This is a genomic window from Bradyrhizobium sp. HKCCYLS1011, assembly GCF_051167795.1.
Classification (GTDB): domain Bacteria; phylum Pseudomonadota; class Alphaproteobacteria; order Rhizobiales; family Xanthobacteraceae; genus Bradyrhizobium.
Map to the genome: position 1 here is coordinate 224578 of NZ_JBNPTT010000001.1, position 55916 is coordinate 280493.

At 63.1% G+C, this 55916-nt stretch carries 54 protein-coding genes (2 of these 54 only partly in view); 23 read left to right on the plus strand and 31 right to left on the minus strand.

Annotated elements, in window-relative coordinates; translation table 11 throughout:
* Both ACQR1W_RS01055 and ACQR1W_RS01060 read left to right on the plus strand, forming a co-directional pair.
* A protein-coding gene (locus tag ACQR1W_RS01055; protein WP_434849087.1) for a hypothetical protein crosses the window boundary here: on the plus strand, positions 1 to 102 show its end. 186 nt of this gene lie to the left of the window's left edge; the window shows 102 of its 288 coding nt (coding positions 187-288); the start codon falls outside the window, past its left edge; it ends in the stop codon at positions 100 to 102.
* A 298-nt stretch (positions 103 to 400) separates the two neighbouring features.
* A complete protein-coding gene (locus ACQR1W_RS01060; protein ID WP_434849088.1) occupies positions 401 to 841 on the plus strand; it encodes a VOC family protein in 441 nt (146 codons plus the stop codon).
* Positions 842 to 982: 141 nt separating this feature from the next.
* Here the strand turns inward: ACQR1W_RS01060 and ACQR1W_RS01065 are convergent, their stop codons facing one another.
* From ACQR1W_RS01065 to ACQR1W_RS01075, 3 genes are all read right to left on the minus strand, one after another.
* A complete protein-coding gene (locus ACQR1W_RS01065) occupies positions 983 to 1381 on the minus strand; it encodes a hypothetical protein (protein WP_434849089.1) in 399 nt (132 codons plus the stop codon).
* A 68-nt stretch (positions 1382 to 1449) separates the two neighbouring features.
* On the minus strand, positions 1450 to 1614 hold the full coding sequence (locus ACQR1W_RS01070) for a hypothetical protein (RefSeq protein ID WP_434849090.1): 165 nt from the start codon (positions 1612 to 1614) through the stop codon (positions 1450 to 1452).
* A 65-nt stretch (positions 1615 to 1679) separates the two neighbouring features.
* Positions 1680 to 2531 carry a helix-turn-helix transcriptional regulator gene (locus ACQR1W_RS01075; RefSeq protein WP_434849091.1) on the minus strand — a complete coding sequence of 284 codons (852 nt, stop codon included), beginning with the start codon at positions 2529 to 2531 and terminating at the stop codon, positions 1680 to 1682.
* A 111-nt stretch (positions 2532 to 2642) separates the two neighbouring features.
* Here ACQR1W_RS01075 and ACQR1W_RS01080 point away from each other — a divergent pair, with 111 nt between their 5' ends.
* Together ACQR1W_RS01080 and gyrA are read left to right on the plus strand one after the other, a co-directional pair.
* Positions 2643 to 3527, plus strand: a complete 885-nt coding sequence (locus ACQR1W_RS01080) for an SDR family oxidoreductase (protein WP_434849092.1) — start codon at positions 2643 to 2645, stop codon at positions 3525 to 3527.
* A 301-nt stretch (positions 3528 to 3828) separates the two neighbouring features.
* Complete coding sequence (gyrA, locus tag ACQR1W_RS01085) at positions 3829 to 6594, plus strand: DNA gyrase subunit A (RefSeq protein ID WP_434849093.1); 2766 nt, start codon at positions 3829 to 3831, stop codon at positions 6592 to 6594.
* A gap of 65 nt (positions 6595 to 6659) precedes the next feature.
* On the opposite strand, the gene ACQR1W_RS01090 is transcribed toward gyrA, so the two are convergent.
* The gene (locus tag ACQR1W_RS01090; RefSeq protein ID WP_434849094.1) at positions 6660 to 6911 is read right to left on the minus strand and encodes a hypothetical protein; all 252 of its coding nucleotides are present in this window, start codon (positions 6909 to 6911) and stop codon (positions 6660 to 6662) included.
* 184 nt (positions 6912 to 7095) lie between these two features.
* On the opposite strand from ACQR1W_RS01090, the gene coaD reads away from it, so the two are divergent.
* From coaD to queA, 4 genes are all read left to right on the plus strand, one after another.
* Positions 7096 to 7590: a pantetheine-phosphate adenylyltransferase gene (coaD, locus tag ACQR1W_RS01095; RefSeq protein WP_008967564.1), complete on the plus strand. Its 495-nt coding sequence runs from the start codon at positions 7096 to 7098 to the stop codon at positions 7588 to 7590.
* Between the two features lie 67 nt (positions 7591 to 7657).
* A complete protein-coding gene (locus tag ACQR1W_RS01100) occupies positions 7658 to 8221 on the plus strand; it encodes a peptidylprolyl isomerase (protein WP_434849095.1) in 564 nt (187 codons plus the stop codon).
* A gap of 224 nt (positions 8222 to 8445) precedes the next feature.
* Complete coding sequence (locus ACQR1W_RS01105) at positions 8446 to 8910, plus strand: peptidylprolyl isomerase (RefSeq protein WP_434849096.1); 465 nt, start codon at positions 8446 to 8448, stop codon at positions 8908 to 8910.
* A gap of 167 nt (positions 8911 to 9077) precedes the next feature.
* Positions 9078 to 10172 carry a tRNA preQ1(34) S-adenosylmethionine ribosyltransferase-isomerase QueA gene (gene queA / locus ACQR1W_RS01110; protein ID WP_434849097.1) on the plus strand — a complete coding sequence of 365 codons (1095 nt, stop codon included), beginning with the start codon at positions 9078 to 9080 and terminating at the stop codon, positions 10170 to 10172.
* A 206-nt stretch (positions 10173 to 10378) separates the two neighbouring features.
* Here the strand turns inward: queA and ACQR1W_RS01115 are convergent, their stop codons facing one another.
* Positions 10379 to 11404, minus strand: a complete 1026-nt coding sequence (locus ACQR1W_RS01115; protein WP_434849098.1) for an aspartate-semialdehyde dehydrogenase — start codon at positions 11402 to 11404, stop codon at positions 10379 to 10381.
* 272 nt (positions 11405 to 11676) lie between these two features.
* Here ACQR1W_RS01115 and tgt point away from each other — a divergent pair, with 272 nt between their 5' ends.
* A complete protein-coding gene (gene tgt, locus ACQR1W_RS01120) occupies positions 11677 to 12825 on the plus strand; it encodes a tRNA guanosine(34) transglycosylase Tgt (protein WP_434849099.1) in 1149 nt (382 codons plus the stop codon).
* Between the two features lie 19 nt (positions 12826 to 12844).
* On the opposite strand, the gene ACQR1W_RS01125 is transcribed toward tgt, so the two are convergent.
* The gene (locus ACQR1W_RS01125; protein WP_434849100.1) at positions 12845 to 13075 is read right to left on the minus strand and encodes a hypothetical protein; all 231 of its coding nucleotides are present in this window, start codon (positions 13073 to 13075) and stop codon (positions 12845 to 12847) included.
* 282 nt (positions 13076 to 13357) lie between these two features.
* Here ACQR1W_RS01125 and cysK point away from each other — a divergent pair, with 282 nt between their 5' ends.
* The gene (gene cysK / locus ACQR1W_RS01130; protein WP_434849101.1) at positions 13358 to 14335 is read left to right on the plus strand and encodes a cysteine synthase A; all 978 of its coding nucleotides are present in this window, start codon (positions 13358 to 13360) and stop codon (positions 14333 to 14335) included.
* A gap of 3 nt (positions 14336 to 14338) precedes the next feature.
* Complete coding sequence (locus tag ACQR1W_RS01135; RefSeq protein WP_008967555.1) at positions 14339 to 14578, plus strand: BrnA antitoxin family protein; 240 nt, start codon at positions 14339 to 14341, stop codon at positions 14576 to 14578.
* Positions 14579 to 14651: 73 nt separating this feature from the next.
* Here ACQR1W_RS01135 and ACQR1W_RS01140 read toward each other — a convergent pair whose 3' ends face one another.
* Positions 14652 to 16118, minus strand: coding sequence for a caspase family protein (locus tag ACQR1W_RS01140; RefSeq protein WP_434849102.1), 1467 nt, complete (start codon positions 16116 to 16118; stop codon positions 14652 to 14654).
* A gap of 215 nt (positions 16119 to 16333) precedes the next feature.
* The gene (locus ACQR1W_RS01145) at positions 16334 to 17212 is read right to left on the minus strand and encodes a DMT family transporter (RefSeq protein ID WP_434849103.1); all 879 of its coding nucleotides are present in this window, start codon (positions 17210 to 17212) and stop codon (positions 16334 to 16336) included.
* A gap of 194 nt (positions 17213 to 17406) precedes the next feature.
* Here ACQR1W_RS01145 and ACQR1W_RS01150 point away from each other — a divergent pair, with 194 nt between their 5' ends.
* On the plus strand, positions 17407 to 17622 hold the full coding sequence (locus ACQR1W_RS01150; RefSeq protein ID WP_434849104.1) for a hypothetical protein: 216 nt from the start codon (positions 17407 to 17409) through the stop codon (positions 17620 to 17622).
* A 7-nt stretch (positions 17623 to 17629) separates the two neighbouring features.
* Here ACQR1W_RS01150 and ACQR1W_RS01155 read toward each other — a convergent pair whose 3' ends face one another.
* From ACQR1W_RS01155 to ACQR1W_RS01200, 10 genes are all read right to left on the minus strand, one after another.
* Positions 17630 to 18175, minus strand: coding sequence for a hypothetical protein (locus ACQR1W_RS01155; protein ID WP_434849105.1), 546 nt, complete (start codon positions 18173 to 18175; stop codon positions 17630 to 17632).
* On the minus strand, positions 18120 to 18470 hold the full coding sequence (locus ACQR1W_RS01160; RefSeq protein WP_434849106.1) for a hypothetical protein: 351 nt from the start codon (positions 18468 to 18470) through the stop codon (positions 18120 to 18122). The genes ACQR1W_RS01155 and ACQR1W_RS01160 overlap by 56 nt, the downstream gene beginning before the upstream one ends.
* A gap of 251 nt (positions 18471 to 18721) precedes the next feature.
* Positions 18722 to 19315 carry a formyltransferase family protein gene (locus ACQR1W_RS01165; RefSeq protein ID WP_434849107.1) on the minus strand — a complete coding sequence of 198 codons (594 nt, stop codon included), beginning with the start codon at positions 19313 to 19315 and terminating at the stop codon, positions 18722 to 18724.
* A 425-nt stretch (positions 19316 to 19740) separates the two neighbouring features.
* Positions 19741 to 23967 (minus strand): sulfotransferase, encoded by a 4227-nt coding sequence (locus ACQR1W_RS01170; RefSeq protein WP_434849108.1) that lies wholly within the window; start codon positions 23965 to 23967, stop codon positions 19741 to 19743.
* Between the two features lie 259 nt (positions 23968 to 24226).
* Complete coding sequence (locus ACQR1W_RS01175) at positions 24227 to 27508, minus strand: beta strand repeat-containing protein (protein WP_434849109.1); 3282 nt, start codon at positions 27506 to 27508, stop codon at positions 24227 to 24229.
* Between the two features lie 486 nt (positions 27509 to 27994).
* Positions 27995 to 29779 (minus strand): hypothetical protein, encoded by a 1785-nt coding sequence (locus ACQR1W_RS01180; RefSeq protein ID WP_434849110.1) that lies wholly within the window; start codon positions 29777 to 29779, stop codon positions 27995 to 27997.
* 434 nt (positions 29780 to 30213) lie between these two features.
* The gene (locus ACQR1W_RS01185) at positions 30214 to 30774 is read right to left on the minus strand and encodes a tetratricopeptide repeat protein (RefSeq protein WP_434849111.1); all 561 of its coding nucleotides are present in this window, start codon (positions 30772 to 30774) and stop codon (positions 30214 to 30216) included.
* Positions 30771 to 32066, minus strand: coding sequence for an autotransporter strand-loop-strand O-heptosyltransferase (locus tag ACQR1W_RS01190; protein ID WP_434849112.1), 1296 nt, complete (start codon positions 32064 to 32066; stop codon positions 30771 to 30773). Before ACQR1W_RS01190 ends, ACQR1W_RS01185 begins: the two co-directional genes overlap by 4 nt.
* A gap of 3 nt (positions 32067 to 32069) precedes the next feature.
* Positions 32070 to 34028: an HlyD family type I secretion periplasmic adaptor subunit gene (locus ACQR1W_RS01195; RefSeq protein WP_434849113.1), complete on the minus strand. Its 1959-nt coding sequence runs from the start codon at positions 34026 to 34028 to the stop codon at positions 32070 to 32072.
* Positions 34025 to 35809 carry a type I secretion system permease/ATPase gene (locus tag ACQR1W_RS01200; protein ID WP_434849114.1) on the minus strand — a complete coding sequence of 595 codons (1785 nt, stop codon included), beginning with the start codon at positions 35807 to 35809 and terminating at the stop codon, positions 34025 to 34027. Before ACQR1W_RS01200 ends, ACQR1W_RS01195 begins: the two co-directional genes overlap by 4 nt.
* 124 nt (positions 35810 to 35933) lie before the next feature.
* Between ACQR1W_RS01200 and ACQR1W_RS01205 the strand changes: the two genes are divergently transcribed.
* From ACQR1W_RS01205 to ACQR1W_RS01215, 3 genes are all read left to right on the plus strand, one after another.
* Positions 35934 to 36104 (plus strand): hypothetical protein, encoded by a 171-nt coding sequence (locus tag ACQR1W_RS01205; protein WP_434849115.1) that lies wholly within the window; start codon positions 35934 to 35936, stop codon positions 36102 to 36104.
* A gap of 685 nt (positions 36105 to 36789) precedes the next feature.
* The gene (locus ACQR1W_RS01210) at positions 36790 to 38751 is read left to right on the plus strand and encodes an ethylbenzene dehydrogenase-related protein (RefSeq protein WP_434849116.1); all 1962 of its coding nucleotides are present in this window, start codon (positions 36790 to 36792) and stop codon (positions 38749 to 38751) included.
* A complete protein-coding gene (locus ACQR1W_RS01215) occupies positions 38748 to 39785 on the plus strand; it encodes a 2Fe-2S iron-sulfur cluster-binding protein (protein WP_434849117.1) in 1038 nt (345 codons plus the stop codon). Before ACQR1W_RS01210 ends, ACQR1W_RS01215 begins: the two co-directional genes overlap by 4 nt.
* A 29-nt stretch (positions 39786 to 39814) precedes the next feature.
* Here the strand turns inward: ACQR1W_RS01215 and ACQR1W_RS01220 are convergent, their stop codons facing one another.
* From ACQR1W_RS01220 to ACQR1W_RS01235, 4 genes are all read right to left on the minus strand, one after another.
* Positions 39815 to 40672: a VOC family protein gene (locus ACQR1W_RS01220; RefSeq protein WP_434849118.1), complete on the minus strand. Its 858-nt coding sequence runs from the start codon at positions 40670 to 40672 to the stop codon at positions 39815 to 39817.
* Between the two features lie 123 nt (positions 40673 to 40795).
* A complete protein-coding gene (locus ACQR1W_RS01225; RefSeq protein WP_434849119.1) occupies positions 40796 to 42382 on the minus strand; it encodes a HAMP domain-containing sensor histidine kinase in 1587 nt (528 codons plus the stop codon).
* On the minus strand, positions 42382 to 43080 hold the full coding sequence (locus tag ACQR1W_RS01230) for a response regulator transcription factor (RefSeq protein ID WP_434849120.1): 699 nt from the start codon (positions 43078 to 43080) through the stop codon (positions 42382 to 42384). The genes ACQR1W_RS01225 and ACQR1W_RS01230 overlap by 1 nt, the downstream gene beginning before the upstream one ends.
* A gap of 21 nt (positions 43081 to 43101) precedes the next feature.
* Positions 43102 to 44592, minus strand: coding sequence for a DUF4153 domain-containing protein (locus ACQR1W_RS01235; RefSeq protein ID WP_434849121.1), 1491 nt, complete (start codon positions 44590 to 44592; stop codon positions 43102 to 43104).
* Positions 44593 to 44798: 206 nt separating this feature from the next.
* Here ACQR1W_RS01235 and ACQR1W_RS01240 point away from each other — a divergent pair, with 206 nt between their 5' ends.
* Positions 44799 to 46163 (plus strand): glycoside hydrolase family 3 N-terminal domain-containing protein, encoded by a 1365-nt coding sequence (locus ACQR1W_RS01240; RefSeq protein WP_434849122.1) that lies wholly within the window; start codon positions 44799 to 44801, stop codon positions 46161 to 46163.
* 27 nt (positions 46164 to 46190) lie between these two features.
* Here the strand turns inward: ACQR1W_RS01240 and ACQR1W_RS01245 are convergent, their stop codons facing one another.
* From ACQR1W_RS01245 to ACQR1W_RS01255, 3 genes are all read right to left on the minus strand, one after another.
* Positions 46191 to 46478, minus strand: coding sequence for a hypothetical protein (locus ACQR1W_RS01245; RefSeq protein ID WP_434849123.1), 288 nt, complete (start codon positions 46476 to 46478; stop codon positions 46191 to 46193).
* Between the two features lie 64 nt (positions 46479 to 46542).
* The gene (locus tag ACQR1W_RS01250; protein ID WP_434849124.1) at positions 46543 to 47289 is read right to left on the minus strand and encodes a 4'-phosphopantetheinyl transferase family protein; all 747 of its coding nucleotides are present in this window, start codon (positions 47287 to 47289) and stop codon (positions 46543 to 46545) included.
* Positions 47290 to 47411: 122 nt separating this feature from the next.
* A complete protein-coding gene (locus ACQR1W_RS01255) occupies positions 47412 to 47606 on the minus strand; it encodes a DUF3072 domain-containing protein (protein ID WP_434849125.1) in 195 nt (64 codons plus the stop codon).
* Positions 47607 to 47784: 178 nt separating this feature from the next.
* Here ACQR1W_RS01255 and ACQR1W_RS01260 point away from each other — a divergent pair, with 178 nt between their 5' ends.
* Positions 47785 to 48171 (plus strand): NUDIX hydrolase, encoded by a 387-nt coding sequence (locus tag ACQR1W_RS01260; protein WP_008967608.1) that lies wholly within the window; start codon positions 47785 to 47787, stop codon positions 48169 to 48171.
* Between the two features lie 11 nt (positions 48172 to 48182).
* On the opposite strand, the gene ACQR1W_RS01265 is transcribed toward ACQR1W_RS01260, so the two are convergent.
* Complete coding sequence (locus tag ACQR1W_RS01265) at positions 48183 to 48572, minus strand: hypothetical protein (protein WP_050886354.1); 390 nt, start codon at positions 48570 to 48572, stop codon at positions 48183 to 48185.
* A 191-nt stretch (positions 48573 to 48763) separates the two neighbouring features.
* Here ACQR1W_RS01265 and ACQR1W_RS01270 point away from each other — a divergent pair, with 191 nt between their 5' ends.
* A complete protein-coding gene (locus ACQR1W_RS01270; protein WP_008967606.1) occupies positions 48764 to 48955 on the plus strand; it encodes a hypothetical protein in 192 nt (63 codons plus the stop codon).
* A gap of 57 nt (positions 48956 to 49012) precedes the next feature.
* On the opposite strand, the gene ACQR1W_RS01275 is transcribed toward ACQR1W_RS01270, so the two are convergent.
* The gene (locus ACQR1W_RS01275; RefSeq protein ID WP_008967605.1) at positions 49013 to 49426 is read right to left on the minus strand and encodes a group II truncated hemoglobin; all 414 of its coding nucleotides are present in this window, start codon (positions 49424 to 49426) and stop codon (positions 49013 to 49015) included.
* A gap of 672 nt (positions 49427 to 50098) precedes the next feature.
* Between ACQR1W_RS01275 and ACQR1W_RS01280 the strand changes: the two genes are divergently transcribed.
* Positions 50099 to 50323, plus strand: coding sequence for a hypothetical protein (locus ACQR1W_RS01280; RefSeq protein ID WP_434849126.1), 225 nt, complete (start codon positions 50099 to 50101; stop codon positions 50321 to 50323).
* A 117-nt stretch (positions 50324 to 50440) separates the two neighbouring features.
* Here the strand turns inward: ACQR1W_RS01280 and ACQR1W_RS01285 are convergent, their stop codons facing one another.
* On the minus strand, positions 50441 to 50665 hold the full coding sequence (locus tag ACQR1W_RS01285) for a hypothetical protein (RefSeq protein WP_434849127.1): 225 nt from the start codon (positions 50663 to 50665) through the stop codon (positions 50441 to 50443).
* A 677-nt stretch (positions 50666 to 51342) separates the two neighbouring features.
* Here ACQR1W_RS01285 and ACQR1W_RS01290 point away from each other — a divergent pair.
* The gene (locus tag ACQR1W_RS01290; protein WP_434849128.1) at positions 51343 to 51636 is read left to right on the plus strand and encodes a hypothetical protein; all 294 of its coding nucleotides are present in this window, start codon (positions 51343 to 51345) and stop codon (positions 51634 to 51636) included.
* 114 nt (positions 51637 to 51750) lie between these two features.
* On the opposite strand, the gene ACQR1W_RS01295 is transcribed toward ACQR1W_RS01290, so the two are convergent.
* Positions 51751 to 51897, minus strand: coding sequence for a hypothetical protein (locus ACQR1W_RS01295; protein ID WP_434849129.1), 147 nt, complete (start codon positions 51895 to 51897; stop codon positions 51751 to 51753).
* 683 nt (positions 51898 to 52580) lie between these two features.
* Here ACQR1W_RS01295 and ACQR1W_RS01300 point away from each other — a divergent pair.
* From ACQR1W_RS01300 to ACQR1W_RS01310, 3 genes are all read left to right on the plus strand, one after another.
* The gene (locus ACQR1W_RS01300; protein ID WP_434849130.1) at positions 52581 to 53054 is read left to right on the plus strand and encodes a hypothetical protein; all 474 of its coding nucleotides are present in this window, start codon (positions 52581 to 52583) and stop codon (positions 53052 to 53054) included.
* Positions 53055 to 53265: 211 nt separating this feature from the next.
* Positions 53266 to 53454, plus strand: a complete 189-nt coding sequence (locus ACQR1W_RS01305; protein WP_035980838.1) for a hypothetical protein — start codon at positions 53266 to 53268, stop codon at positions 53452 to 53454.
* 212 nt (positions 53455 to 53666) lie between these two features.
* A complete protein-coding gene (locus ACQR1W_RS01310; RefSeq protein ID WP_434849131.1) occupies positions 53667 to 54491 on the plus strand; it encodes a glycosyltransferase family 2 protein in 825 nt (274 codons plus the stop codon).
* Here ACQR1W_RS01310 and ACQR1W_RS01315 read toward each other — a convergent pair.
* Positions 54463 to 55374 carry an alpha/beta fold hydrolase gene (locus tag ACQR1W_RS01315; protein WP_434849132.1) on the minus strand — a complete coding sequence of 304 codons (912 nt, stop codon included), beginning with the start codon at positions 55372 to 55374 and terminating at the stop codon, positions 54463 to 54465. The genes ACQR1W_RS01310 and ACQR1W_RS01315 overlap by 29 nt on opposite strands.
* A 50-nt stretch (positions 55375 to 55424) precedes the next feature.
* Positions 55425 to 55916, minus strand: the 3' portion of a protein-coding gene (locus ACQR1W_RS01320; protein WP_434849133.1) for a GNAT family N-acetyltransferase. Its footprint extends 450 nt past the window's final position; 492 of the gene's 942 nt are visible here — the last part of the coding sequence; its start codon lies off the right edge, out of view; its stop codon occupies positions 55425 to 55427.

Sequence of the window (55916 nt, forward strand, 5' to 3'; positions counted from 1 at the left end):
GCTGTCCGGCTCGTGCGAAGGCGGCTTGGGCTAGCCAAGCCGACGGCGTTCACCGGAACGTTCGGCGAGCATCGAATTAAGACAAGCCCTAGCTCAACCTAGGGAATGGCTCAGCACCGGATGTCCGTTGTAGGTCTTGGTTGTGTCAAAACGGAACCTATCAATTCTCCGACCGTTTACTTCTGATTGCTCGCTCAGAGCGAACATCCTTGGCGCCGGCCGAGACGTTTGAGGCGGGGCCATTTGGCGACTTTCGACATAACGTTCCTTGAAGCTGTTCCGCACACGGTTGGTTGCTTGGGATGTTCGTCGCAGCGCCCTCGCGGATACGCAACTTGGTCCACGTAGCGACGCCGTGCTACCGAAGGTGACATCCCGATCGAGATGCTAAGGAGCAGCAATGAGCAAGCCGTTCCCAAGTCCAGTACCCGAGATACCTGTCCGTGATGTAGCCCGGGCCGCCGTCTACTACGAGAGATGCTTGGGTTTCAATTGGGACTGGGGCATGGAAGGGATTGGCCAAGTATCAAGGGATAGTTGCAGGCTCTTCCTGACCGACGGCGCTTATCGCGAGGGCACGAGTCCGACGGCGCCAGTGGTGATCTGGATCAATCTCAACAGCAAAGCCGAAGTGGATGAGCTCCACGAGGCGTGGAGCAAGAGCGGCGCACGAATAGTTGCGGCGCCGGAATCAACGCCCTCGAATCTGCATGAGTTCACCGCGGCAGACCTGGACGGCAATCAGCTTCGCGTTTTCTACGACTTTGCCTGGGAACTGCCTGATCGCGGGGGGCGCATTGATGACACTGCCCAACGCGAAGCTGCTCGCGGAAAAGCATGAGGTCGCCCCATATCGCCAGATGTGCAATTGCTGGGGTCAAAGGTCCGAGTTGGTGCCAACTCCAGACTCGTGCAGGTCGCGGCTCGCCACTACTCAATGAGCGGCCAAATACTCGGCCGCTCAGCAAGATGATCGTCCCTGCTAGGGTTTTGGGGCCATCCCCGGTAATCGACGAAGTGGAGCAAGCGGGCCGAGCGGGATCAGCTCGAAGCTCATGAGATGGGCCTGGCCGAGCGGCAGCTTCTCGAGCATGTCATGGGCGGCGGCGGGATCGGTGAGGTTCAAGATGAACACCACCCCCTTGCCGTTCTGCTGCGAATACCATTGGTCGATCTTGCCATCCAGATAAAGGTTTGCGGTTTCCCGAACCTCTTCTGGAAGTATTGCAAATACCCTCGCTGGCTCGACGCCGGGATTGATGGTTCCGATGGCGAGAATCTTGGTGGTTGGTGTCGGCTGCATGGCGGTTTGTCCGTATCCAATTGTTAGGCCGGCGAGGCCAAGCGCCACTGCGAGAGCGGCGGTGAGAGCGTACTTCATTTATTTTCCCCTTTTGACTGAGGGCTAGGTTGGTTTGATTGTCTTCGCCTTCGCGCCCAGCGACATCGTCACGACTGCTTGGGCAGTCGGATCGGCATCATTGCTTGAACCGCTTCTGGATCGGCAACGAATTGCTGGTAGACTTGTCGTGATTGAGCGCCCGCAACGATCTCATCGTTGGTTCCGGCTGCAACAGCGTCCAGCGCGTCCGAAACCAGCTCCTGCGGTGTCATGCGAGGCTCGCCTTCATCCAACTCGCTTCAATCGCGCTATGGCTCGGCGCTAATGAGTCCACGTCCTACTCGGCAGCTCGCCTGTGGCTCGCGGCTCGCTGCGGGCTGACGATCGCGCGAATGCGATCGGCCAGGGCGCTGCCGACCGGATTGTAGACGATCATGCTGAGATCGGGCCGCCCGTCGACGGCGAAAGAGGAATGTTCCAGCTCCATGGGGCCAAGCGTGGGATGGTTGAAGCGCTTGACCCCCTCACCATGCGCGAGAACGTCATTTTCACGCCACAGCGCCCTGAACTCGGCGCTGGTTCGGCACAGTTCGTCGACCAGTTGCGTGACTTCGGAGACCGCGCCGGCGCGGGCCACGTCCGCCCGGAACGCGCCGACCACGAAACGTGCCAGCCCTTCCCAGTCATGTTGGGCATTCCGGACATGCGGGTCGAAAAACATGCGACGAAGAATGTTGCGCTCGGCCGGCGGCAGTTTGCCGAAATCGGTCAGCACCACGGAAGCAGCACGGTTCCAGGCGACGACATCCCAAGTGGCGGTCTTGATCAGCGCAGGGCTGATCTCGAGACTATCGAGCAGACGCTGCAGCCGCGGCGTGACGCCTTCAAAGGGTTTGTAGCGGACCTCGGGTGGCCGTCCGAGGCCGAGCATGAACAGGTGCTCGCGCTCGGGCTCGGTCATCATCAGGCTGCTGGCGATGCGGTCCAGCACTTCAGGCGATGGCGCACCGCCGCGACCCTGCTCCAGCCAAGTGTACCAGGTGGCGCTGATGTTGGCGCGCTGCGCCACCTCTTCGCGGCGAAGGCCCGGCGTTCGTCGCCGACCGGAAAAGCCGAACGCGGCCGGATCGAGCCGCATGCGGCGATCTCTGAGATAGTTGCCGAGGAGATTGTCGGTGATGTCGCTCATGCCGTGCCTGTTACCCATTATACCGGGATAATCTCACGTCTTTAACAGGATGAAGACCTAGCCCAATCATGCGCCGGCGAACACCATCGCGGACATCGATTGGAGACTCTCATGCGTGTTTTTCTCACTGGTGCGACCGGCTTTATCGGCTCGCGCATCGTGCCGGAACTGCTTCAGGCTGGTCATCACGTCATCGGGATGACCCGCTCGGACGAGGGCGCGGCGCGTCTTTCCGCGGCCGGCGCCGAGGTGCATCACGGGACGCTCGAGGATCTCGACAGCCTGCGCAGCGGCGCCGCCAAGGCCGATGGCGTGATCCACGTTGCCTTCGATCATGACTTCTCGAACTTCGTCGCCAATTGCGAGAAGGACCGGCGCGCGATCGACGCTTTGGGCTCCGTGCTGAAGGGCTCCGACCGGCCGCTGCTCATCACCTCCGGCACCGGCATGGGCAGCGCCGGGCCGGGCAAGCCCGCGGACGAGGATATTTTCGATGCCAGCCACCCGAACCCGCGTTCGGCGTCTGAAATCGCCGGCAATGCGCTGCTCGAAAAGGGCGTCAACGTCTCGGTGGTGCGCCTTCCTCAGGTGCACGATACGGTCAAGCAGGGGCTGATCACCCCGCTGGTGGAGATTGCCCGCGCCAAGGGCGTGTCGGCCTATGTCGGTGACGGCAGCAATCGTTTTCCTGCGGCCCACGTCACCGACGTCGCCCGTGTCTACCGGCTCGCATTGGAAAAGCGCCAAGCCGGTGCGCGCTACCACGTGGTGGCCGAGGAGGGGATTCCGGCGCGTCGGATTGCCGAGGTGCTCGGCAAGGGGCTCGGCCTGCCGGTGAAGTCGCTGTCGCCGGCAGAAGCACAGGACCACTTCGGTTGGATGGCGATGTTCGTCGCGATGGATCTGTGGGCCTCGGGCGCGAAGACGCAAGAACGGCTCGGCTGGCACCCGACCGGCCCAGGGCTGATCGCTGACCTCGAGCAGATGCGCTACTGAGATCATCCTTGTTGGACCGTTGACCGGTCGTTGCCAGCATGTGCTTGGGAAGCCCCGCGGATGTGCGGGGCTTCTTTTATGCGGCAATCCTGCGTCATCTCGCACGTTGCGCGCAGGACAGAACGGCTCCCGGGGAGATCTGCCGCAGGCCTATGTATTCGGGACCGGGCCAGGGGCTTAAGTGGCTGGAAAATCGAAGAGAAAAAGCGCTTCGATTAACCGCTCGGGGGTGGTTTGCGGCGATCTGATGCGCTATATGAGTCGCAGCGATTTCCGCGTGCAAAACTGACCGGATCCCCCATTGTCCGACACTGAAGATGAGAAGCCCGGCGAGCCGGGCGGCCCTTCCGATATTCGCCCCGTCTCCATCCTCGACGAGATGAAACGCTCCTACCTCGATTACGCGATGAGCGTGATCGTGGCGCGGGCGCTGCCCGATGCGCGCGACGGCCTGAAGCCGGTGCACCGGCGCATCCTGTACTCGATGTACGAGCAGGGGCATACGCCGGACAAGAAATACGTGAAGTCCGCCCGCGTGGTCGGCGACGTCATCGGTAAATATCACCCGCATGGCGACCAGTCGATCTACGACGCCATGGTCCGCATGGCGCAGGACTTCTCCATGCGGGTGCCGCTGATCGACGGCCAGGGCAATTTCGGCTCGGTCGACGGCGATCCGCCAGCGGCCTATCGATATACCGAGGCGCGGCTGGCCAAGGCGGCGATCCCGCTACTCGACGACATCGACAAAAACACCGTCGATTTCGTGGCGAACTACGACAACTCCGACAAGGAGCCGTCGGTCCTTCCGGCCAAGTTTCCGAACCTGCTGGTCAACGGTGCCGGCGGCATCGCGGTCGGCATGGCGACCAACATCCCGCCGCACAATCTCGGCGAGGTGATCGACGCCTGTGTCGCGCTGATCGACAATCCCGCATTGTCCATCGACGAACTGACCAACATCATTCCAGGACCGGATTTCCCGACCGGCGGCATCATCATCGGCCGCGCCGGCATTCGCTCGGCCTATCATCTCGGCCGCGGCTCGATCATGATGCGGGGCAGGGTGACGATCGACACGATCCGCAAGGACCGCGAGGCGATCATCATCTCGGAGATCCCCTATCAGGTCAACAAGGCGACGATGGTCGAGCGCATCGCCGAACTGGTGCGCGAGAAGAGGATCGAGGGCGTCGCCGATCTCCGCGACGAGTCCGACCGCGAAGGCTATCGCGTCGTGGTGGAGCTGAAGCGCGACGCGGTTCCTGACGTTGTGTTGAACCAGCTCTACAAGTTCACGCCGCTGCAGACGAGCTTCGCTGCCAACATGCTGGCGCTCGACGGCGGCCGGCCGCAGACGATGAACCTGAAGGATCTCCTGACGGTGTTCATCGCCTTCCGCGAAACGGTGGTGACGCGGCGGACCAAATATCTGCTCGGAAAGGCGCGCGACCGCGCCCATATCCTGGTCGGCCTGGCTGTTGCGGTGGCCAATATCGACGAGGTCATCCGCGTGATCAGGACCTCGCCCGATCCGGCGACCGCGCGCGATGCGCTGATGTCGCGCGACTGGCCGGCGCGCGATGTCGAGGCCATCATCACCCTGATCGACGATCCTAGGCATCGGCTCGCCGAAGACGGCACCATCCGGTTGTCGCTGGAGCAGGCCAAGGCGATCCTGGACCTGCGGCTGCAGCGGCTCACCGCGCTCGGCCGCGAGGAGATCTCCGACGAGCTCGACAAGCTCAAGATCGAGATCAACGACTATCTCGACATCCTGCGTTCACGCGCGCGCGTCCAGGACATCATCAAGACCGAGCTCGCCGCTGTGAAGGCCGAATTCGGCACCCCGCGCAAGACCACGATCATCGAGCAGGAAGGCGAGGTCGAAGACGAGGACCTGATCCAGCGCGAGGACATGGTGGTGACGGTGTCGCATGCCGGCTACGCCAAGCGCGTGCCGCTGTCGGCCTATCGCGCCCAGCGCCGCGGCGGCAAGGGCCGCGCCGGCATGCAGACCCGCGAGGAGGATTTCGTCAGCCGGCTGTTCGTGGCTTCGACCCACACGCCGGTCCTGTTCTTCTCATCGCGCGGCCAGGTCTACAAGGAGAAGGTCTGGCGGCTGCCGGTCGCGGCCCCCAACGGACGCGGCAAGGCTCTGATCAACATCCTGCCGCTGGAGCAGGGCGAGCGCATCACCACAATCATGCCGCTGCCGGAGGACGAATCCTCCTGGGCCAATCTCGATGTGATGTTCGCCACCACAGGCGGCAACGTCCGCCGCAACAAGCTGTCCGATTTCGTCGAGGTCCGCCGCTCCGGCATGATCGCGATGAAGCTCGACGAGGGCGAAGAGATCGTCGACGTCCAGATCTGCACCGAGCGCGATGACGTGCTGCTGACCGCGGCTGGCGGGCAATGCATCCGCTTCGCGGTCAACGAGGTCCGCGTCTTCACCGGGCGCACCTCCATGGGTGTGCGCGGCATTGCGCTGCCGTCGGGCGACAAGATCATCTCGCTCTCCATCCTGCGCCACATGGAGGTCGATTCCGAAGAGCGCGCCGCCTATCTGCGCCGCGCCAGCGCCGTGCGCCGCGGCGGGGCCGAGGAGGAGGCCGGCACAGAGACCGAGGATGCCGCGGCGGGCTCGACCGTGGAGCTCGGCGAACAGCGTTATGTCGAGATGTCGGCGGCCGAGCAGTTCGTGCTGACCATCAGCGAGAACGGTTATGGCAAGCGGACCTCGTCGTTCGAGTACCGTACCACCGGCCGCGGGGGTAAGGGCATCGTGGCGATGTCTGTCAATGAGCGCAACGGCAAGCTGGTGGCCTCATTCCCGGTCGAGGACGCCGACCAGATCATGCTGGTCACCGACAAGGGCCAGCTGATCCGCTGTCCGGTCGAGGACATCCGCATCGCCGGCCGTTCGACCCAGGGCGTGATCGTGTTCAATACCGCCGACGACGAGAAGGTCGTCTCGGTCGAGCATATCGGGGAAGACACCGAGAATGGCGGCAATGGCAGCAGCCACGGCGACCAAGGTGGCGATCAGGCAGGTAGTGAGTAGCGAATGGGGGAATAGGGATTAGCGGATAGGGACATACGGCCAATCTACTCGCTAGTCGCAAGCCGTCACTGGGGCCTGTCGACAGCCACGATCCGAGCGTCGCGGACCACCGCCTTGGTCCCGGCGCGGCGCAGGCAGGAGGCCTCGAAATTCGGCCAGGCCTGCTCGGAGCAATCGCGCCCGATCGGGTGGACGTCGAGCCGGTCACCCTTGGCCAAAGGCTGCGGCACGCTGGCTTCGACCTCGAAACCCGGCAGAATGGTGAGCGCGGCGGCCACGAACGCGGCCACCGCGATGGCAGAAAGCGCTTTGAGCATGACGATCCCCTGTCTCGGCCTTTGGCCTAGCGTGTTGGGACTTGCATACTGGGCGCTGGTTTCGAGATCCCTTCGCGAAAACCGCGAAATGGTTTCATTGCATCAAGGTTTTGTTTCATCGGCCGCCTTCCGATGAAACAAAGGCCGGCTTGCCGGCCGTTTCCGGCGGGTATAGGAGGGGCTTATGCCGCGTATCGCCCTTTATCCAGGATCGTTCGATCCCGTCACCAATGGCCATTTGGACGTCGTTCGCCAGGCCGTCCACCTCTGCGACCAGTTGATCGTCGCCGTCGGGGTCCATTCCAGCAAGAAGCCGCTGTTCTCGACCGAGGAGCGGCTTGCCATGGTCCGCGAGGTGTTCGCCCCCGTTGCGGCGCAGGCGTCCTGCGGCTTCGAGGCGACGACCTATGACAATCTCACGGTGACGGCTGCACAACAGGCCGGGGCGATCCTGATGATCCGCGGCCTGCGCGACAGTACCGACCTGAATTACGAGATGCAGCTCGCCGGCATGAACAGCGCCATGGTGCCTGGTATCCAGACCGTATTCGTGCCGGCCTCGCTCGAGACCCGCCCGATCGCCGCCACACTGGTCCGTCAAATCGCTGCCATGGGCGGCGATGTATCGTCTTTCGTGTCGCCCTCCGTCGCAGCCAGCCTCAAAGCCAAGTTTCAGTGATGCGCTGCGAAGGCGCCTGCGATGAGCGGCGCCACAGACTTTCCGCCCAGTATTCCCCGGAGTTCTCATGATCCGAGCTATCGCCTTTGTCTTCGCCCTGGTCTTTGCGGTGCCCGCTCTGGCGCAGTCGCTGCCGGCCGGTCTCGACAAGCAGAATGCGCTTGTCATCGACACCACCAAGGGCCGTATCGTCATCAAGCTGCGCACCGACCTGGCGCCGCAACACGCCGAGCGCCTCAAGCAGCTCGCGCGGGAGGGCTTTTACAATAACGTGCCATTCCACCGCGTCATGGACGGCTTCATGGCCCAGACCGGCGATGGCCAGAATTTCAACGGCACCGGCGGTTCGAAATATCCGAACCTGAAGCAGGAATTCTCCAACGTGCCATTCAAGCGTGGCACCGTTGGAATGGCCCGGCGCGGGGATAGCGTCGATTCCGCCAATTCGCAGTTCTTCATCTGCTTCGGCGACGCCGCCTTCCTCAACGGCCAGTACACCGTGGTCGGCGAGGTCGTGCAGGGCATGGACGTGGTCGACAAGCTGAAGAAGGCGCCGCCCGGCTCCTCCTCCGGCAGCGTCACCGATCCGGACAAGATGGTGAAGGTTCAGGTCGCCGCCGACATCAAGTGACTTGAAGCGACTTGGCATTTGGCATTGCCAACGCCGGTTGGAACCGAACCGGCGCTGCGCGTTTAACGAAATCTTTGCCAAGCGCCTCGGCTCTTGGTACGCCCGCCGACAATGCCATTTATCGAAAGAGGGGCCGGTGCGATTGCACGCCCGCGGGCATTAAGTTCCCTCGTTTGGACGCGTTTTTCGTAAGCGCGTCGAACTCAAACCATTGAGAGACAAGCATGGCTGTCACCGAAAATACCTTGATCCTTGAGACCACCCAGGGCCCCGTCACGATCGAAATGCGCCCGGATCTGGCGCCAAATCACGTGGCGCGGATCAAGGAGCTGGTGCGGGATGGCTTCTACGACGGGATCGTTTTCCATCGCGTCATCGACGGCTTCATGGCTCAGACCGGCTGCCCGCATGGCACCGGGACAGGCGGCTCCGGCAAGAAGCTGAAGGCCGAGTTCAACGCCGAGCCGCATGTGCGCGGCACCACCTCGATGGCCCGCGCCGCGAGCCCCGATTCCGGCGACAGCCAGTTCTTCATCTGCTTCGACGACGCCCGCTTCCTGGACAAGCAATATACGGTCTGGGGCAAGGTGACCGACGGCATGGAGAACGTCGACAAGATCAAGCGCGGCGAGCCGGTGCAGAACCCCGACAAGATCGTCAAGGCGTATATGGCCGCGGACGCGGAATAGCATCGCAGCTGCAGCAACAACGGGTGTCATGCCCCGCGAAGGCGGGGCATCCAGTACTCACAGATCGTGTTATCATGAAAAATCGTGAGTACTGGATCGCCCGGCGGAGCCTGTCATCGGGCTCGCCGAAGGCGAGACCCGGTGGCGGGCGATGACAGATACGGCCAATGCGCACCGATCTCTTCGATTTCCATCTCCCGCCGGAGAACATCGCGCTACGGCCGGCAAGCCCGCGCGATTCCGCCCGCATGCTGGTGGTGCAGGACGACGGCGTGCTGCGCGATCGGCTGATCGGCGATCTGCCGGATTGGCTCGAGCCGGGTGACCAGCTCGTCGTCAACGATACCAAGGTGATCGCGGCGCAGCTGTCAGGCCGCCGCATCGGGCGCGACACCGAACCAAAGATCGAGGCCACGCTGATCAAGCGGCTGGACGGCTCGCGCTGGCAAGCGCTGGTGCGGCCGGCGAAGAAGCTCGCGGCCGGAGATACCATTCGCTTCGGCAACGAGGGCAAAGTGTGCCTGCTCGGGCACCTGGATGCCTCCGTCGAGGCCAAGGGCGCCGAGGGCGAGGTGACGCTGTCGTTCTCGTTTCATGGCCCGGCCCTGGATCAGGCGATCGCCGATCTCGGCCGGCCGCCGCTGCCGCCGTATATCGCCGGCAAGCGCGCTGCCGACGAGCGTGACGCCGACGACTATCAGACCATGTTTGCGGCCAAGGAGGGCGCGGTGGCGGCGCCGACCGCCGGCCTGCATTTCACGCCGGCGCTGGAGGAGCGCTTGCGCGCCCGCGGGATCGGCCTGCAGCGCGTCACCCTGCATGTCGGCGCCGGCACTTTCCTGCCGGTCAAGGTCGAGGACACCGCGGGCCACAGGATGCATGCGGAGTGGGGCAGCCTGTCGGCGGCAACTGCCGCTGCGCTGTGCGAGGCGCGCGCGCAAGGCGGCCGCATCGTGGCCGTCGGCACCACCTCGCTGCGCCTGTTGGAGAGCGCCGCGGCAGGCGACGGCACCATCGCGCCGTTCGAAGGCGAGACCTCGATCTTCATCACGCCCGGCTACCGCTTCCGCGCCGTCGATATTCTGCTGACCAACTTCCATTTGCCGCGCTCGACGCTGTTCATGCTGGTGTCGGCGTTCTCGGGGCTCGACACCATGAAGGCGGCCTACGCGCACGCGATCGCCGAAGGCTACAGGTTCTATTCCTACGGCGATGCGTGCCTGTTGTTCCGCCGTGCCGAGGAAGAGGTGCGGACTCCCTAGCGTGCGGCATGCGCGATCATTGCGGGAAGCGTAAGCGCAAGCCGTCGCCTAATTCTCGATCGTCATGCCCCGCGAATGCTGGGCATCCAGTACTCCGCAACGTCTCGACTCATCACAAACGTCTCGGAGTACTGGATCATCCGCCTTCGCGGATGATGACAGTCTTCGTGTTGATGTTGTTTGCGCGCAATGACGCCCGGAGACAGCTACGCCATCACGCGTTCCGGCAACAGCTCCGCGATCTGCACTGCGTTGAGCGCTGCGCCCTTGAGCAGCTGATCGGCGGCGACGAACATCGCGATCGAATGCCCGGAAGGGTCGGACAGATCCTTCCGGATGCGGCCGACCAGCACGTCGTCCTGGCCGGAGGCATCGACCGGCATCGGGAAGTAGTTCTGGGCGCGATCGTCGACGATCCGCACCCCGGGCGCGGTGGCGAGAATTCGCCGCACGTCGTGTTCCGAGATCGGCTTCTCGCATTCGAAGGTGATGGCCTCGCAATGGGCACGCAGCACCGGCACGCGGACGCAGGTGACGCCGATTGCAATTCTATCATCCTCGAAGATCTTCCGGGTCTCCTTGATGACCTTGGTTTCTTCGTCGTTGTAGCCGGTCTCGGGGTCGATGGTCGTGTTGTGGCTGAACAGGTTGAAGGCGTAGGGATGCGGCATCACCTGCGGCGTGTAGACCTGTCCGTTGAGGCTGGCGCGGGTCGATTGCACGAGCTCGTCCATGGCGGCAGCACCTGCGCCGCTGGCGGCCTGATAGGTTGCGATGATGACGCGCTTGATGCGGTTGGTCTGGTGGATCGGCCACAGCGGCACCAGGGCGGTGATCGCGGCGCAATTCGGATTGGCGATGATGCCCTTGTGGTCGCGGATGCGGTTGGCGTTGATCTCGGGGATCACCAACGGCACGTTCGGGTCCATGCGGAAGGCCGAGGAGTTGTCGACCACAACGGCGCCGGAGCGGACCGCAATCGGCGCGAACTTCTTCGAGATGCCGCTGCCGGCAGAGAACAGGGCGATGTCGACGCCCTCGAATGAGCGCTCGTTTAGCTCCTCGATGGTGATCGTCTGGCCGCGGAAGCTCAGCGTCTTGCCGGCCGAGCGCGCGCTCGCCAGCGCCTTCAGCCGGCCGACGCGGACATTGCGGCGGTCCATGGTGGCGATGAATTCGGCGCCGACAGCGCCGGTCACGCCGACGATGGCAACAACGGGGTCGTTCTTCACGTCTCAGTCTCCAGTTGGAATTCAGGCAATAAAAAAGCCCCGGACCTGGCATCAGGCGGGGCTTCGGTTCGAAGATGTCGCGGCTAGGTTCGTCTACGCGCGCACGCCTCCCGAGGCCCGGCAGGGCTTGGTGGTTTTCGTCGTGCGTTTGGTCGCGGTGAACATGGCGCGGGACCATAGGGGCGGTCGGAACCGCCGTCAACGGGCTTTGTGACGGGAATTGGGGGCTTACGAGGTTGAAACCGGCTCCGTGCTGACGCAATAAGCCCGCCATGAGCTTATCCGAGACGCACCTTCCCAATCATTTCGAGCTGCTCGCGACCGACGGCAACGCCCGCACCGGCCGTCTGACCACGCCCCATGGCGTGGTGCGTACGCCCGCCTTCATGCCGGTCGGCACCGCCGGCGCGATGAAGGGCATCCACTGGCGCGACATCCGCGACGCGGGGGCCGATATCGTGCTCGGCAATACCTATCATCTGATGCTGCGGCCGGGCGCGGAGCGGATCGCGGCGCTCGGGGGCCTGCAGCGCTTCACCGGTTGGGGCGGGCCGATGCTGACCGATTCCGGCGGCTTCCAGGTGATGTCGCTGTCCGAGCTGCGCAAGGTGACCGAGAGTGCAGTGACGTTTCGCTCGCATATCGACGGCACGAAAATCGAGCTGTCGCCGGAGCGTGCCATCGAGGTGCAGCGGCTGCTCGGCTCGGACATCGCGATGCAGCTCGACGAATGCGTGCGGCTGCCGGCCGAGCCCGACGACATCGAGCGGGCCATGCGCCTCTCCGTGCGCTGGGCGGAGCGCTGCCGTCGTGCTTTCGAGACTGCGCCCGCCGGCTACATGCTGTTCGGCATCGTGCAGGGAGGCGACATCCCAACTCTGCGCGAAGCGAGCGCGCGCGGCCTGGTCGAGATCGGTTTCCATGGATATGCGATCGGCGGTCTTGCCGTCGGCGAGCCGCAGGCCGTGATGCTGGCGATGATCGAGGCCACCGCGCCGGTGCTGCCTGTGGATCGTCCGCGCTATCTGATGGGCGTCGGCACGCCGGACGATTTGTTGGAGTCGGTCAAGCGCGGCATCGACATGTTCGACTGCGTACTGCCGACTCGCAATGGCCGCCATGGCGTCGCGTTCACGCGCTTCGGGCCGGTGAACCTGCGCAATGCGCGTCATGCCGACGATCCGAGGCCGCTCGACGAGGAGAGCCCATGGCCGGCGGCCCGCAGCTATGCGCGGGCCTATCTGCACCACCTCGTAAAGTCAGGCGAGACCCTCGGCGCGATGCTGCTGTCGGAGATCAATATCGCCTACTATCAGCAGCTCATGGCCGGCCTGCGCGATGCGATCGCGACAGGAACTTTTGAACAATTCTATGCTGAGACGCGCACAAACTGGTCGCGCGGCGATATCGCCGCGCGATGACTGACAGAGTGAGATGACGTTAGGATGACAGAGCGCTGCAGGCGAAACGTTTGTGAACACTGTGCTTGGTCACGAAGCCGTACCCGCAGGTGTCGCAGGTCCAGAGATAGCTGATCGCGTTATCCGCGAGATAGGCGGATGCCTCTGCGGCGATCATGGAATCTGCGCACACTGGACATGTCGGAAGATCGCTGCCGCGCGGATCCGGCTTCTGCATCTTGGTCGACATGAATTCAGCAACTGCTGACATGGGGACCTCCGTTGCGGTCGGGAAATGGCGATCTCGACGTGGTGACCTAGTCTGTCTGTGATGAGAGCACGAGGTGGATGAGGCCTCGATGTCACAGTCAATATACTCCCAAATGTTTGACCATGTCGCAACACAAATGCGTTGTTTTTGCGTAATTTAGCTTTGAAAGCTTGTGCGGCGCAGCGGCTCCGGACTCACAGAAACGTGCTTGCGCGGCGCAACACTGTGACCAATGATGCCTTACGAAAACGTCAACCGTCGCGCTCGCGCTGGAGTGTCTCAATGAATGCGTCATCAGTGACCGAAAAGGTGCAACGACCCGGCCGCGGGCGCGTGTTCGACTCGATCGTCGAGGCGATCGGAAATACACCGATTGTGCGGCTGCGAAGATTGCCGGAGCAGCACAGCGTGAATGCCACGATCCTCGCCAAGCTCGAGTACTTCAATCCGGCTGCGAGCGTGAAGGATCGCATCGGCGCGGCGATGATCATCGCCATGGAGAAGGCCGGCGTCATCAACCAGGACAGCGTGCTGATCGAGCCGACCTCCGGGAATACCGGAATAGCGCTTGCGTTCGTTGCGGCGTCACGCGGCTACCGGCTCAAGCTGGTGATGCCGGAATCGATGTCGATCGAGCGGCGCAAGATGCTCGCCTACCTCGGCGCCGAGCTTGTCCTGACGCCGGCAGCGCAGGGGATGAAGGGGGCGATCGCGACCGCCGAGGAGTTGCTGCGAACCACTCCGAACTCGGCGATGCCGCAGCAGTTCAAGAACCTCGCCAATCCCGAAATCCATCGCCGTACCACCGCGGAGGAAATCTGGAACGACACCGACGGCAATATCGACGTGTTCGTCGCCGGTGTCGGCACCGGCGGCACCATCACCGGTGTCGGCCAGGTGCTCAAACCCCGCAAGCCGTCGCTGAAGGTGGTCGCCGTCGAGCCGGAGGAAAGCCCCGTGCTCTCGGGGGGAACGCATTCTCCGCACAAGATCCAGGGCATCGGTGCAGGCTTCGTGCCCGACGTTCTCGATCGCTCGGTGATCGATGAGATCGTGAAGATCAACAGCGCCACCGCGATCGAGACCTCGCGCGCGCTGGCGCGCAATGAAGGTATTCCCGGCGGCATCTCCTCTGGCGCGGCGATCGCGGCGGCACTCGAGATCGGCAAGCGGCCGGAGAGCGCGGGCAAGACGATCCTTGCGATCGTGCCGTCGTTCTCGGAGCGCTATCTGTCGACCGCCTTGTTCGAAGGGATCTAGATCATGGCCGACCAGCCCCGCCGTCCAAGAACGCTCGCCGACGCCCGCACCGAGGCGGAAGCCGCCTTCAAGAAAGTCACGGCCAAGCCGGTCGAGGCACCGCCGAAGAAGGCGGCCATCCCCGGCGTCAAGGAGCAGGTGACCTTGCGGATCGACCAGGACGTGCTCGAGCATTTCCAGGCCGATGGTCCCGGCTGGCAGGACCGCATGAATGCGGCGCTGCGCAAGGCGGCTGGGCTGTAACGGGCATGCGCAAACGGCAAAAAGGCTCGGACGGCATGGCCCGAGCTTTTTCGCTATTGCCTCCGAGCAGCGACTACCTGCGCAATGCGCCGCCGAGCACGCCGCCCATCATGCCGCCGATGAAGGCGGCGCCGGCAGCATTGCCGGCATTGTCCGGCGGCGGCGGGTTGCGGTAGACCGGCGCGCCGCTCGGCGGTGGAGCGCTGCCCGTTGCCACATTGCCGCTGGGCTTGGCCGCGCGGCGGAGCCTGGTGCCGTCCTCACCCACCGAAGCCGTAGCCGGCGCGGGTTGGGCCTCAGCCAGCAGCGCCTTGTGCTGCAGCCTGGTCAGATAACCGCTCGAGGGATAGCCGCGTGCGGCCTGCCAGCGCTTGATGACACTCCGGGTCTCGTCGTCGAAGATGCCGGTCATCTTGTTGTCGAAGCCGAGCCCGGTGAGCCGACGCTGCACGTCGCGCCGCTTGGCCTTGTCGAGACCGATCTGGTCCTCGCTGACCTGGGTGCCTTCCTCGGTGAACACGGCGGGGTCGACACCCTTGGCGACGGCGCGTGTGGCGTTGTTGGAGGTCCCGCTGTCGATCGACGCGATGCGAGCCAGAGCCAGACTCTTGAACTGCCCGTTCGGATAGGCGGAAAGATAGGCGTTGAGCTCTTCCGGCCTGTTGGAGTCTTTGACCGAGCGCCAGAATTCGAGCTCGGCCTCGCCTGATGACGAGGCGGCGGCGTTGGCCGGGCCGCTTGGGATCGCGGCCGTCGTGGCCGGAGGTATTGCGCTGGGATTGAGATAGACTGCGCCGATCAGGTTGGTGTGGCCCCAAGGCAGTTGGCCCTTGCTGGTCTCTTCGTTGACCTGGGCGCGCACCGCCGTCATCGCCTGCTGGATCTCGACGCCGGGCTGGGCGATATGGGCGATCAGGGCGCGGGTGAACGGGCTGTTGGCCCCGGCTTCACCGTCGAGCGCGGTCTGGCCGGGACCGGTCGCAAAGGCGATCAGGGTGCCTTCGCCAGACTTCATCTCCGCAAGGCCGGCCTGGACCGAGACGCTGCGGGTCGGCGAGTTCGATTTGATCTTTGCCGCGAAGGGATTGTCGCGGCAGGCGTCGAGGAACACCAGCTTGACCTTGGCATCGCCCATCGTCTGATCGAGCGTGACGTCGATGTTGATGGCCGAGCCCAGCTTCACGTCCATTTCGGATTTCAGATCAGCATCAACGGGCAGCAAGTAGTTGCTGCCGGAGATCGCGATGCCGTGGCCTGCGTAATAGAACACGGCGATGTCGGCACCCTGCGCCTTGCGGCCGAAATCGAGCAGCTTCTCGGTCATCTTGTCGCGGGTGAGGTTGGTGCCTTCCACCACATCGAACCCGACATTGCGCAATGTCGCGGCCATGGCCTTGGCATCGACCGGTGGGTTCGGCAGTTGCGCGACGTTCCTGTAGGCGCCATTGCCGACCACGAAGGCGACACGGCGATCCGCCTTGGCGGCGTTTGCCGTCAGCGCCATGCAGAGCAGCGACAGACCGATGGTGAGATAACGCATCCGGACATCCCCCATGAGCAGCGAATTGATCACTGCGACATTAGTCGCAGCTGACGAGAAAAGGTCTTGATCCCGATGCAAAAAAGCCGCCTCGGACGCAGGTTTTTCTGGGACTGTTGCGCGATGCCAACGCATCGCGCACGTGTGACTTGCGTGATCACATCACATTCTGACCCAGGATCGTCCGGACGAAGGCGGCCGAGACAAGCCTGACGTCAGCTCCGGGCGCCCACGGCGACCGGCTGCGCGGGGCGCAGGTTGAGCAGGTTGCCGCCGAGAATCAGGGCTGCCCCCAATACGGTGAACGCATCCAACCGCTCGGAGTAGAGCAGCCAGCCGGCGGTGGCCGTCAGCGGCACGCGCAGAAAATCCATCGGCACCACGATGGTCGCGTCGGCATAGAGCATCGCGCGCGCCATGCAGAAATGCGAGAAGGTGCCGCAGAACGCGATCACGACGATCCAGCCCCAGACACTGCCCGAGGGCCAGCTCCAGAACGCGACCGACGGCACCAGGCCTGCGACGGCCTGGATGGACAGCATCCAGACCAGGATCGAGACGGTGGCTTCGGTGCGGGTGAGCGACTTCACCAGCACAATGGAGATGCCGAAGCCGACCGCGGCCCCCAGCGCAATCAGCTGGCCCGGATTGATGGCGCCAGTCGCAGGACGGACGATGATGAGGACCCCGATCAGGCCGAGCGCAATGGCCAGGAGCTTGAACGGCGTGATGCGCTCGCCGAGAAAGCTCGCCGCCAGCAGCGCGGTCCAGATCGGCATGGTGAATTCAATGGCCACGACCTGGCCCAGCGGGATCAGGGTCAGCGCGAAAAACCAGCCGAGCTGCGCCACGTAGTGAATGAGATTGCGCGCGATGTGCTGCGGCAGCCGTTTGGTCCGCAACACCTTGGGGCCGCCGCTCAGCCAGACCACCGGGGATAACATTGCGAGCCCGAGCAGGCAGCGCAGCTCCATCAGCTCGAACAGGTTGAGGTCGCGCAGCGCTTCGCGCCCGGCGACCGCCATCACCAGCATCAGGCTGAGCCAGCCCGCCATCCATAGGGCGGCCATCGTCTTGGAAGCGGGTTTGTGCATGGGCGGGAGGGGACGTGACTGCCTCAAACAAGGCAGGGCTGTATCGCCTCCGAGGTGCAGCTTTGCAAACGAAATCGACAGTTGCGCGCTCGCCGAGCGAGGGCGGAACTCCTCAAGCGCAACAAAACCGTGGAGCGCCGGCGTGTTCCGTCCTAAACGGCGGTCCTGAAAGCAACTCGAAGTGAGATCACGCCATGTCCGACCGTCCCACCTCCGCAGATTTTCTCACGGCGTTCGCGACCGGCTGGCCCGAGCAGGACCCGCATCTGATGGTCCTGTCCCTGACCACGCACAAAGGCGTGCAGGACTTTGCCATGACCAAGGAGCAGGCGCTGCTGATTGCGAAGACGATCAAGCAGACTGCGGCGCAGCTCGCCGCGCCCAAGCCAGGGACCCCGCGCCGCGGCTAAACGACACTCAGCGTGACAGTGAGATATTGGCGCCGCGGAACTGGCTATCGGCCCGGATCGAGACCGACTGCCGGTTCCCGCGGGTCGAGAGCGCAATATTAGCGTTGAAGCCGGCTGCACTTGCCGCCAGCTGGAAATTGCCGCCGCCGCCGCGGCCCTGCAGCACACCAGTGATGCCGCGGCTGGACTCGCTCCAGCTGCCGGAGATCGCCGAGCCCTGGGCAACGACATTGCCTGAGAGGTTGAACTTGTAGGCGTCGCTAGCGCAGGTCAGTGACAGATTCATGTTCGGACCGGACACGGCATAGATCGCGCGGCAGCGGATTCGTTCCGTCGAACCATCCTCGAGGGCGACCGTACCAGCGCCATGCCAGCTGCCGGCCATTCCGGCGAAAGGGCCGGATTGGGCGTAACCGGGCGCACCGACGCCCAACGCCCCTAACAATACGGCGGCTGCCACGAGCCGCCGAACCATCTTCGAATGAGAATAACGTCTCTTACATCCGCGACGCCTGCCAGCGACCGCTGCAGGGAATTCCTGCTGAAGCTCCATTCCACTTGCCCGAACCGGAGTTGCCGCTGAGCTGACCATTCGCATATGCACCGTTGATCGAGACCTTCACCAGGCCTTCGCGCCCAATCGAACCGGACACATTGGCGCCTGGCGCCGAAATCTTACCGTCGGCGACGGTCAAGGTCGAGCTTGCAGACGGCTCGCAGCTGCCGCTGTTGGTGACGATTGTAACCTGCCACTGTCCGTCATAGGGCGTCTGGGCGCGGGCAGGGGCGGCAGCGCTGCCAGCCAAAATCGCCGCGAGAAGAGCCATTCCAATGCGGTTGTGACGCATGAATCAATTCCTCAAATGTGGGTGATGGCCAAAGCTTATTTGGAAGAAATGTGACGAAAATTTGCCGCAGCGCGATATCTTGAAATTTCTGAGTAATACCAAAGAGATAAAGGTTAATTCCAATTCGGGCAGGGAGCCGGCGCGGCAGCGCGGCAGCCGAGATCGCAAGGCTTGAGGCGGCTGCGGCCACTTGTCTTGGAATTGCAGTGACGAAGCCCGCTCGGCTCAAAGCCGTTGAGCGCGAGCCGCCGTCACTGGGGCGGGAGGCTCGGCGCCTTGGTGGCGAACTGCTCATCCTGCGGTTTGGCCGGGATGGTGCCATGCGCCTTGGCGTAGTCGATGACCTCGCCAAGCAGCTTCAAGCCAAGCGGTGCCAGTGCACGCTCCCACAACTCGCGTGCCGTCTCGCCTTTCTTGACGAAGCACCATTCCTGGGCGGCAATCGCGCCCGCATCCATGCGCTCGGCGAGGTGATAGATCGTGCCGCCCGCGATCGCGTCCCCCTCCTTGATGGTCCATTCGACGGCGGCCTTGCCGCGATGGCGCGGCAGCAGCGAGGGATGGTAGCCAACGCCGCCAAACTTGGCGGCTCTGACCGCCGCCTGCGCCACGCGCGCATGACTATGTGCCGTGACGATCAGATCGGTGCCAGCAGCGATTTCCTGCGGCGTCACCAGTTTGGGATCGGCCTGGACCACGACCTCGATGCCCGCGGCCCGGGCCGCGGCGGCCAAGCGGTCCTCGCCATCGTGGACGACCACGCGGGCAATCTCGACGGCCTTGTCGCGCAGCATGTTCAGTGTGGCCACACCGAAATGTCGGGAGCCGACGAGGGTGATACGCATGGCTGGAGTGTCTTCCGAGGTTTGGATTCAGGGGGGCGGGCCAAGAGGGGTGGACTGCGGCGCTACTGGGTCAAATCAATCCTGGACGCGCCGGTCAAGCGGCTCGTGCTCTTTCATCACAGCTCCGGCGCCGCGCAAAGGTTGCAAGTCGCGCCAAAATCGAAATTGTGCTGCAGGAATCAGCAGTTCGGCCGGGTGGCGGAGCTGGCCACGATCGGCTCAAGTTCGCGCGGGGGAGGACTGCGCAGGCTTGCTCTACGTAGCCCTACGGCCAGGTTGCGCCAGTTCCTCAAGACAGTTCGTTAAAATGTTGAGGCTAATATCAAAACGCCGCCTCCGCCGAGCGGCCGAATAGCCGGGTGCCCGCTCCTCCACATGTCCCTGGAGCCTGTGCACCCGGTTATTTGCCGGCCCGGGTTGCGCGCTTACGAAGGCTCACGATCCGGCCCGAGCGCCTCCTGGAGGGGCCCGAGGAACTTCTCGTATCGACGCCAGCTTCCGACCGCGCGGCGGTAGAGCGGCTCGCGCACCTGCATCAGGCTTGCCGTGCGGACCGCGCGCTGCGTGCTGTGGAAATCGCGACAGCCATCTTCCCAGTTCAGGCCGCAATGGGCCAGCACGCCGCGCGAAGCTCCCTCGAGATCGTCGACCAGATCCTCGTACTGGACATCCGTCAAGACGCCTGGCGGCAGCACCTTGTGCCAATGCGCCATCACCGCCTCGTAGCCCCGGTAGTAGTGACCGAGTTCGGCCAGATCATAGGCGAAGGGCTGACTGCCGGTGAACAGCAGCGAGTAGCAGGAGATGCAGGTGTCCAGCGGGTCGCGCTTGACATTGATGATCCGTGCATTCGGGAGCGCGGCATGGATCAGCCCCACGAACAGGAAATTGAGCGGCATCTTGTCGACGATCCGCTCGGCCTCGGGCGCCAGCGCGCGCACCCGGGCCGTGTAGTCCTGTCCAAGCTGCGTCATCTGCTCCGGCGGAAGCAAATTGATCAGCTCTGGATAAGCCGGTAGGACGCGCTGGCGCTTGGCGCAGTCTCCGATCAGATCCTTGAAGGTCTCGAGTTCGCCGGCACCGAACACCTTGGAATGGCTGGCCAGCACCTGCTCCATCAGCGTCGTACCTGAGCGCGGCATGCCGACGATGAAGATCGGAGACCACGATGTATCCCCATGTCCCGCGACCGACTGGAAGAACTCCGGCGTGAACTTGGCGGCGACATTCTTCATCATCGCCAGTCGCTGCGCCTCGTCATACTCGAACGTCTTCCGCTTCAGCGCATTGCCCTTCTGCAGATGCGTGAACGCGACGTCATAGTCCTTGAGGTCGGCAAGCGCCTTGCCCATCGCGAAATGCGCCGCGATCTGCTTCTCCTCGTCGAGCAGATCGACGTGTCCGAGCAGGCGCTGCAAGCCGGGCAGGCGACGGTCGCCGGGCTTGAACTTCTCCATGTTCGCGAGGTTCAGGTGGATCGGGGCTTCGTCCGGCGACAGCTCTAGCGCGCGTTCGAACGCCGCGGTCGCCTCCTCGAACTGCCCGAGCGCCTGATAGGCGACGCCGAGATTGTTATAGGAACCGAAGCGGTCCGGCTTGATCTTCAGTGCGAGCAGGTTTTGCTCGATCGATTCCTCCAGGCGATTGAGCTCGAGCAGCGCGTTGCCGAGATTGCCATAGGCATCGGCATAGTCCGGCTTGCTCGCAATCGCCCTTCGATAATGCTCGATACCGCGCTCGGCATGGCCTTGCCGCAACAGAACATTGGCGATGTTGTTGTGGGTCTCGGCATGTTGCGGACTGTAGTCGAGAACCTTCAGGTAGCATTTCGCCGCCTCGATGTCCTTGCCGGCGGCATAGTGCAGGTTGCCGAGCGCAAAATGCGCATCGAGGTGCTGCGGCTTAAGCTCGATGGCCCGTTTCAGCATCGCCATCGCTTCGTCGTTATTGCCCTGGCTCTGCAGCGCCATGGCATAAGCGTAGATGATCCCGGGATGATCCGGAGCGAGCGTCAGCGCCTTGAGATAATAGCCGACAGCCGCCTCGAACCGACCGGCCGCGGCTTCGACCGCGCCGAGGCTGCCGTGAGCTTCGGCGGAGCGATCATCGATGGCCACGGCTTTCAAGAAATGCTGCCTGGCCTCATCCAGTCGATTGGCCTGGGTGCAGATGGTGCCGAGGCCAACCAGCGCGCCGAAATGATCAGGCTGGCTTGCCAGGATGAAGCTGAAGAGCTTCTCGGCGTCGTCGTGATCGCCGCGGCGCTGCAGCTTCTTGGCTACAGTGAAGGCGCGCTCGGCTTCAGCTTTCAGGGCGCCTTGCGCGGCGACGAGATCGATGGGACGCGCGCGGTTCGGCTCGGTAACGACGGGAGCCACAAGGTTGCTAGGGGCGGCCCGGCCGGTTGCGTCTTGTTGGGTGGCCGCGACCAGGTCGGTGAGTACGACACGGGGACCGAGCGCTTCCAGCAGCGGCTTCAGACGGTCGCCGTAAAGACGCCAGCGCCCGACCGAACCGGTGAAGAGCGGCTGTCGAACCTGAACCAGGCTCGCCGTGTTCACCGGCCGTTCGGTTTCGTGGAACGACAGACACTTATCATCCCAGTCGAGACCGCAATGGGCGACGATCCGGTGGGCCTCGGACTCGAGGTCGCGCACCACGTTCTCGTAGCTCACCTCCAGCATGACGCCGTCCGGCAGCACCGCGCGCCAGTGGTCCATCAACGCGTCATAGGCGCGGTAGTAGCGTCCGAGCTCGGCGAGATCGTAGGCAAACGGTTGAGGTTCGGCGAACAGAAGGGAGTAACAGGACAGGCACGTGTCGATCGGGTTGCGCTTGACGTGGATGATCTTAGCATTCGGCAGCGCGAGATGGATCAGGCCTGCGAACAGGAAGTTCGAGGGCATCTTGTCGACGATGCGCTCGGCGGCTGCTTCCGATCCGGCGAAGCGCGACAGGTAGGCTTTCCCAAGTTCGCGCAGATCGTCGTCCGGCATCTTGGCCAGCATCTCGGGATAGTCGCCGCGCCCGCCACCGGTATAGGCCTCCGCAGCGGCGGCGAAATAATTGACCTCACCGGCACCGTGTACGGCCGGATGGCTCGCCAGGATCTGCTCGATCAGGCTGGTACCCGAGCGCGGCATGCCGATGACGAAGACAGGCCTGTTCGACGGCTCGCCGCCCTTGGAGCGCTGCGCGATCACCTCCTTGTTGAAGACGCTGCGGATACGCTCCAGCTGCTGCAGAGTCTTGGTCTCGTCGTAACTGAGGCGCTGACGCTCGAGACGGTTGCCGGCGTGGAGATGGAAGAGGGAGCGTTCGCCGTCCTTGATGTCGGCATAGGCGCGGCCCAGGGTGAAGTGCAGGGCGATGCGCTCGCCGTCCGTCAGGCTTTCCTCGCGTCGCGCCAAATCCTGCAGATAGGGCCAGCGTGCATCGTCGTCGGTGAAGCGCTTGATGGCCGCGTAGTTGAGATGGACGCCGGCATTTTGCGGCGCGATCTTGAGCGCGGCCTCATAGGCGGCCGCCGCCTCGTCGAGCCGGCCGGTGACCATCAATACGCTGGCGAGATGGTTGAATGTCTTGGTATCACGCGGCGCGTGAGCGAGCGCGGCCTGATAGCTCGCGACAGCATCATCGTATCGGTTCATCGCCCGCAGCGCATCGGCGCGATTGCGATGGGCATCGGGGTAGCCGGGATGCTGGCGGATTGCCTCATCATAATGCGCGAGCGCTTGCTGATGCTTGCCCTGGGACTGCAGCGCATTGGCCAAATTGTTGTGGGCTTCAGGGAAGACAGGGCGAGCCGCCAGGGCGCGTTCATAGTGGAAGACGGCCGCGAGCCCGCTGTTCATCTGCAGATACAGATTGCCGAGATTATAGTGCGCGTCGGCCAACTGAGGGCTCAATGCGAGCGCTTGCTGGAAGCTGCGGATCGCCGCATCGAGCTGACCGGTCGCATGATAACAGCCGCCCAGATTGAGCAGCAGGGTCGGCGCCTGCGGATTGATGGACAGCGCATGCTGATACTGCGCGATCGCGTCTTGATGACGGCCAAGTTGCCGACAGGCATCGCCAAGCCCGGCAAAGGCGGCCGCGAAATTCGGCCTGACCGCGATGGCGGCTCCATGATGGGCGATGGCGCGCTCGAACTGTCCCAGCAGCTGGTAGCAGATGCCAAGGCTCTGGTGCGCGTCGGCGTTCTTGTCGTCGGTCGCAATGGCCCGCTCGAAATGCGGAACGGCATTCGCGACCTCGCCGACGCTGCACAGCGCATGACCCAAGAGAAGGTGCGGCTCGGCACCGTCGAGGCCAAGTTCGATCGCGCGCTGGTAATGCAGTCTGGCTTTGTCGATGTCGCCGAGACCCGCGAACGCCTTGCCCACCATCAGATGTGCGTCGGCGGATTGGTCGGCGAGATCTGCGGCCTGTGCGAGCAGATTCTGAGCTTCGTCCGTGTCGCCGCGCTGGACGCGGACCATGGCCAGGCTGCAGAGCGTTCGGAAGTGGCGTGGCTGTACGGCAAGGAGCTGCCGAAACGCCTGCTCCGTCGCTTGCAACGTGCTTTCTTCGACGGCCGGGCTGATCGAAGGGGAGGACGCCGGCGACGTCGAAACCAGACGCGGACGGAAAGCAACGGCATGTTCGGTCATGAGAAAGACTTGCTCAGAGGTTGGACGCGAACCGTTGTCAGGACAGATTTGAGCGAAACGGAGGCTTCACGCGAGCTTCGGTGTGGCGAGGCGTTAGAACCGTTCGCAAGCTCACACGGTGGTCGGAAATTTACCGGGACTGTCGCGAAGTTGTGTCGAGCGCCCTCGCAACAGCATCGGACGGTCAGACCAGACACAAAGAAGCCGGCGCAGAACTTACCGTTCTGCGCCGGCTGATTGTGGGAATGCAGGCCGGGCGTCAGCCCCACATATGGGTCATGGCTTGATGATGAGACATGTCGGCCTGCTGGCTCGCCGCTTGAGCAACTGCCGCGTCGTGGTGGCTGCTATGCTCGTCATGGTGATGATCGTCGTGGTGACCGCCGCAATGGTGCGAACAGCCGCCATTGTTATTGCCGCCTGACGATCCGTTCGCGCCAGAGCCCGTTCCATTGTTCGAGCCGCCCGCACCGTTGCCGTTGTTGCCACCGGTACCCGTTCCGCCACCGGTCGCGGGAGGCGTGGTCGCCGTGCCGCCGGTGCCGTTGGCGATGTTCGGGTTTGCGGTGACTGGGATGGTGCCGTGAGCCGTGCCGTGGATCGAGGTCGCAGTCGATACCGTGGTCGCGGTGCCGACATAGGTCCCGCCATTGACCGGGACGTTGTTGCCGGAGACGTCCATGGCGTCGGCCGCGAAGCCTTGGCCGGCGGCAGCGAGCATCGCCTTGTCGGCGGCGAGCGCCGCACCAGTGTCGCCGTTCAGGATGCCCTGCAGGCCCTTCACCGCATTGGCGGTATCCGCCTCAAGCGTGCCGCTGAGCAGTTCGTTGTCGAAACGACCCTGGAACACCGCGCCCTGAGCGGCATCGAAGGCGGCGCCGAAGTGCTGGTAGTTCTGGATCTGCGTAATCAGGGTCTGGCTCGCCTGCGCGCCACCGGTCGCGATCTTCTGCAACGTCGCATTGATGGTGTTGGCTTCGGCCAGGAACGAGGCCCAGAAATTGGTCTGCGCCTGGTTGTCCTGGAACTTGGTGACCGTGCCGGTGAGCCCGCCCGGATCCTCGGCGAAGCCGCCGGCATGGCCTGCAGCTCCGTTGCCACCGGCGGCGGTGTTCAGGTTCGCATCGTTCTGAATGATATCGATAATGTCGAGCAGGTTGTCTGCGGTGCCGCGCAGCGCCGCCTGATTGCCGGTCGAGGCTGCAGCGTCGTATTTGTTGAGCTGCAGGTTGATCTGGCCGAGCGCCGTTTGCAGATGGATCGTGGTCAGCGCCGCCGCATTCGCGGTTTCGCCGGCCTCGATCTGCGCAAGCTGAGTCTTGTTGTTGAGGATGGCGGTCAGGCCTTGCGAGATCGCCGTGAGGTCATTGTTGACCTCCTGCAGGTTGCCGGCGTTGATGCCGCCAGAGGCGATATCGACCACCTTGTTGAACACCGAGCCGACGTCCTTGAGGCTATGGCCTGCGGTCGCGGCGGCCAAGGTGGCGGCATCGTCGGCGCCCGCAGGCGACGCCTGGAAGGCGACGTCGGTCGCACCGGTATTGGCCAGGTAGGTGACGCCGTTGAGGGCAGTCGTGAGATGCGCGTCGTTGTGGATCTCTTGCAGGATCTCCTGCTGCACAGCGTGGATCGTCTGCTCAGCCGTTGCGAGAGTCGCAGCGTTGGTGATCCCGCCCGCAGCCTTCAGCAGCGTTCCCAGCTGAGCTTCGACATTGGTGAGAACGGCGGTGTCGGTCGTATTCAGGGCAAAGGTGTGCCCACCAAGCGTGACTTGGCCAGGATTGGCCAGCATCGCCGCGATGTCGGTCTGCACCGCAGTGATATCCGCCTGATAGCTGCTGAGAAAGGTCGGCGAATTGCCGCTGCCGGCGAGGCTGAACAGGCCGAGCGAGGCGCGGACGGCATCGTTGAAGACGACGCCGGCCTGCACCAGGTCGGTCGAATGCTGGAGTGCAGATGCACGCACCAGCAAGTTCGATGTGCCGTTGGCCAGCGCGGTCGGATTGAAGTTGATCGGATGGCCACCACTGGAGGGAGGCGTGGTCGTTGACCCGCCGGTGCCGTTGGCGATGTTCGGGTTCGCAGTGACAGGAATCGTGCCCTGGGCGAGGCCGTGCACCGAGGTCGCAGTCGAGACCGTCTTCGCGGTGCCGACATAAGTCGCCCCGCCGATCGCGATGTTGTTGCCGGAGACGTCCATCGCGTCAGCCGCGAAACCCTGGCCGGCAGCGTTGATCATCGCCTTGTCGGCAGCGAGTGCCGCACCGGTGTCGCCGTTCAGAATGCCCTGCAGGCCCTTCACCGCGGCTGCCGTATCCGCCTCGAGCGTGCCGCTGAGCAGTTCGTTGTCGAAGCGGCCCTGGAACACCGCACCCTGGGCGGCATCGAAGGCGGCACCGAAGTGCTGGTAGTTCTGGATCTGCGTGATCAGCGTCTGGCTCGCCTGCGCGCCGCCGGTCGCGATCTTCTGCAAGGTCGCGTTGATGGTATTGGCTTCGGCCAGGAAGGCGGCCCAGAAATTGGTCTGCGCCTGGTTGTCCTGGAACTTGGTGACGGTGCCGGTGAGCCCGCCCGGATCCTCGGCAAAGCCGCCGGCATGACCTGCTGCGCCGTTGCCGCCAGCGGCAGTGTTCAGGTTCGCGTCGTTCTGAACGATGTCGATAATGTCGAGCAGGTTGTCGGCCGTGCCGCGCAGGGCCGCCTGGTTACCGGTCGACGCGGCAGCATCGTATTTGTTGAGCTGCAGGTTGACCTGACCGAGCACGGTCTGGAGGTGGATCGTGGTCAGTGCCGCCGCGTTGGCGGTCTCGCCGGCCTCGATCTGGGCGAGCTGGGTCTTGTTGTTGAGGATGTTGGTGAGACCCTGCTGAACCGCGGTGAGATCGTTGGTGACCTCCTGCAGATTGCCTGCATTGATCCCGCCGGAGGACAAATCGACGACCTTGTTGAACACCAGGCCGACGTCCTTGAGGCTGTTGCCCGCGGTCGCGGCGGCCAAGGTGGCTGCATCATCCGCGCCGGCGGGCGAGTTCTGGAACGCAACGTCGTTGGCGCCGGTATTGGCCATGAACGTCACTTTGTTCAGCGCGCCGGAAAGGTGAGCGTCGCCGTTGATCTCGCCAAGGATCTCGGTCTGCACGGCGTGGATGGTCTGCTCTGCCGTGGCCAAAGTCGCGGCGTTGGTGATGCCCGCTGCGGCTGTGACAAGCGAGCCCAGCTGTGCCTGCACATTGGTGAGGACAGCCGTGTCCGTCGCGTTCAGCGTAAAGGTCTGTCCGCCGAGGGTGACCTGGCCCGGATTGGCCAGCATCGCGGCGATATCGTTCTGCACCGCGTGGATGTCGGTGGTGTAGCTGTTGAGGAACGGGTTGGAGTTGCCGCTGCCGGCGAGGCTGAACAGGCCGAGCGAGGCGCGGACCGCGTCATTGAATACGACACCCGCCTGCACCAGATCGGTCGACTGGTTGAGTGCATCTGCGCGCACCAGCAGGTTCGACGTGCCGTTTGCAAGGGCAGTCGGATTGAAGGTGTTATTGGCCATTTATAAATCTCCCCAAGTTCACCCCGGCTCGCACCTGGTCCTGACGCGCGTGACAGGCAGCCGAAATGAGTAGAACAAACCCCCCGCAGCCGGCCGGACGGAACCGTGCGTCCCGTATGCCAGTCGCGAATTATTCGCCCTATTGGGGCCAAAAGAAGCGTGGCCAAGTTCGCAACCATGTTGTTGTTCGGGCAGTTTCCGATTGTTGCTGTTCGGTGACGAACTGCAGCCAAGTGCTTGATCTCTCGGGTGCATCTCGAACACAGGCTGCGTCAGTCCGACGCGCCCTGCATGTTGTCGTCAAGATGTCGCCCTGATCTTCACAATGCCGACGGCGTTCCCGGCCTGGAACTCAATTCAATCGCCGCCGGGCAGCCATTTCGACTCGAGCTGGGCCGAGGGTCGCGCGGTCCTTCTAAAACAGGCCAGTGCAGAAGGGCATTCTGCACTGGAAGGCTATCGTTCGATTTTCTTCGACAGGACAGATCAGCCCCACATATGGACCATCGCGTGATGGTGCGCGGCGGCGGTCGAATGGCTGGCAGCCGTGCTCGATGAGGTTGCCGCGGTGTGGCTGTGGCCGGAATGATGACTGTGGTGATGACTCGCGGCCGTTCCATTGTTGGTAGCGGTCGTCGTAGTACCGGTCGAGGCGGCGTTGCCACCTGCTGCGGCCGTGGAGCCGCCAGCTGCCGTCGTGGTCCCACCGGCGGCCGCAGTGGCTCCTGCCGCAGCCGTCGTCGCTCCCGCAGCAGCAGTTGTGGTGGCGGCCGCCGCCGTGCCACCGGTGCCGTTGGCGATGTTGGGATTGGCGGTGACTGGAATGGTGCCGTGGGCCAAGCCGTGCACTGAGGTCGCAGCCGAGACCGTGGTCGCGGTGCCGACATAGGTTGCGCCGCCGACGGCGATGTTATTGCCCGAGACGTCCATCGCGTCGGCCGCGAAGCCCTGGCCGGCGGCTGCGACCATCGCCTTGTCGGCGGCGAGCGCCGCACCGGTGTCACCGTTCAGAATGCCCTGCAGGCCCTTCACAGCGGCTGCCGTATCTGCCTCAAGCGTGCCGCTGAGTAGTTCGTTGTCGAAGCGGCCCTGGAACACCGCGCCCTGCGCCGCGTCGAAGGCGGCGCCGAAGTGCTGATAGTTCTGGATCTGCGTGATCAACGTCTGGCTGGCCTGCGCACCACCGGTCGCGATCTTCTGCAAGGTCGCATTGATGGTGTTGGCCTCGGCCAGGAACGAGGCCCAGAAATTGGTCTGCACCTGATTGTCCTGGAACTTGGTGACAGTACCCGTCAGCCCGCCCGGATCCTCGGCAAAGCCGCCGGCGTGGCCAGCAGTTCCATTGCCGCCCGCTGCCATGTTCAAGTTCGCATCGTTCTGCACGATGTCGATGATGTCGAGCAGATTGTCAGCTGTGCCGCGTAGCGCAGCCTGGTTACCAGTCGAAGCGGCAGCGTCGTATTTGTTGAGTTGCAGGTTGACCTGACCGAGCACTGTCTGCAGGTGGACCGTGGTCAGTGCCGCCGCGTTTGCGGTCTCGCCGGCCTCGATCTGGGCGAGCATGGTCTTGTTGTTGAGGATGTTGGTCAGGCCCGTGGAGATCGCAGTGAAATCGTTGGTGATCTCCTGCAGGTTGCCCGCATTGATGCCGCCGGCCGCCGCAGCTTCGGCTGCGTTGAACACAGCGCCGACAGCCTTGAGGCTGGTGCCGGCCGTTGCTGCGGCCAGGGTGGCGGCGTCATCTGCACCTGCGGGAACGTTTTGGAAGGCCACGTCATGGGCGCCGGTCGTGGCCAGGAACGTCACTTTGTTCAACGCGGACGAGAGGTGGGCGTCGTTGTTGATCTCGCCGAGGATCTCGCTCTGCACCGCGTGGATGGTCTGTTCGGCCGTCGCCAAAGTGGCGGCGTTGGTAATACCGGCCGCCGCGGTAATCAGCGAGCCCAGCTGCGCCTGGACATTGGTGAGAACAGCAGTGTCGGTGGTGTTGAGCGTGAAGGTCTGGCCGCCGAGTGTGACCTGGCCCGGATTGGCCAGCATAGCAGCGATATCATTCTGCACCGCGTGAATATCGGTCGTGTAGCTGCTGAGGAACGGGTTGGAGTTGCCACTTCCTGCCAGACTGAACAGGCCCTGCGAAATACGGACCGCGTCGTTGAAGACGACGCCGGCCTGCACCAGGTCTGTCGACTGATTGAGCGCGGAAGCGCGCACCAGCAGGTTCGACGTGCCGTTCGCCAACGCAGTCGGATTGAACGTATTATTCGCCATTGATCATGTCCTCCAGTAGTCTCGCTCGTCGACTGACAGACGGCGGCATGGGTCAGAGTGTCGCCACGATGTGTCAAACTGTCGCGGCTGAACTAATTTCCTCAATGGGGCTGAAAGAAGCAGGGCGCGGTTCGCAAATATGATGTTGTTCGGGCAGATTGGGCGATGGCTCCGGTGGTTCCAAACACGTGATATGGTGCTCATAGTGCACAGCGTTTCGCTGGCGTGCGGCAGATCGGCTGAATTTCCGATGTCGACGCAGGGGTGAACGTCAAATCCCGTTCCACTCGTGTGGCGTGCCCGACATCCGCTTCGTATTTCGCTCGCTGTCCCAAGCGAACGTCAGACACAAAGCCACATTGGAACCGCAGTTGTGCGGGTGTCTTCGGTTCACACTTTCGTAAACACGCGCGCCGCGCAAAATGATACGAACGCTAAATCCGTTCCGCGAGTTGCGCCTGAGACCAGGCCAGATCGCGCGGCAGGTCCGGGTGGTGCGGCGCCATTACAACGAGGCGCTGAAGCAGGCCGAGGCTGCGGCGATAGTGATTAGTTGCCTCGGTATGATCGCCCGATGCGGACAGCACCGCGGCGATCCGATTCCAGCAAACCGAGAGGTCGCGCAGGAAGGCGACGTTGTCGGGATCGGCAGCGGCGAGGCGCTGCATGATGGCCGCAGCGGTGCGATAGTGGTCTAGCGCGTCGCCGTGCTCACGTCGCGCAGTCGCGCGATCGCCTTGGCCAACATGGCTTGCAGCCAGGTCGCGAAGCGCGCCGGCGCGCGGGGTTATGCCCACCGCCATGCCGCCGCGATGGACGGCGATTGGCTGCGGCAGATGCAGCGTGCTCGCCGCCAGCGCCTCGTCGGCGCGTGGCGCGGGAGTGCACGATTGGCACGCGTCTTCGGCCTCAGAACGCGCAAGCGGCCGGACGATGCCGCCACTGACCACTTCAGCCTCAGGCCATGGCCAGCGCTGACGTGACGGCGGACTCATCGGATGGCGGTCCGCGGCATTGGACCGGCCGTTTCAGCAGCGAAACTCGGAATCCTTCCCAGCGCTGCCTTGACCTGATCTGCGGTGATCAGGCGCGTGCACTCGAATTGCCGCGGCGTGTCGCGGTGACGCGGGCACCAAAGAAAGTCGTGATGGTCGAACTGCTGACGTACATCGTTCCAGCAGCTGTTGCAGGCGTGATAGTTGATGACGCGGTAGGGCGTCATGAACTCGTTTATGGGGTGCGTGAAGCCGCTGATCATGACGACCGGCGTGCCGGCGGCCCAGGCGAGCCATGACAGTCCGCTCGACAGGCCGACGAACGCCGCAGCATGTTTGAGCCAGCGGGCACGCTCCTGCAATGGCCGGTCGCCCGTCTCGTCCTCAGCCCCATCGGGGATCTCGGTTGTTATTGCGCCGCGGCCGTGCATCGGCTTCTGGTCGATACAGATGACGCGATAGCCGAGTCCCTTGAGGTGGTCGACGATCTCCGCCCAGCCGCGGGGATTGTTCCAGTACTTGCATTGCGTCGTGGCCTGAACGCCTATGCAGACATAGGGATCGGCGATCGGCCGGCTGGCGCTGCGCAATGCGAGGCGCGGCGGCTGCTCGGCGGGATCGACGCCGAGGATGTAAGCGGCGGTGCGGTGCAGTCCGACCTGGCGGAAGTCGCAGGGCTGGTACGCCTGCTCATGATCGTCGAAGAACAGCGCTACGCTGTAGGTTGCATATTGGCGCTCGGGCTCGACCTCGGCGTGGGAGACGAAGCGGACGTCCGGATAGGCGTCGCGGAACAATGGAATGAGCGGCTCGCCCATCGCGCAGGTGAGGCGGCAGCGGTGCAGCTCCTTGAACGCAATCGCGTAGGAGAGCCAGCCGATGATGTCACCGATGGTGCCGACGGGAAATTGAACAAGCACATCGCGGCCCGCGGCGTCGTAGTCGTGGCACAGCACCTGTTCGTTGCCGATCCAGACTTCGAGGCGGAAGCGTACGAAATAGCGCTTGGTGCTGTTGACGTACCCTGATCGCAGGGAGGTTTCGAACAGAACGTTGCCGGTGTCGAGATCACTCAGACGAACGCGCCACGGCCGGCCCGTTTCCGGCAGCATGACCCGGCAGCCATCGTTGAAATCGAAACGCAGGCCCATCGGTCCGGCCTGGGTCGGCTGCGCCGCCGGCCGCGGCAGCCGACGGCTTGTTCCTTGCGCCGTGCTTGCGCCAGCACTATCCCGCTCATGCATCACCTTGTCAGTCTCAGTGCCCGGCTCGGCCCCAAGGGAGTGCCGCACCGGCTATTCCTCGACGAAGGCGCGGCGCCACTGCTCCATGATCGGCTTCATCAGGTAGCTCAGCATCGTGCGCTTGCCGGTCTGCACGAAGACTTCGGCCTGCATGCCAGGGATCAGCTGCACGTTGCCCAGGCGATGCCGCTCATCGTCCGACATGACGACGCGGACCGTATAGAAAGTCGAATTCGACCGCTGATCCGTGGTGATGTCGGGCGAGACGAACGAGACTTGGCCGGTGACCTGCGGCGTGGTGCGTGAGTTGAAGGCGGAGAAACGAACAAACGCGTCCTGGCCGGTATGGACGTGATCGATGTCCTTCGGCTGGACGTGGGCCTCGACCTGGAGCTCGTCGGAATCGGGCACCACTTCCATGATCGTCTCGCCCGCTTTGACGACGCCGCCGATCGTGTGAACCGAGAGCTGATGGACCGTGCCGGAGTTCGGCGCGCGAATCTCGATCCGGTCGAGCTGGTCGCGTCCGGCCACACCCTTCTCGATCAGCTCGCCTTCCTTGGCCTGCGCTTCACCGAGATCCTTGACCACTTCGGTGCGGAAGTCCTGGTCGGTCTTGACGATCTGCAGCTCCGCCTCGTTGATCTTCGACCGCGTCTCGGCGACGCTCGAGGTCAGCTGACCGCGCTCGCCGTCGATCCGTGCCGCCTCGCGTTGCAGTGTCGTGAGCCTGGTCAGCGGCACCAGCCGCTTGTCATAGAGATCCTGGACACCAGCAAGTTCGCCGTTGATCAGCTCGATCTGCTTGCTCTTGGAATCCGCCTGGGCCTCCATGCCACTGATCTCTTGATTCAGCTGCGCGATCCGCCCCTGCAGCAGATCCTTTTGGCTTTGCCGCGTGAGCAGGCGCGCCTTGAACAGCGAGTTCTCCGACGCAATCACGGCGCGGACATTGGCGTCGTCCGTGCGCGAGGTCAGCTCCGACGGGTATTCCGGCTGCTCCTTGCCGTCACGTTCGGCCGTGAGGCGGGCGATCTTCGCCCGCTGCTCGTTCAGCTGTTTGGTGATCGTCTGCAGCGCCGCCTGCGTCTGGGTTGCGTCCAATCGCACCAGGAGGTCGCCGGCTGCGACATGTGTGCCGTTCTCGACCTTGATTGCGGCAACGACGCCGCCAGTCGGATGTTGGATCGCCTTGACATCGGACTGCACGACCAGATTTCCTGGCACCACGACGGCTCCGGCGAGCGGCACCAGCGTCAGCCAGCCACCGCCGAGAACGCCGGCGACGAGCAGAACGCGCAGTCCGGTGCGCAACTCATTCTCGTACATGAAGCCGACGCGGGGAATCAGCGCTTCGCCGGAGGGGTCGTCGAGCTGAGCTGCGGTCCCTTGACTGGCGATGAAGGTCATGCCGGTGGTCAGGGCAACGCTTGCGGTTCCGACCAGCCGACCCATTTTCGTCTGCGGCTCGGCCAAAGCCGGCACCTGCGCGGGTGCGAGCGAGCGCGATCGTTGGCTGCCCTCCGAGCGCAGATCAAGCGTCGGCGCAACCGCTCTGAAATCTATCGACGGCGCTGCGTCGTTCGGCCCCGAGCGCGGCCGCTGCGGAGGCGTTATCTCCGGCTCGCGGACCCAGGCCGGTCGATTCTCGCGCCGATTCTCGCGTGTGGCGTCGGGACGGCGCTGCGGAGCGCGGGCAGGGCTCAATCCGAACAGCGACAGCGAGATGTCGAAGGCCCGCCCCACCTTGCCTTTCTTTCTCTTGGCAACGCGTTGCGGCGTTTTTTTTCGGCCACCGGCCGGCGCCGGCCTGCGGCCCTTCCTGGCGTCCTCGCGCGGAGCGCGCCGGGTTCGCGGATCATCCGGCTCGTCGTCGTCGAAGGCGTTCTGCAGCCGCTGCAGCTCCAGGATCAGGGCATCGCCCTGAGGCCCCACCGTGCGGCTCCGCGGCATCCCCCTCCAATTGGGGTCGTTCTCGTCATACGGGCGGAGGTCGTTGACATGTTTCATGCAGGGGCGCCCTCCGCGGCTGGTGCTGCGCGACGAATAGCTCTCGCATTCGGTGCGGGTGCCGCCTTTTGGATCGCTGGCGGCGCTTGAGTGGCCTTGCCTCCGGCGATCTGAGTGGCCTTGCCTCCGGCGATCCGCGCAAAGATTTCCTGGCAGGGGCCGAAGGCAATGGATCGGCCTTCATAGAGCACCATCGCCATGTTCAGCGCGTTGAGCGCGCTCGGCCGGTGCGAGATCACGATGACGATCGATTGCTTCTGGCGCATGATGGCGATCGCCCGGCTGAGCGCGTTCTCGCCGTCAGCATCGAGATTCGCGTTCGGCTCGTCGAGCACGATCAGGAAGGGATCGCCGAACACGGCACGTGCAAGCCCGATCCGCTGCCGCTGCCCGGCGGACAATGACATGCCGCCCTGGCCGATTCGCGTCGAATAGCCGTCCGGCAGCCGCAGGATGATGTCGTGCACGCCCGCGATCTGGGCTGCCTGCAGGATCGAGTCCGAACTCGCGTCATCGTCGAACCGACAGATGTTGTCCGCCACCGTGCCGTCGAACAGCGCGACGTCCTGCGGCAGGTAGCCGATGTGGCGGCCAAGATCCTCGTTGCTCCATTGATCAAGCGCAGCGCCGTCGAGTCGGACCACACCCTGCTGTGCTGGCCAGATTCCAACCAGCGCTTTCGAGAGTGACGTCTTGCCGGACGCGCTCGCGCCCAGGAGCGCAAGGCCGGTACCGGCGGGGACTGCGAATGAAACGTTCGAGACGATCGGCCTCTCCTGGCCGGGCGCGGCGACCGTGAGTTCCTGCACGGTGAGGTCGCGACCCGGTCGCGGCAGCGACACCGGCGGGGCAGGCGGCTTCGCAGTGGCTTTGCAGATGTCGCGCAGTCGCGCGATTCCCTGACGTGCGGCGACCAGCTGCTTCCAGCTTCCGAGCGCGACTTCGACCGGAGCAAGCGCGCGCCCCATCAGAATTGAGGACGCCATCATCACGCCGCCTGAGGCCTGCTCGGAGACGACGAGGGCTGCGCCGATCCCCAGCATGCCCGATTGCAGGATGAAGCGGAGCACCTTCGCGGCCGAGCCGAGATTGGCGTAGACGTCGCTGGAGCGGATATTCTCCTTGAGATAACGCTCGTTCACATCGGTCCAGCGCGTGGAAAAGCGCTGCATCATGCCGAGCGCTCGAATCACCTCGGCATTGCGCTGCATCGCGTCCGCAAGCACCTGGCGTGCCGCGCTGGTCTCGCTGGCCGATTTGCTCGCCTGGCGCGAGAGGCGCTCGGTCAGCACGGTCATCGAGATGATGGCAGCCGTGCCGACCATCGCGGTGATGCCGATCAGCGGATGAAACAGGAACAGGCCGATCAGGAAGATCGGAATCCAGGGCATGTCGAGGAACGCGGTCGGTCCCATGCTCGACATGAAGGCGCGCAACTGGTCGAGATCGCGCAGCGGCTGCTGCATCAGCATCGGCTTGGTGCCGCGCAGAGGCAGGGTTGCCAGCGCGTGATGGATCGCCTCCTGCAATCCCGCGTCGAACATGGTCGCCACGCGGCACAGCATGCGCGCGCGCAGCGCGTCGAAATAACCCTGGATCACGTAGGCGGTCAGGATCATGACCGACAGGCCGGCGAGCGTCGCCAGATTCTTGCTCGGGATGACACGGTCGTAGACCTGCATCATATAAACAGAGCCCGAGAGCATCAGGATGTTGATGACACCGCTGAATACGCCGATGCCGGCCATGCGCCGCGCCGCCTGGCGCAGGCCGCGTGTCACGGGATCGTCTCCCGTCCCAAGAAAATCAGCTAAGCCTGCCGCCGGCTTCATTCGCGGACGGTCTTGAGCGACACTCATCCGGTCGCGCTCTCCATATATTGCCGGGACCACAATCGTTCGGGCCGTGTTGACAGCCGATGCCGACGATTTTCCGGCAACAATGGGACAAGGGGAGATTTCTCTTGGAAAAACGGTTGTGCGTGACGCCGCCAACGCGTGGCGCATGGGACACAGCGATGCAGTGCAAAAAAAATTTCAGGCCGATCGGCGAAAATGTGGTCGCGTCGATTTCTAGAGATCACGTCGATAGTTGCACCCCGATCGGCGCGCGAGCGAACCGCCGATGTCACAGTTTGGTCCGCCTATAACCTTGCTTCTGCACGCATTGGTCGCCGTGCGGGCCGAATGACGCCATGAAGCCAAATAAATCTTCGTGAAATGCAATGGATGCGCCGATCACTTCTTGGTTTTCGGTATCCGAGGATAGAACAGGGATGACTATGGCGATGACGACGATGCCAGGCGGGGCGCAGTCAGACTCGTGATGATTGCGATCGATGTCCGCGTAGTCCGCTGCGGAGCTGGCATGCGGCCGCGCGGAACTGATGCCGAGAGCGGATACGCTTAGGGGAAAGCGTACTGGCGCGATGCAAGGGCTCTGATGCCGTTCGCGCCCATGCTGATAGACCCGAGCACGGAGGCGCTACTCTGAGAGAGCGCGTCGTAGAGGGCTGTCCGGCCGCTCGCGAGGATCTCCTCGCGACGGCAGAGAAGAATGCTCGATTGCCGAACAGGCATCTGGGGGACCTCTTGCTTAACGACACGACTAGCTACCGGATCGACGTGGGGCTCGATGCAAACAAGGGTTCGACCCGCTACCGCGCGCAACTCGTCCCGTCGCGCGGCCGATATAGCGCCGTTCTTTGCGTGGCAGATGCCGGCACTTGCATTTGCGCAGGCCCGCGAGGAGGCGGCCGCGCATGAAGATCCGCAAGACAGACTACGGAACAATCATTCTGCATTGGCTGCTGGTCGGCGCGACCGTGATCGACTTCGCGACCGGACTGCGTATGGCGACGGAGGCGCCCGGGCACGCCTGGATCGCGGAGTATCTCGATTTGCTGCTGCCGCGAGCGCACACGTGGACATGGCACATGCCGGCCGGCGTGGTGCTGACGAGCGTCGCCGTCGCTTACATGATCTACGTCGCCAAATCCGGCCTCGGTCGGCGCGTGGCCGTGGACAAGATGCGCATCAAGGGCCTGATGGGCCGCAGGCCGGCGCGGCTGGGCTCCATCAGCGTGCTCCTGCATTGGGTGCTCTTCATCTCGATGGCCGCATTGATCGTGACCGGCGGCTTGCTGTTCTTCGGTATCGAGTCGGGATACGTGACGATGATGATTCACTGGTACGCCACCTGGGTCGTGCCCGCGTTCATCCTCATGCACGTTCTCGTTCACTTCGGTATCGGCGGCACATCGCAGCTGTACCGGGTATTCCGGCCGCAGCCGCTTCCACCACCACCGCCACGCCTGGATGCAGTTGAGTTGCTGACGATGCTTGTTGAACAATCCGAACGGCTTGAGGAAAGTGAGGCGCCAGTCCGATCGGCGCCGCCGATGGCTCCGGCCGCCAAATCCGGAGGGCGCGAGCCGGCGAAGGCCGCAAATCGTTCGGATGATCTCATTCGCACGCGCGCGGAGTCACGCAACGGCCCGGTGCGTGCACGGCCGTCGGCGCCGACCAAGAGCGGCACCAGAAGCAATAACAAAGGCAATGCGCGGCGGCGCAATCCGACCTTCCAGGCAAACCCGTTCGTGGTCGCAGCGGCGGTCGCGATCGTGGCCGGCTGGATGATGGTGGCAGCCGACTATTACGCGGAGGACACGGTCACCGTGCATCGGATCGCGAACGCGGATGCTCCGACGCTCGACGGCGACACCTCGGATCGGGTTTGGCGCAACATCCAGCCTCACATGGTCACCACCAACCAGGGCGACAATTTCGACGGCACCGGTGAATCGCGCGTCTGGATCAAGGCGGCGCATGACGACACCTGGGTCTATTTTCTCGTCATCTGGGAAGATCCGACCCGTTCGTTGAAGCAGCTTCCACTGATCAAGCGGGCCGACGGCTGGCACCTGCTGCATAACGGCTACGAGAAGGGCGACGAGAACGATTACAACGAGGACAAGCTCTCGCTGCTGTTCACGACGCTGCCGATCACGCTTGCGGCCGACCGGACCTTCCACATGAGCTCGAAGCCGCTGCCGGACAAGCCGGCGACGTTGTCGGGGCGCGGCATCCATTACACGCCGGCTCCCGACCTCTATGCAGATGCATGGCAGTGGAAGGCGACGAGCGGCGGTCCGACCGGCTGGATGGATGACGATCATTTCGGTCCGCCGGCGGAGCCCACCCCGGATCAGGTCAAGGGTCTCGTCCCCTATAAGGGAGGGTTCGCGCCGGACCCGGGCGAGGCAAACTACTCCGACAACTTCATCATCGATCGCGATGCGGCGATGCTTGGCAATCGCGGCGTGAGGCCGAAGCGGCTGCCGAAGGACGTCGCCGCCATGAAGGCCGCGATGGGCGAGATCAATCTCGATCCGAATATCGGCGAGAACGACGGGGCGCGCTGGTTCATGACCGAGGCCGAATCGGTGCCTTATTCAATGGAGGCTGACGCGCAGATCCCAGTCGGCACATTGGTGCCCGGTGTCGTCATCAATGGTGACTTTACCGGCGACCGGGCGGATATCCGCTGTGCCGCACGTTGGGCATCGGGCCACTGGACGCTCGAAATTGCCCGCAAAATGGACACACACAGCAAGTATGACGTTCCGATCAAGAATGGGGTGTTTATGCGGGTGGCCGCGTTCGATCACACTCAGATCCGGCATACGCGGCAGATTCGGCCAATGCGACTAGAGGTGGAATGATGGGGAAGATTTGCAAGGTCCAGCTCAACAAGGAAACGTTCTACGCCAATGTAGGCGATCTCCTGCTCGACAGTGCGATCTCCAGCGGCGTCGAACTGCCCCATGATTGCCGCAGTGGTATTTGTGGTTCCTGCAAGGTCCGCGTCGTCGACGGCAAGCTGTTCGGGGGCACGGAAGGTGACATGGCGCATGCCTGTCAGGCGCGTGTCGTCTCCGACCTCAAGATCGTGACCGAGCCGGTGCCGGATACCGTGACGATGTCGACCGAGGTCGGAGATCTTGTCCGCCTTGCGCCCGACGTGATGGGCGTCACGCTCGACCTGCCGAAGCCGTTGCGCCATTTTCCGGGACAGTATGTCAAGGTGCAGTTCCGCGGCTATCCGGCGCGCTGCTACAGCCCGACCTATCCGATGGTCGGTGCGCCGGACAGTCACCTGCTTTATCTCCATATCCGCAAGCTCAAGGATGGCTTGGTCTCCTCGGCGCTTGGACGCGAGATCCAGCCCGGCCATCGCGTCAAGCTGACCGGCCCGCTTGGCACCGCGTTCTTCCGTCCCAAACATCGCGGTCGTGTCGTGCTGGTCGCAAGCGGCACCGGCTTTGCGCCGATGTGGTCGATCGCGGTCGCCGCGATCACCGAGAACCCGAAGCGCGACATGGTGTTCATCGTGACCGCGCGCACGCTGCAGTCGTTCTATATGCACCAGGCGTTGTGCCGGCTGGCGCGCTTCCCCAATGTCAAGATCATCCCGATTGTCTCGGAGCCGCAGAACGTCTCGCCGGCGCTGCGGACCGGTCGTCCGACCGAGCATATGCCCGATCTGACGCCTGACGACGTGGTCTATACCTGCGGCGCCCCCGCCATGACGGATGCGGTCGCGAAGATCGCCCGCGCTGCTGGTGCCCGCTGCCATTGCGATCCGTTCGTTTCGTCGGCGCAGCCGTCGGAGCAGGGCGGCAATCTCATGGGTCGTCTCGCCGGCTGGCTGGAAAGCCAGCGCGGCCGGCCCTCGATGTTGCAGGCGGCTGAATAACGCAAACGGCTGGGCTGGCGCGGCCCGCGTCAGCCGGCGACGAACGCGACCAGCGTGCCGCTGGCGGCCGCAGGTGGGACGCATAGGCTCGTGCCGCTGCGGACGCCATTTGCGCCCAACGCGGTCTCGGTCGCAGCGAGATCGTCTGATACGATCACCAGACCAGCGCCGCCGCGGTCGGGCAAGCCTATGAGCGGCACGCCGGGATAGCGGCTCGCCAACTGATCCCTCGTCACGAAGACAAAGGCAGCGCGTGTGTCGCCAGAGGCGATCGTGACCGCGCCGTCCGCTTCAACATGTACTTCGCGATCGATCAGCCGCGACAGATGCGCGGCATCCTTGGTCGGCTCCGGCGTTACGATCAGTACCTGTTTCAGGCACTTGGCCGCATTGGCGTGAGTCATCAGCTCAGGTATCCAGACGGTCTCGCGGGTCTTATGCTCGCAGGCGAAGATGCGTAGGCCACCGGGCGCCTCGGCGATCGGCCAATGAAAGACCCGGAACTTCGCCGGCGAGATGCTGCCGTCCGGCATCGCCACCGGGCGCTCGAAGTCGGTCGGGCCGATCGGCTCAAAGCCGCGGGAGCGAATCTCCTTGGCTCCCTCGGCCGAATCGACTGCGGTGAAGGCGATCCGTTCGATGCCGTCGCCGCGGCGGGCGAGAAAATTCCGGGTCGGCGCGTTCTGATCGGTTTCCGAGATCACGCCGAGCAGCTCGATGTAGTCAGGATCGAGCATGATCGTGTAATTGCCCGTTCCCATCTTGGCGCTATGGGTCCCACGAGGTGACAGCGTGAAGCCTAGCCGCTTCCAGGTCTCGGCCGCCTCGTCGAGCTCTGTGACCGCAATGACGGCGTGATCGATCCCGATGACATTTTCCAGGGCCACGGATTTGCTCTCCTCAACTTCGCTCGCCGGGATGACATAGGCTGACCTCACGTAGCCGGCAATAGCAGCGCTCGGCTTGGCGCGGGTGATCTGCCGCCTCAGCGCCGGACCGGCCTATGGGGTCTATGCGTTCGGAAAACGCAATGTGAAGGCCGCGCCGTGCTCGGTCGGCCTGAGCGCAATCGAGCCGCGATGGCTGGTCATGATCGTGCGCACGATCGCAAGCCCCATGCCTGTGCCGCCACTATCGCGACGCGTGGTGAAGAAGGCATCGAAGATGCGTTCGCGGTTCCGGGGCGAGATCGGCTCGCCGTCATTGCTGACCTCGAGGACGAGCATGTCGACGTCTTGATGCGCCTCCAGAAAGATAGTGCGGGCCTGATGACGACGGGCATTGTCGGCGAGATGCGTCAGGACGATCGAGGCGGTCTCCGCCGACATCGCAATTGCGTGGTCGAGTGAGCCGGGCGTGACGACGTTCGGCAGAGCAAAGCGCTCGCGCAGTTTCGCAGTCACCGCCGCCAGATTGGCCCGCTCGTTCTGCGAGGCGATTTCGGCGCGGGCGAGCTCGCGCAGGCGCTGCGTCATGACTTCGAGACGCTCGGCATCGCCGAGAATGTTGCTGAGGAATTTCTCCTGCTCGGCGCGGGTCAGGGTATCTGAGGGGCTGCCAACCGAATCCAGCAGCAGTTCGGCCGCCCCTTTGATCGATGTGAGCGGGGATTTCAGCTCATGCGTCAGGTGGGCAGAGAAGCTCGCAATGTGGTCGGAGCGCCGGGCCAGTTGCCCGGCCATGGCGAAAAAGTGCTTCGACAGTTCGGCAAAGTCGCGCGTCCCGTAATGTGCGAGCGGACGGAATCCCTCGGGATCGCCGCGGCCGATGCGTCCGGCGCGCTCGACCAGTTCGCGCATCGGATGCGTGATCGTACGCGCGACGATGAAGCCGATCAGCAAGGTCGTCAGCGCCACCGCCGATCCCGCCGCGATGAACTTGCCGCGTTCCTGATACAGATGTTCAAAGATGTTGCGGGGTGTGCGCGAGGTGTAGATCACGCCGGCGACATGATTGTCGACGACCACCGGCATCGCGGAGAAGACGTGCACGCCGACGCCACGGCTGAGCGAATAGATCGGTGGCGGCGCCTTGTCGGGCATGCGGATGCGCAAGGCTGCCTTGTATTGGCCCTGCAGCGCGGCTGCGACTTCGTCGATATGGGCCAGTGATTGTCCGACCTCGTCGCGACCGGCGATGACGACCCCACGCGGATCAAGGATGCGGAAACCGGCCAAGGTGACCTTCTGGGTCTCGAGCAGGATCGGCATCAGCCGTGCACCAACCGCGACATAGGCGGGGTCAGCCACTTGCGGAGCCGGGCGCGCGTCGGGGCGCCGTACGAACAGATCGTCAGCGGCGAGATCAAGGAGGGGCCGGATCGGCGTGACCGCGTCGGGCGGGTCGGGACGCAGCTCAGGGGGAATCTCGGCGCCCAGAGGAATTCCAGCGTCGAGCCGCTTCGTCACTTCCTCGGCATAGAGGGCAGCCAAAACCCGGCTCTGCGCGATCAGCTCGGCCTGGGTCTGGCGGATCAGCTGATTGTCATAGATGCGGAAGAAAAACAGCCCGACCAGGGGCAGGGTGGCGACCAGTGTCAGCACGCCGAAAAGGATCTGGCGCAGCGACGGTCGCCATTTGCGGCGGGGCACGATCATCACGAGCCACCGCAGCGGCCGAGCCGAAAGCCAACGCCGTGCACGGTCTCGATCGCATCATCACACCCAGCGCCGGTGAGCTTGGCTCTGATGTTGCGGATGTGGCTATCGATCGTCCGGTCGGACACCTGGATGTTCATCTGGTAGGCAGCCGCCATGATCTGCTCGCGGCTGAACACCACGGCGGGACGGCTCAAGAAAGTCCGGAGAATACCAAATTCCAACGCGGTCAGGCCCAGCCGCATCTCGCCGAAGGAAGCGACGTGTTGCTCGGGATCAAGTCGAAGCTTGCCGTGAATCAATTCGACCGGCGCGGTTCGATCGACGCTGCGTGATGCCGTCCTACGCAGGATGACATTGATCCGGGCGGTCAGCTCGCGCGGGCTGAACGGTTTGGTGACGTAGTCGTCGCCGCCGATCTCGAGGCCGAGAATGCGGTCGATCTCCTCGTCGCGCGCCGACAGGAACAGGATCGGAACGTCGGAGGTCCGCCGAATGCGCCGGCAGACTTCGAGCCCGTCGAATTCGGGCATTCCGACGTCGAGCACGATCAGATCAGGTTGATCGCTGGCGAAGCGCGCAAGTGCAGCCTTGCCGTCCGCGGCCTCGATGACGGTCATGCCTGCCTTGCTGAGCGCGACCCGGATCACCTCGCGGATGTGAGGGTCATCATCGACGACGAGGATGCGAGTGGGCATGGCAGCCTGCAGGGACTTTTCTCAGCTCGGAGGAGATAATGGCGGATGAGTATTGAGATATTGCTGCAGCCGCCAGCTGCGGAAACTCCAGGTTCGCCAGGACGCCATGTCGCCGGCTTGCACCTCGAGCAGCCCAGCGCGGCGCAAGGAGAGGTGGGCGTCGGAGAGGTGGAATGCGATGGCCCGATCGATGGCCGGCAGCGCCTGGGGGCCGAGGCTCGCGAGATAGCAGATATCCAGGACGACCCCCTTGCCCCCTGCCTCCTGGCTGTGAGCGACATTGTAGCCGGCGATGATGGCGTTGAGATTGGTCAGCGCGCATACATACAGAGTCGCCGCCAAGGCCAACAGGTTCATCCGGACCAGCCAGCGGTGCGAACGATTGAGCCTGATCCGCAGAACGATCAGAATCAGGCCGATCGCGACGAGGCCCATCCAGACCAGCGCAGCGACACGCCAATAGGTCAGGAGATAGATGTCGATGTAAAGTTTCAGCCGCAGCATCGAGGATACGACCAACAACAGATTTTGCCCAACCCAGAGATAGAGCAGGGGACGAAGCAGCCGCGGTGGCCGTTTCTCATCGGCCGGTCGGATGGCGATGAGGACGAATGCTGCTGCAAGGAGCGCCGTCACGATCAGGGCATATGCGCCGCGATGCGCATAACTCGCATAGGTCAGACCGTCGGGCAGCGCTACCCCGCCCCAGAGATAGACCAGATCGAGCGCACTTTGGACCGCAAACAGCAGATTGAACAGGATCAGCGAGCGCAAGACCGTCACGGCTCCGAGCAGATCTGTCGATGCTGTCGAGGCAGGGCCCTGTGCCGGTATTTCAGCCGGTCCGGCGAGATCGACTGGCCGCACGACCTTGCGCCGCCATCTGAGCTGGATGAACGGCCAGATCAGCGACAGCATTGCGAGCCAGAACAGTGCACGCAGCCGGTCAAAATCCGCGATCACTCTGTCAGGTCTGAGTGTGCCCAGCCATCGCTCGATCAGCGGATTGGCCGCGGCAAACAGTGCCAGGAACACAAGCCCGAACGCGAGCGGTACGCACCATCCGAGAATTGCGCCGGCCAAGCCCGGCCCGCGCATGGCCGCCAGGACGTCGGGGCCCAGCCTGAACGGGCCGATCAGCAGCAGCTGACGGAAAGCCGTAAGCGGGGTTCGCAAGCCGCTGGCCGCCGGATTGGTCCACAAGGTGATACTGCTGATGGTTCCAAGCAGGAGGAAGAGGAACGAGAGCAGGTTCAAGTCCTCGATAGCGGGCAGCGCGCCGACAACAAAGATGGCGCTCGCCGCACGCGCGCGCTTGTGGTCGAGTTGCGCAAAATTGGCGATGAGCGAGGCCGCGGTCAGCACGATCAAAAATAGTACGAGAGATAGTCCGATCCGCTGATCGTAGAACAGCGCGTCTGCGATTGCGGCGAGCGCAATGACGATCATGAGCCTCAATGCAAATGGTCGGTCGGAAGCGCGCTCGACAGCCGGTGTGGCCAAACTCGTCATCTCTGATCCTCGCAGGTCCTGGTTCAGCCGCCACGGTGGACGGATGACGTGAACCATGACCCGCTGCCGTGCAGCGGTGGGGGAGCCGTTCTGCAGGGTTCCAGGATTCTTTTGCAGATTTTGTGCAGCCGGCATTTGGCGGCTGGTATGCGCGCGGGCGCGCTGCTAGGCGGGCTTCAGTCCATCTCCGGCGATCGGTTCAGCGGATGATCAAACGTATCGGCATCGTTGCACTGTGGTTGCTCGCGCTTGCCCTGATCGTCGTCACCATGAACAGCAACGAACCATATCTGGTTCGGCTGCGAGGCGTGGGCAATCTGATCATACTCGGCGTGAGCGTCGGCGTTCCCATCCTGCTGCTCCGTCGCGGCGCATGGCGCAGCCGCAAGCTGGGCGACCGGCTCCTGCTACTGCTCTGGTGTGTGCCGGCATTCGCCTTCATCCTGGCGCAGACGTGGTTTGCCTGGCGCAAGCACGAGGTCCTGGCAACCGATGCCGCGATCGCGCATCTCCTCGGGCCGCATTTCGTGGTCGGTTATGCGGCCTCGGAAGAGGCGGCGATGCTGGCCGCGAAGGGGTTGATCGGCGGCGTCTATGTTACCCGCCACAACGCCGGCGATCGAACCGCAGCCGAGCTCAAGGGCGAGATCGCGGAGCTGCAGGCGGCGCGCGTCGGCGCTGGTTTGCCGCCCCTGATCGTTGCTGCCGACCAGGAGGGCGGCGTCGTCGCGCACCTGTCACCGCCATTGCCGCGTGAGGACGCGCTCTCGACCCTTGCCGATCTCGCGTCAGAGCCGCGCCGCCGTGCGGCCGAGGCGCTCGGACGCCGCCAGGGTGCGGCGCTTGCCGAGATGGGGGTCACGCTCAACCTGGCGCCGGTGCTGGATTTGCGTCCCGATCGGAGCCGGACCCGTTTCGACTTCAATACGCTGATCGGTCAACGCGCAATTTCTGATGATCCCACTGTCGTCAGCGAGATTGCGACCAACTATGTGCGCGGCCTTGCGGCCAGCGGCGTCGGCGCCGCGGTGAAGCACTTTCCCGGCCTTGGGCGGGTGACGGCCGATACGCATCACTTCGCGGCACGACTGAACACGCCGACGGCAGAGCTCGAGGGTGCGGACTGGCGCCCATTCCACGATGTTATCGAGAGCACGAGCGCGGTGTTGATGGTCGGCCACGTCATCCTGGAGTCCATCGATCCGGATCGTCCGGCCTCGCATTCGAAAGCGGTGCTCGATGGTTTGATCAGGCACGCCTGGAATTACGACGGCGTCATCATCACCGACGATCTTGTGATGGGCGCGATCTATGGCGGCGACGTCTGCAAGGCGGTGGTGGAAGCGCTGAACGGCGGAGCTGACCTCTTGCTCGTCGCCTATGATGGCGCGCAGTTCTACCGCATCTTCGGCTGCGCGCGCCGGGCGCTCGAACACGGCCAACTTGATTTGATTGCGTTGGCGCGCAGTGAGGAGCGGCTGCGACGCCGGCTGGGAAAGCCTGTCGAAACATCAGCGCCCGGCGTCGTGGAGAGCCGCATGCGCGGACCGACCTCGCGGGCGGGCTTCTGAAGAAAGGTCGCGGCGTGAGCGACCGGATCAGCGCTGGCCGTTGCCGGTCCAATCGCGCCAGGACACGCTGGACAGACTGCGCAGATCAGTTCCGAGCGGCCGCCGCGTCTGCCGGTCGTGCTGGGCAACGACCTGTTCGGATTCGCGGATCTTCTCCTTGAGTTCGGAAAGCTGCCGCTTGGCCCCTTCGAAGGCCTTGGAGTCAGCACTCTCGCCGACCGTGAACCGTGCGGTCTCGATCTGTCTCAGCGCCGCACGGTTCTTCTTGAGCTGTGCGCGATGCCAGGCGATCCTGCTGTCACTGTCCGCAACCATGCTGAACTCCTCGGTCAGCCCAAGAGTAAACAAGCGAAAGGTGATTCGCGACAGTTTCGGGCGTTCATCGGACCGTACCCTCAAGGATGGTCATCTCTCCGTTTTCGATATGCACGCGCGATACGGAAACCACCGTCTGCGGAGGTCCCGACCGGATCGCCATTGCGAGCGCGTGGTTTGGAGTAGGCTGATCCTCGATAAATCTCCATCTCGCCGCTTCGGTCGGATCGTCCGGATGAAACCTGACCGCTGTGGGATTGAACGAAAAGCTGAAACTATCGAGCGCGCGGTTCAGGCCTTCGCCCGTGGCTTTGATCAGCGCCTCCTTCAATGTCCAAAAACGGAAAAAAGTCTGCGTCCGCTGCGCGAGAGGCGCAGCGCGCATCAGGGCCACTTCGTCGGCGCTGAAATACCGCTCGGCGATGTCGAGCTCTGCGCGTTCAGGCGCGATCCGTTCCACATCGACTCCCATCTCGATGCCATGGCCGACCGCGCAGGCAACGAGTCCCTTGGTATGTGACAGATTGAAAGTAACGCCGAGCGAACTGAGTGCCGGAGCGATGGACGGCTTGCCATATCGTTCGGTCGTAAATTGCCAGGCCTCAGGAGCCAAGGGCGCGGCGCGGCTTAGCGCGTAGCGGAGCAGCCAGTGGGCGGCGATGTAGATCTCGCGGTCGACATCGAAATAGAAGCGATCGGCCCGGGCGCACTCCTGCTCGTCCAGGCAGATGCGCCAGCGGGCCAGCAGCGCGGGCAGTGGTGCCTCGACTTGCATCAGCCAAAGCTGGATGTCATTTCGTTCCGCGGTCATACCGGTGTCATGCCAGATCAGCGCGGCCTAATTCGAGGCCCGCGCGACACTGTGCCCCTCAACTCCGGAAGAACGAAGAAGAAGTTTTCGAAGGGGGCGACTTGCCCCCTCAAACCGCCGCGCTAGTTGTCGATCCCGGCTTGCGCACGCAGATGATCGATTAATTCGGATGCCTCGGCTTTGGTCACCTTCCGCTCGCTGGGGTCAGGAGCATGGGCCTGCTCGCTCAGGGTCTTGAGATACGACGCCTGCGCACCGGTCATGGGGTCATCACCGGACACCCAATCCTGCGGATCCTTCTCCGTATTGTCGGTCATTCGAACCTCCAAATTGCTCACACACCTCAACGGCGGCAATACCCAAATGTTCCTAATATGTTCTCTTCGTGCGAGGTGTGGACAGCCGCCAGGTTGCGACACGATTTTGGATCGCGAAATCAAGCAGAACCTGCGAAAATGCCGACCATTATTCGATCAGGAGATGCTCTGAAGGGAAATGGCGAAGTCATCCAAGCTCGTTGCCGTCCGGCGCGGCAAGGTTCTCCTGGTGCGGCGGCGAGCCGACGGCTTGTGGATGTTTCCGGGTGGGCGTAAGCGGCCGCGGGAGACCGACAAGGAGTGTCTCAAGCGCGAGATCAAGGAGGAGCTGCCCAAGCTCAAGCTCGGTCGCCTGCAGCTCTGGAAGGAGCTCAAGGCCAGGAATAAGCGTTCTGGACGGAAGATGAACGACGCGATCTTCATCGCCAAGGACGCCAAGGGCCGGCTCGAGATCGGGGACGCCAGGGAGCTCGATCGCGCCGACTGGCAGAAGCCTCGCGCAGTGCGCCTGACCGCAACCTCGCGCTACATCTGCGACCGGCTGTTTCCGAAGGAGCGCGATTAAAAGGCCCGTGTTCAGACGGGATGGGGACGCTTGGAGGCGGGGCCCGGCGATGGCGAAAGGTCGGGCATCGATGCGGGCAGGACCGATTGCGGCCGGCGCTTTGACCGGTACCAGGTTTGGACGTTGAGGACGCCGCCGACAATCAGCAGCGGCGCGACGGCGATGATCGCCAGCAGCGGCGAGAGCGGCTTGGGCGTGATCATTTCGAGTACCATCTCGGATGCCATCCAGACCGTTGCGAACGCCACCGCAAAATCGAGCGGCGGAATCCGCAGCCAATACAGGACAGCCGTGGCGATGATGGCCGGGGCCAATGCCGGGCCGATCATATAGACGGTCAGCTCGACCGGGGTCAGGGCGTCGAGCAGCATAGAGGCCAGGAGCCACAGGCTGACGAACATGACGACGGCATCGATATGTCTCACGCGCCACCTCCGCTGTGACAATTGGGCGCAATGAATTTGTCGGGCTTGTGACCCCGTTCGTCAAGCAGGACGCGTTTTGTTCGCGGCTGTCGCGGCCGAACGGCTGTCGCCGAGGTGCGAATTGACCTTCGCCTGGAACGCTTGCCCGCGATTTGCGTTAACAGTCCATGTCGGACAAGATTGCAGACCGGACCCCGCGGATTCTGACACCCGAAGAGCGCCGCGCCCGCGATGCGGCGCGCAGGGCCGATGCCGAGCAGGCGATGCGCGAATATCGCGAGGCGCAGCGGGCATTTCACGCCAACCGCGAACGCCTCAGGGCGGAGCGGCTCGCGCGCGAGGCTCAGAAGGCGCAGTAGCATGTCACCGCCTGGCGCGGCGACTGATGCAAACTTTCCTTAACCGAGTACGCGTGGTCAGCGGCTGCGCAAGACGTTGGCCATGCGCTGGAAGGCTTGATCGAGCAGGGCGCGCATGTCCGCCGGCAGATCGCAATCGTCCATCGCCGCGCGCATGCATTTCATCCATTCATCGCGTTCGACCTCGCCGATCGGATAAGGCCGATGCGCCGACATGATGCAACGGTGTGGGGTGCGGTCGAAATAGAGCGGCGGGCCGCCGAGCCAGCCGCTCAGGAATTCGAACAGCATCTGTCTGATCGGGCCGAGGTCTGCTCCATGCATGGCGCGGATGCGCTGCGCAGCCGGATCGCTATCCATGATCTCGTAGAAGCGATCGGCGAGCCGCCGCACGATGGGCTCGCCGCCGATCAACTCATAGGGCGTGGCTTCGGGGATTGCGGCGTCATCTGTGGCGTCGGCTGATGTCATTGCGTATCGTCTCGTTTCACTCATGATGAGCCAACCGCCCGCGCGCGGCCGACGCGTTGATCTGCGTCAATCCGCGCGGCTTATTGCGGCGGCGATCTCCACGCCTCGTGGGCTGTGAAGGGCAGAACGATCGCGCATTGCGGGTCTAACTGCAGCAGACAACGACGTTCTCAACCAGATCAACCGGCGGATTCATGCGATCCTTGCAAACACTCGAGATTGGAGGTTGCGGTGACCGTTCGGCAGAAGCGAATAGACGCGGACGCCCCTGCGCGATGATTTGTTGATGCGCTATCGAAACGATTTTTTTGGCGCACGCCGATAAGGGCCGCTACGGCCGGGCTTGGCAAGGTCAGAATGTGACGACGTACCTGTCGGGGCAAACCACTCTTCAGCCAACCGCGAGAAGCATTGTCGACGGATCGCATAGCGCCGCGCCGCGCGGCGGGCGTCAGCGCAGCGCCGGCGCGAGATCCTCTGCAGGAGATTTCCCTTGTCTCCTCGGCGCGATCGGTATTCCGATGTGCCGGGCTGGTTTATGTGCACGCCATCACTCATAACGCGCCCGCGTGCTGATGATTACTGCGCTCCCATGGGTCGTTGAACTACCTCTGGATGCTTGATTGCATGTTCGCTGTTTGTTCTAGTTGGCCTTCGCTGATGGAGGTCGACATGCAGGGCCGATGGTTTGACGACGAAACGGATCCCCCGCCTTTTCTGAAAGTCCTCAATGAGGTCCGCCGCCAGGCAACCCGGGAAGGCTGGTGCTATCACCACGTTCAGGCGATCATTGTCGCGATCGACCAATATGCGGAAGCCGCCACGGGCAACCGGGAGTACTTCTGGAACAAGCCGCATGCGATCGGCGGCAGCCGCAAGCGGGGCGACGTGCCTTAGTTGCGCTTTCTGTTACGGACAGCATCCGGCCTCTTCAACGCGCCCGGGCGAGCGCGTGGCTCGGTCGCGAAGGGGCATCGAGTTCGATCCAGATTTGTCCGTCCGGTCGCGTGGTAGTCAGCCGCCACCGAAATTGGACGGGTCGAGATTCCGGTTTTCCTCCGGCGGGATTGGGCGGTAGCCGGGCAACCTGTACCAGCCGGGTACGATCACGTCGCCAGAAACAGGACGAGGCACCGCATGATGGCGTGCGCGCGGATGATGCACCCGTGCAGCGGCAGCCGGCACGATCAAGCTGATCGCAACGCCCAAAGGAAAGACCAAGGCAACAATCCGACGCATCGAACCGGCTCCAGGCGACAGCTTCGGACTTCATGTGGGGCAGGCGCCGCGTCGCTCCAACCCGAGCGGGCCTCACGATCCGTCACGTCGGCGGGAACGGGGAGGCACGCTGCGCAACGGCTTGGTGAGATGACTTGGTTCGTTCGACAGACTGATCGGGATGCTCCGTAATTTACCGCAATAGTCTTGTTGCGGATTTTCGTATTCAACTGGTCAGGGGAGCGGGGTGCAACTGAAGGGCTCGATCATGACCGATCATACCTGCACCGCGCCGGCCCAGCGGGGAGACGGTCCGCCTTGCCGGGCATGCGGCCAACTTCCGGAGAGGGTGCAAAGCATCCTGATTCCTCGCACGGGCAAGTCGGCGCGCATCTTCAAATGCAGGGCATGCGGCATCATGAACTGGCTCGAGCTCGGAGCTTGAAGCCGCTCGCAACGCCCAAGACACTGGCCTCATACACTTGTCGCGGCAGGCACAGAGATCACTGCCGCAAGTTCCTGTTCAAGTTGGTTCATCGCCCATTAATGGGCGTTTGACAGAGTCCGTCCAATTGAAACCGAAAGTGATGCGGATGCTGAGAGACGGGACCTACGCTTCCTGGTTCAAAACGCCGATTGGCGAGGGAACAGGAGTCCTTCATTGCGAGGCCGGCAGGATCTCGGGCCGGGACAGCATCATGACCTATGACGGCACCTACGAAACCGACGGTGAGCAATTCACTGCGGTGCTTCGCACCAAACGCCACACGCCGGGCCACGCGACCGTTTTCGGGATTGACGATTTGACCTTGCGAGTCACCGGGCGCTTCAAGGGCACCTTGGCCACCTGCACGGGCTTTGCGGACGAAGTGCCCGGCATGCCCTTCGAGGCGACGCTCATCCTGTCGCAGCCGGACGATTCCGAACCGCGCCGCGAGTGGGCTCCCGTCAAATTCGATCCCGACAGGTTGCCAAAGCCCCCGTCGCGCTAGCGACTAATCATTTCATGCGCGGCGTCGCTGGACCATCTGGCTGCTACGGCCAGGCTGAAGCTCGCGCACCAGTGACGATGAGCATCGCTACCGCTGTGCAGCCTTCCGGTCGCATCAACCGGGAATGCTGGTCCCGAAGTCGAAGCCGAAATAGACGCAGGCGAGGCTTAGAACGAGCCCGGCGAGACTGAAAGCGAGGATGATCGCGAGCTCTGACTCGCGCGTGGTCTCGCCAACCAAACTGTAGCCAATTGCCGTCATGTGAAATCTCAAATGTGAAATGAACACGAGTAGACTAACGGATAAATCTTTCCAGCATGTTTCGGTGAAATCTGAAAGTTCGCCCTATACGCCCGTTAGCAGGGGGGCGTCATTGCTGAGCTGAATGTCAGTACCGTCCCCGGTCGCACGCTTGCGCCGGTATCATCGATCACGTCGACCTGCGCGGAGGGGGATTGCTGGGGTCGCCGGATTCGACGCTACTTCGAAATCAGTCAGCTGAAGCTGCAGCAAAAGGGACAATAGCCTGGGCGGAGCTGGCGTAGCCGTCCGATCGAGATGCATACGAAGGCGATCGCCGAGCTCCTCGCATATTGCCTGAATGTGAGTGTTGTCGCACCTGCAGGCAATAGGATCAGCCATGACCTTCTCCCCTTACTGCTCGATCGTTCTCCTCATGACTTGTGATTAGGTAAATTCGCGCCAATTTCGAGGTAAGTTGGTGAAGTTTGCGTTAGTTGCTCCATAAGTCCTTAACTCGGACGAGCTATTCTTAACCATGGGGGTATGTTCAGAATTGGGGTGGGGCCGTGGATTTACTGCTTTGGATACTGCTCGGGTTAACTGCCACTCTGGCGTGGTGCAGTTGGTCGATCGGGCGCTCATATTACGAAAGAGGGCGTATCCGGGGGATACGAGAGGCCACGGAGCAGATTCGTTTAGGGATGACATCTCAGCTCGATGAAAAGACGCTTCCCAGCGATGTGGCAAAAGCGGAAGCAGAGCTGAAGATCGTGTTAGACGAGGCCGCGCGACGGCAAGACCTCACTGAAGATGCGATCCATGCGCGGCTCTGGGCTCTGGGCGCGGCGCTCGGAGACGCCTGCTGGCTCAAAGGACATTCCGCGGGAGTAAGGCGCAAAGCCCCCGCTGAGGGGCGGATCCGGTTGGATCTCTCGCTGGTCGAGATCCTTCAATTGGGCGGCCTCGCAAACTTCGGATTTCAGCACATGATGCCGAATATTCGGCTGATTGATGCGCGGCGATTCGCAGACAAGGAAGACGCCATCGAGGCGTCTCGTGCTGTGAGCCGATTGGAAGCCGCGCTTCCGAAGCAATATCGACCCGATCTTCTCGATCACGCGTGCGTCCGCGAAGGCCTGATCAACGACTGGTGGAGGCCGAGGGCCATCGCTTAGGTCCTCGGCGCGTCCTGATCCACGCGAAGTGACTGTGTATTCAAATACCATCTGGGCATCAGCCCGGCACGATCACGGTCCGACGAAGCGGGTCGACACTCGGACCCGGGGTGATCTCGGTATGTGACGACCAAAGGTTTATTGACGGCCGGAATGAACGATGCTGCACTGCCGCTATTGCAGGTGCGTGCATTGTTCATGGGGCGCGAGCGTGAATGACATTGTCGAAGCAATTCTGCACTCGTCCGGTGTTTCTTCGGAGCTCGCTCGGACAAGATTGAAGCTGTACCTGGACCTGCTCGCCTCGACGGGTAAGCGGGACGAGCAAGCTCTCGCGAGCCTGGGGGCAGCCTACATCAAGGAAATGCTGGAGCCCGACCCTCGTTATACCGGCTGCTGAGGATCAGTTCGAGCGAGCGCAGGCGGGGCGTCTCTCGGGGCCACCGGAGTTCCGTTCTAACCGAGGTCTCTGCGTTCCGTGCGCCGCTTCTCGATGCACCGGTTACCTCTCCAAAGCATTTGTGAACAGCAGCGGACCGAGCTTGGCAAGCCTGGGGAGCAGAGCTATTAATAGTTAATTGCATAGTTGTTAGCTCGCGATTTTTAGAGACTATGAATTGCGATTTTTCGGTTGTGATCCCAACCTTCCGCCGGCCGCTTCCTCTATTAGAAGCGGTGTCAAGTGTTCTTCGCCAAAAAGACGTTTCCGTCGAAGTATTCATCATTGACGACAGTCCCGAAGGATCGGCCGAGGAACCGATCCGAGATCTCAGGGACGAGCGCATCGTCTATCTGAAGAACCCGAACCCGACCGGCGGTATTCCTAGCATTGTCCGTAATCTTGGCTGGCCGCTTGCCAGCGGGGCTTTTGTCCATTTTTTGGACGACGATGACGTGGTCACGGAGGGCCACTACGCCGCAGTGAAGAGCGCGTTACAAGCCAATCCGTCCGTCGGGCTTGTTTTTGGACAGATTGAACCATTCGGGTCTGCCTCACCGAAGCAACTGGAGCATGAACGCCGATACTTCGCCGAGGCTGCCCGCAAAGCGGCCAGCAGCAGGCGATTTGGCGCGCGGCTGGCTTATGTCGGATCAATGCTGTTCGACAACGCGCTTCTCGTGTGCAGCGCATCGGTCATCCGCCGTGAGTGCGTTTCACGGATTGGCGGCTTCGACCCCGCCATAAGACTGATGGAGGATGCGGATTTTCACGTGCGCGCGATGCGCGAATGTGGTGCTCTTTTCCTCGATCGCACCGCGATCCGATACCGTGTCGGCAGCCCGTCGCTCATGCACTCACCTGAGCGGACCGAGGAGCAAGCAAGACAGGAGCTCCAGGGGCGTCGGCAGATGCAAGCAAACTATCGACAGAAGTACGGTGCATTGGAGTTCTATTCGCTCGCGCTATTTACCCGGACGGTGCTAAGGGCTTTTTAGAGTGGCCGGGAGCCAAACCGAAAGAGTTTGAGTCTCGCAGACAACTAGACAGAGTCTCGGCGATCATGTTGACGGACGGTGCGCTCATCATTCCCACATGATCTGCAGGGACAACATGTACGTCGATATTGCCCGAAGTGTATCCCGCCCAACCCATCGAGGGATCGCGATCGTGCTCGGCACCGCGGTCTTCAATACGGAAGCAAACCAGGTCGCTGGACGAGGAAGGCGGCCTATACGATTTCCACGCATGCAAGAAGCCGGGATCATTGGATTGGACGATGGCGGGGAGGGGTCTGTTCGCAATCCGAAATGCGGCCTTGATAAGCGGCATCAGCCGTTCGGACGAACGCGAGATCAGGAATGCAAGGGCACGGCCGGCGAATGCGCGCAGATCGCCGCGAAGGAGATGGTGGGCGTAGCGACCGAGCCGGTCCGCCAGATAGGCGCGTCGAAACTCCGCCGAAGCGGCCGGCGAAAGATCGGCTTCAAGGGACGGGTTTGGACAGTCAAGCAAGGCGACAAACGCCACACGATGACCCTGCTCTTGTAGGCGCCGTGCTATTTCATAGGCAACGATCCCGCCGAAGGAGTATCCGCAAAGACAATAAGGCCCGGCTCCCTTGATCGAGCGGACCACGTCCAGATAAAGCGCCGCGACTTGCTCGACGGTAAATCGACCGCGCGCGTGGCACAGCCATTCCATATTGATTGCATAAACTGATTGCGGTTCCCCCAGCGCTGCTGCCATCTCGCAAAAGATCCGCGGATCGCCACCGGATCCGGGAAAGCAAACAAGCGGCGTGCCGCGATCCGATCGTCGCAATTCGACGACGTGCGAACGCGCGTCGAGGCCGGGGACACCGAACAGATTGTCACTCATCGTTGAGGTCCTGCGCGACATGAAGAGATCGATGACGGAACTCGGCGAGGTCATGTGAAATAATGGGTCTCGTCACGAGCGTAGTATCGGTGCGCGAGCTGCAAGAGACTGTAAGGCGGCTGGCTTTGCCTGATCACCAGGCGCGTCTTGAGGCGCCCGCCGAACCCGCTCAAGAACCGCGCGGTGCCGCTGGAGTAAACCCCATCAAGATCCAGGACGAGCCCCAGCTTGTGCGCCTCCTGCATCGCGGTCCAAAGCAAGAGGCTGACGGCGCCATAGTCCGCAGCGAGGGCTCGTGTTGAAAGGAGATAGTACATGGTTCCGTGGCCCCACACGACGAAGGTCATCGCGATCGGGGTTGAATCATGATCGAACGCGCCGAGAATGGTGCCGGATTGTCGGGTGCGACATTCGGAAAACAGGGCTGGAAAGTTGGCCAGATCGACCCGGTTTCGCTGCCCGCGAGCCTTTAGGTTGGCGAGATAGAACTTCACGAAGCTCGCCGGGTCGGAAATGTCCTGGACGGTATATTTCTCTTCTGC

Excerpts from the sequence above, each read along its gene's own strand:
- ACQR1W_RS01060 (WP_434849088.1), top strand. The coding sequence starts at position 401 with ATGAGCAAGCCGTTCCCAAGTCCAGTACCCGAGATACCTGTCCGTGAT.
- ACQR1W_RS01065 (WP_434849089.1), bottom strand. The coding sequence starts at position 1,381 with ATGAAGTACGCTCTCACCGCCGCTCTCGCAGTGGCGCTTGGCCTCGCC.
- ACQR1W_RS01070 (WP_434849090.1), bottom strand. The coding sequence starts at position 1,614 with ATGACACCGCAGGAGCTGGTTTCGGACGCGCTGGACGCTGTTGCAGCC.
- ACQR1W_RS01075 (WP_434849091.1), bottom strand. The coding sequence starts at position 2,531 with ATGAGCGACATCACCGACAATCTCCTCGGCAACTATCTCAGAGATCGC.
- ACQR1W_RS01080 (WP_434849092.1), top strand. The coding sequence starts at position 2,643 with ATGCGTGTTTTTCTCACTGGTGCGACCGGCTTTATCGGCTCGCGCATC.
- ACQR1W_RS01090 (WP_434849094.1), bottom strand. The coding sequence starts at position 6,911 with ATGCTCAAAGCGCTTTCTGCCATCGCGGTGGCCGCGTTCGTGGCCGCC.
- coaD (WP_008967564.1), top strand. The coding sequence starts at position 7,096 with ATGCCGCGTATCGCCCTTTATCCAGGATCGTTCGATCCCGTCACCAAT.
- ACQR1W_RS01100 (WP_434849095.1), top strand. The coding sequence starts at position 7,658 with ATGATCCGAGCTATCGCCTTTGTCTTCGCCCTGGTCTTTGCGGTGCCC.
- ACQR1W_RS01105 (WP_434849096.1), top strand. The coding sequence starts at position 8,446 with ATGGCTGTCACCGAAAATACCTTGATCCTTGAGACCACCCAGGGCCCC.
- queA (WP_434849097.1), top strand. The coding sequence starts at position 9,078 with ATGCGCACCGATCTCTTCGATTTCCATCTCCCGCCGGAGAACATCGCG.
- tgt (WP_434849099.1), top strand. The coding sequence starts at position 11,677 with ATGAGCTTATCCGAGACGCACCTTCCCAATCATTTCGAGCTGCTCGCG.
- ACQR1W_RS01125 (WP_434849100.1), bottom strand. The coding sequence starts at position 13,075 with ATGTCAGCAGTTGCTGAATTCATGTCGACCAAGATGCAGAAGCCGGAT.
- cysK (WP_434849101.1), top strand. The coding sequence starts at position 13,358 with ATGAATGCGTCATCAGTGACCGAAAAGGTGCAACGACCCGGCCGCGGG.
- ACQR1W_RS01135 (WP_008967555.1), top strand. The coding sequence starts at position 14,339 with ATGGCCGACCAGCCCCGCCGTCCAAGAACGCTCGCCGACGCCCGCACC.
- ACQR1W_RS01140 (WP_434849102.1), bottom strand. The coding sequence starts at position 16,118 with ATGCGTTATCTCACCATCGGTCTGTCGCTGCTCTGCATGGCGCTGACG.
- ACQR1W_RS01145 (WP_434849103.1), bottom strand. The coding sequence starts at position 17,212 with ATGCACAAACCCGCTTCCAAGACGATGGCCGCCCTATGGATGGCGGGC.
- ACQR1W_RS01150 (WP_434849104.1), top strand. The coding sequence starts at position 17,407 with ATGTCCGACCGTCCCACCTCCGCAGATTTTCTCACGGCGTTCGCGACC.
- ACQR1W_RS01155 (WP_434849105.1), bottom strand. The coding sequence starts at position 18,175 with ATGGAGCTTCAGCAGGAATTCCCTGCAGCGGTCGCTGGCAGGCGTCGC.
- ACQR1W_RS01160 (WP_434849106.1), bottom strand. The coding sequence starts at position 18,470 with ATGCGTCACAACCGCATTGGAATGGCTCTTCTCGCGGCGATTTTGGCT.
- ACQR1W_RS01165 (WP_434849107.1), bottom strand. The coding sequence starts at position 19,315 with ATGCGTATCACCCTCGTCGGCTCCCGACATTTCGGTGTGGCCACACTG.
- ACQR1W_RS01170 (WP_434849108.1), bottom strand. The coding sequence starts at position 23,967 with ATGACCGAACATGCCGTTGCTTTCCGTCCGCGTCTGGTTTCGACGTCG.
- ACQR1W_RS01175 (WP_434849109.1), bottom strand. The coding sequence starts at position 27,508 with ATGGCCAATAACACCTTCAATCCGACTGCCCTTGCAAACGGCACGTCG.
- ACQR1W_RS01180 (WP_434849110.1), bottom strand. The coding sequence starts at position 29,779 with ATGGCGAATAATACGTTCAATCCGACTGCGTTGGCGAACGGCACGTCG.
- ACQR1W_RS01185 (WP_434849111.1), bottom strand. The coding sequence starts at position 30,774 with ATGAGTCCGCCGTCACGTCAGCGCTGGCCATGGCCTGAGGCTGAAGTG.
- ACQR1W_RS01195 (WP_434849113.1), bottom strand. The coding sequence starts at position 34,028 with ATGAAACATGTCAACGACCTCCGCCCGTATGACGAGAACGACCCCAAT.
- ACQR1W_RS01210 (WP_434849116.1), top strand. The coding sequence starts at position 36,790 with ATGAAGATCCGCAAGACAGACTACGGAACAATCATTCTGCATTGGCTG.
- ACQR1W_RS01215 (WP_434849117.1), top strand. The coding sequence starts at position 38,748 with ATGATGGGGAAGATTTGCAAGGTCCAGCTCAACAAGGAAACGTTCTAC.
- ACQR1W_RS01225 (WP_434849119.1), bottom strand. The coding sequence starts at position 42,382 with ATGATCGTGCCCCGCCGCAAATGGCGACCGTCGCTGCGCCAGATCCTT.
- ACQR1W_RS01230 (WP_434849120.1), bottom strand. The coding sequence starts at position 43,080 with ATGCCCACTCGCATCCTCGTCGTCGATGATGACCCTCACATCCGCGAG.
- ACQR1W_RS01235 (WP_434849121.1), bottom strand. The coding sequence starts at position 44,592 with ATGACGAGTTTGGCCACACCGGCTGTCGAGCGCGCTTCCGACCGACCA.
- ACQR1W_RS01240 (WP_434849122.1), top strand. The coding sequence starts at position 44,799 with ATGATCAAACGTATCGGCATCGTTGCACTGTGGTTGCTCGCGCTTGCC.
- ACQR1W_RS01245 (WP_434849123.1), bottom strand. The coding sequence starts at position 46,478 with ATGGTTGCGGACAGTGACAGCAGGATCGCCTGGCATCGCGCACAGCTC.
- ACQR1W_RS01250 (WP_434849124.1), bottom strand. The coding sequence starts at position 47,289 with ATGACCGCGGAACGAAATGACATCCAGCTTTGGCTGATGCAAGTCGAG.
- ACQR1W_RS01255 (WP_434849125.1), bottom strand. The coding sequence starts at position 47,606 with ATGACCGACAATACGGAGAAGGATCCGCAGGATTGGGTGTCCGGTGAT.
- ACQR1W_RS01260 (WP_008967608.1), top strand. The coding sequence starts at position 47,785 with ATGGCGAAGTCATCCAAGCTCGTTGCCGTCCGGCGCGGCAAGGTTCTC.
- ACQR1W_RS01265 (WP_050886354.1), bottom strand. The coding sequence starts at position 48,572 with ATGTTCGTCAGCCTGTGGCTCCTGGCCTCTATGCTGCTCGACGCCCTG.
- ACQR1W_RS01270 (WP_008967606.1), top strand. The coding sequence starts at position 48,764 with ATGTCGGACAAGATTGCAGACCGGACCCCGCGGATTCTGACACCCGAA.
- ACQR1W_RS01275 (WP_008967605.1), bottom strand. The coding sequence starts at position 49,426 with ATGACATCAGCCGACGCCACAGATGACGCCGCAATCCCCGAAGCCACG.
- ACQR1W_RS01280 (WP_434849126.1), top strand. The coding sequence starts at position 50,099 with ATGCAGGGCCGATGGTTTGACGACGAAACGGATCCCCCGCCTTTTCTG.
- ACQR1W_RS01285 (WP_434849127.1), bottom strand. The coding sequence starts at position 50,665 with ATGCGTCGGATTGTTGCCTTGGTCTTTCCTTTGGGCGTTGCGATCAGC.
- ACQR1W_RS01290 (WP_434849128.1), top strand. The coding sequence starts at position 51,343 with ATGACCTATGACGGCACCTACGAAACCGACGGTGAGCAATTCACTGCG.
- ACQR1W_RS01295 (WP_434849129.1), bottom strand. The coding sequence starts at position 51,897 with ATGACGGCAATTGGCTACAGTTTGGTTGGCGAGACCACGCGCGAGTCA.
- ACQR1W_RS01300 (WP_434849130.1), top strand. The coding sequence starts at position 52,581 with ATGACATCTCAGCTCGATGAAAAGACGCTTCCCAGCGATGTGGCAAAA.
- ACQR1W_RS01310 (WP_434849131.1), top strand. The coding sequence starts at position 53,667 with ATGAATTGCGATTTTTCGGTTGTGATCCCAACCTTCCGCCGGCCGCTT.
- ACQR1W_RS01315 (WP_434849132.1), bottom strand. The coding sequence starts at position 55,374 with ATGAGTGACAATCTGTTCGGTGTCCCCGGCCTCGACGCGCGTTCGCAC.